Source organism: Shewanella sp. NKUCC06_TVS (assembly GCF_019345515.1).
In the GTDB taxonomy this organism is placed as follows: Bacteria; Pseudomonadota; Gammaproteobacteria; order Enterobacterales; family Shewanellaceae; genus Shewanella; species Shewanella oncorhynchi.
This window is the reverse complement of the sequence record NZ_JAHKQX010000016.1, coordinates 1-57,671: the sequence shown is the minus strand read 5'-3', so window position 1 is coordinate 57,671 and position 57,671 is coordinate 1. Positions and strand designations below refer to the sequence as shown.

Sequence of the window (57,671 nt, the reverse complement as noted above, 5' to 3'; positions counted from 1 at the left end):
TTTTCGATATCGAAACGTATGGTGCCTGCAATCGCGTAGGCGACGACCAATGGCGGCGATGCTAAGAAAGCTTGTTTTGCATAGGGATGAATACGGCCATCAAAGTTTCGGTTACCCGATAACACTGCGGTAGCGTACAAGTCGCGGTCGATCACTTCTTTTTGAATCACAGGATCCAGCGCGCCGCTCATACCGTTACACGTCGTACAGGCAAACCCAACAATCCCAAAACCGAGTTGTTCAAGTTCAGGCAATAGCTTGGCTTCTTCCAAATACAACTGCACCGCTTTTGAGCCGGGGGCGAGTGAGGTTTTGACCCAAGGTTTGCGGCTTAAGCCTTTAGCGTTGGCGTTGCGGGCAATGAGACCTGCAGCAATCACGTTGCGTGGGTTACTGGTGTTAGTACAGCTGGTAATCGCCGCAATAATCACAGCCCCATCGGGCATTAAGCCGGGCTCGTTTTCGACTACGCCGCTAATTCCGCGCTCAGCCAATTCTGATGTTGGCACCCGTGCATGTGGGTTTGATGGCCCTGCAATGGTGCGCACCACCGAAGATAAATCAAAACGCAGTACGCGTGGATAGTGCACTTCGGTCAAGCTGTCGGCCCACAAACCTGCGGTTTTGGCATAGGTTTCAACCAGTTTAACTTGCTCGGCTTCGCGGCCAGTTAAGGTCAAATAATCTAAGGTTTGCTGGTCGATGTAGAACATGGCCGCAGTGGCACCAAATTCAGGCGTCATGTTCGAAATCGTGGCGCGATCGCCTAATGTCAGCGCCGCTGCGCCTTCACCGAAGAACTCTAAGTAAGATGAGACGACTTTTTGTGCGCGTAGAAACTCGGTCAAGGCTAATACGATATCGGTAGCCGTAATGCCTGGCTGTGGTCTGCCCGTGAGCTCGACACCGATAATGTCCGGTAGACGCATATAGGATGCGCGCCCTAGCATGACGCTTTCGGCTTCTAAGCCGCCGACACCTATGGCGATAACGCCGAGCGCATCAACGTGCGGCGTGTGGCTATCGGTACCGACTAAGGTATCGGGGAAGGCCACGCCATTGCGTGAATGCACCACAGGCGACATACGCTCTAAGTTAATTTGGTGCATGATGCCGTTACCCTGAGGGATAACATCAATGTTTTTAAAGGCTTTTTGCGTCCAATCAATAAAGTGGAATCTGTCTTCGTTGCGTCTGTCTTCGATGGCGCGGTTTTTGGCAAAGGCGTCTTTATCAAAACCACCAAATTCGACAGCGAGTGAGTGATCCACAATTAATTGTGTTGGTACAACAGGGTTCACTTTGGCCGGATCGCCACCCTTAGCGGCAATAGCGTCACGCAGACCCGCAAGGTCAACTAAAGCGGTTTGCCCCAAAATATCATGGCACACCACGCGGGCAGGAAACCAAGGGAAATCCAGTTCTTGCTTAGATTCGATAATCTGTTTTAGCGAGTCGGTCAAAACGGCCGGATCGCAGCGACGGACTAAGTTTTCAGCTAAAACGCGCGAGGTGTAAGGTAGCTTGGCATACGAGCCAGCTTGAATGGCTTCTACGGCTTCGCGGGTATCGAAGTAATCGAGTTGAGTGCCGGGTAAGGGCTTGCGATATTGGGTATTCATAGCAGTGCTCATAACATCATCCATTTCGGAAAATGAAGTTGGCGCGAGACTTACATTGAGTGAAATCTCACGCCAAGTGTGGTCAATTTTGCTTAACGGTTGGCAATCGCTACCACTTTGCGCGGTGCAACGCCCACATAATCGGCACTCGGGCGGATGATGCGGTTGTTAGAGCGTTGCTCCATCACGTGCGCCGCCCAGCCTGTGACGCGTGAACACACGAAGATTGGCGTAAACAACTTAGTCGGAATATCCATGTAGTGGTAAGCGCTGGCGTGGAAGAAGTCAGCATTACAGAAGAGTTTTTTCTGTTCCCACATCAGGGCTTCGCAGGCAACTGATACGCGGTATAGGCGGTCGTCACCGTTGGCCGCCGCCAGTTTTTCTGACCATTCTTTGATGATGGCATTACGTGGATCGTTGTCGCGGTAAATCGCGTGGCCGAAGCCCATGATCTTATCTTTACGCTCGAGTTTGCCCATTAAGATGTCGCGCGCATCGGCTTCATCTTTCATATCTTGGATCAGTTCCATCGCCGCTTCGTTCGCGCCGCCATGCAGCGGGCCGCGCAGTGAACCAATCGCCCCAGTGACGCATGAATGCATATCTGACAAGGTTGAAGCGCATACGCGGGCGGTAAAGGTTGATGCGTTAAATTCATGTTCTGCATAAAGAATTAACGATACGTCCATCACTTTAGCATGCAGTGCCGACGGCGCTTTACCATGTAACAAGTGCAGGAAGTGTGCGCCAATTTGATCGTCATCGGTTTCAGTATCAATACGTACGCCATCGTGGCTAAAGCGATACCAGTAACAGATGATTGATGGGAAGGCGGCGAGTAAACGGTCGGTAATTTCACTCTGTTCGCTAAAGCTGTGCTCGGCTTCTAAGTTGCCTAGCATAGAGCAGCCAGTACGCATCACATCCATAGGATGAGTGTCGGCTGGAATGCGCTCCAATACTTCTTTTAATGCTTGCGGCAGACCGCGAAGGCCTTTGAGTTTGGTTTTGTAGGCATCAAGTTGGGCTGCCGTGGGCAGCTCGCCGTAAAGAATAAGGTAGGCGACTTCTTCGAAGGTGGCATTTTCACCGAGATCTTTCACATCATAACCGCGGTACGTTAGGCCGCTGCCTGACACGCCCACTGTGCTCAATGCTGTTTCGCCTGCGCTCTGGCCACGTAATCCTGCACCGCTTAGTTTTTTCGCTTCTGACATAATCCTTCCCTTCCGTTAACTCTATGTGGTTATTGCTGGCGGATTTCAGTGCTCATTTCAGAGCACTTATTCGCCGACATTTATTGGTTAAGGCTGCACTTTTTATTTAATTTGTTTAACGCTAAATCTGTTTTAACGTCAAACCCTGTAGGGTTGCAGCTTTTCGGTTATTTATCTTGGCTGAACAGTTGATCTAACTTGTCTTCAAAGGCGTGGTAGCCCAAGTATTTATACAAGTCTTTACGGGTCTGCATAGTGTCTAGCACATTGCGTTGATGACCATCATTCATCAGCGCTTGCATGACGTTCAGTGCGGCTTGGTTGGCTGCACGGAAAGTACCGAGTGGGTAGAGCACCATGTCGGCACCCGCCTCGGCGAGTTCTTCTTTATTGAACAATTGGGTTTGACCAAATTCAGTCATGTTGGCCAAAATCGGCGCTTTTACCTGTGCTTTAAAATGGCGATATTGGTCTAGCTCAGTTAAGGCTTCGGCGAAGATCATGTCGGCACCGGCGGCGATATACGCTTGAGCGCGTTCAATTCCCGCTTCTAAACCTTCCACGGCAACCGCATCGGTACGCGCCATGATCACAAAGTTAGGATCGGTACGGGCATCGACGGCCGCTTTAATGCGATCGACCATTTCTTCAATGCTCACGACTGCTTTGTTGGGTCTGTGACCGCAACGCTTTTGCGACACTTGGTCTTCCATGTGCACAGCAGCGACGCCGATTTTTTCGAATTCTTTGATGGTACGAGCAATGTTGAATGCGCCGCCCCAGCCAGTATCTATATCGACCAATAAAGGCACCTGCGTGGCAGAGGTGATGCGGCCTGCATCAATCAGCACGTCATTCATTGAGGTCATGCCCAAGTCAGGCAAACCGTAGGAAGCATTGGCAACGCCAGCGCCCGAAAGATACAAGGCTTGGAAGCCAGTTTGCTCTGCCATTAAGGCAAAATAGGCATTGGTGGTGCCAACGATTTGTAACGGTTTGGCCTTAGCAAGAGCTTGGCGAAAACGTAATCCTGCGCTTTGGGTCATGGTTTTATCCTTTTCCATTTTATGGGAAGTGGGCATATTGAGCCGTAAGAACTTAGCTAATGTTGGCTAAGGTTTCTTTTGCGGCTGCATTGGCTTGCAATTCAATTAAGCGTAATTCGGTATTTTTACGCCCCTGTTCGATATGGCGGCGCATCAGCAAACTGGCCAACTCACCATCGCGCTGGGCAATGGCTTCGACTATGCGTCTGTGTTCGGCAATCGCTTTCACTGGGCGATTTTTATTGGTGCACTGGTAGCGGTACATACGTAGCAGGTGATACAGGCCGCCGACTAAGGTTTCCTGCAGATGCTTGTTACCGCTGGCTTGAATAATTTGGTAGTGGAAGTCGACATCGCCTTCCTCTTGGAAGTAAGTATCGCCCTTGGCGAGCGCCGCTTCTTGCGTTGCGAGCAGATCTTCTAATTTGGCTAATTGTTCTGGGGTAATACGGCTGGCGGCGAGTTCGCAGGCCATGCCTTCAAGCACGCTACGTAGTTGATATAAATCGTTAAGTTCACTCACTGTTAGCTGGGCGACGCGGGCACCAACATGGGGCGCACGCACCACTAAACGTTGTCTTTCTAAGGTTTGCAGTGCTTCGCGGGTCGGGCCGCGGCTGATGCCGTATTTTTCGGCCAGTGCTTGCTCGTTAATCTTGCTGCCTGCAGGCAGTTCGCCCTTGATGATGCTGGTTTGGATCTGCACCAAAATTTGATCGGCTAATGTGGTCGACGTCTTATCTGCCGAGGTCGATTTGACCTTGTGCAGGTGGGGAACTTGAGTGTCATCAGAAACGAACGTCGTGTCTTGCTTCAACATAGAACGCATCACTATTAATAGGATTGTCGACAATGGGTAAAAAATAGCCCTCCCTTGGCAGATTGTCAACAATGTGTTTACTTAGACGTAAGTCTATATTTCAATGAATTTCTGTTTTTATTGTTGATTTTTATCATTTTATTTTTATTATCTCGTTATTAATATTTTATGTTATGAATATTTAAATATTAAATTGTCAACAATGGAGTGGTTTTAACCTTCCAACCTTGTTGCGGATGTTGATGGTTTTGGGGAAAATCATCCAAATGCATTTGGCATGTTTATCCTTCACGTTATGCTATGGGCGGAATGAGACATTTGGGGATGACAGTGGAAAAAGTGTTAGTGAGTAGTTGTTTACTCGGACAAGCGGTGCGCTACGACGGTGGCCATAACTTGATGGAGAGCGAGCTGGTGCAAACGTGGCTCGAGCAAGGGCGGATTGTGGCGATTTGTCCCGAATGTGCAGGCGGTTTGCCAACACCTAGACCGCCAGCGGAGCGGATTGGACAGCGCATCTTAACTGCCCAAGGTGAGGATGTGACCCACGCTTTTAGTCTGGGAGCTGATCTCGCACTTAAGCTGGCGCAGCAACACGGGATTAAAGTGGCGATTTTAAAAGCCCGTAGTCCATCCTGTGGTAATAGGCAGATTTACGATGGTCAATTTGTAAAACAGTTAATTGCGGGACAAGGATTAACGGCTGAAAAACTCAGCGCCGCAGGAATAACCGTATTCAATGAATTGGAGTTATCCGCTGCAGCGGCATGCGTTGCTGAACTAGAGCAAAGCTAGAGACGAGCTAGCTTGCTTGAGTGTGATTGGGGCTGGTGGCCTTATTGTTCACACTTTGATGTGTTTGGAGTAAAGCATGAATTTGTTGATCTTTTTCCGCCCACACTTGGTTTAACCAGCGTTGGAATTCGACGCGGTACTCAGATTCAGAGAAATAACGTGCCGCATCGACCTGAGGCACGGGCAGGGCGTTAATTCGCACAATAATCTTACTGACCTTACCATTCATTACCCCAAACAGAATATCTTCAGGCGCATCTGGGTAGACGATTGTCATATCCAGCAGGTTAGTAAATTGTTCGCCCATAGCTGATAAGGTAAAGGCGATACCACCCGCTTTAGGACGTAACAAACGTTGATAAGGCGAGTTTTGGCGCTGATGTTTATCTTGGGTAAAACGGCTGCCTTCAACATAGTTAATGATTGACGTGGGCATATTGCTAAACTTGGCACAGGCGCGGCGTGTGGTCGCTAAATCTTTGCCCTTAAGCTTTGGATTCTTTTTAAGTTTTGCTGGGCTGGTTCTATTCATAAATGGCATGTCCAGCGCCCAACATCCTAGGCCCATGATGGGCACATAGATGAGTTCTTTTTTGAGGAAGAACTTCAGCATGGGAATGTGGTTACGTAACACGTAAGTTTGCGCGGCGATATCGAATCCACTGAGGTGGTTGCTGATCAGTAAATACCAGCTGTTTTTATCGAGTCCTTCGAGCCCTTTGACATCCCACTCAATTTTAGCGATCAAATACAAGATGCCACCGTTGCAGCAGGCCCAAGCCCACATAAAACGGTTCATGACCGCAGTCACCGCATTGCGCGCACCTTGTGCTGGCATCACAAGTTTCACTAATCCGCCAAGGCTGATAAGCGAGCCCCAAACGGCGGTATTAATGATCAGCAAGCTTAAGCTCAGCATAAACAACACTGAACCAGGCAGGAAATTCAACATAGTGGCGTTACCTTTATTCTTTATTCGCTTGGCTAGCGAGTTGGCTTAACACTTGATCCTTAGTGAGCCAGAGTTGATTCAGTTGTTCTTGGAAGCCAATTTTAAAATCGCGGTCATTCATATAATCGCCGCGCATTGCAGGATCAATATCGGAGACCTTGATGTGTACTTTAACGCTTGGCAACTTGCCTGTCAGGTAGTCCCAATAGCTCGGTACTGCGTCTGGGTAGTAAATGGAGACATCGACTAGCTTGTGGATCTGTTCACCCATGGCTGATAGCGCGAAGGCCATACCGCCCGCTTTAGGTTTTAGCAAATGTAGGAACTGTGAGTTTTGTTTTTGATGCTTAGCCTTGCTGAAGCGCGTGCCTTCGACAAAGTTCATCACACTCACAGGCTTAGCCTTAAACTTAGCACAGGCTTTACGTGTAATTTCAATGTCTTTGCCCTTTAACTTAGGATTCTTACGCAACTGCGCTGTGCTATAACGACGCATAAAAGGAAAATCGAGTGCCCACCAAGCTAGGCCTAATACAGGCACAAAAATCAGCTCTTGCTTGAGGAAAAACTTTAAGAAAGGGATTTTTCGGTTAAAAATCCGCTGCAGGATCAGGATATCGACCCAAGACTGGTGGTTGGCAATCACCATATACCACTCTTTAGTGGAAAAGTCGGTGTCACCACTCAGTTCTATTTTAACGGGATGTAAGCAACGCTCAATCACGCCATTGACGCTGATCCAAGCGCTGGCACAAAAATCGAGCACATGACTAGTCGCAGTCCTTAATGGACTGATAGGTATCAGTTTTATAAAACTGATTAACACGATTGGGATAGTCCAAAAGACGGTATTTATAACGTAACCTAAAAATGCAATACAGCCTTTTATCTGTGAAAACAGCATTCCCATCCGAGCCCCCTGACAAAAATTGGAGGCCTATGTTACTCGGTGTAGGCGTTTGGCTCAATCTTAGGCACAGCTGGTCGGTGCATTTGTTCATCTTCACTGTAAAGCTGCTGACTCAATATTGCTGGGATAGTCGTGCCAGCAACCTATCCATAGCACGATAACCCAGTGCTTGGGCAAGATGACGGCGTTCGGTATTAGTGGCTTGTTCAAGATCGGCGATAGTGCGGGCGACTCTTTGTATACGATGAAAACTGCGAACAGATAGGCCAAGCTTGACCACGCTTTGCTCCAAAAACACTAAATCAGCATCACTGAGTCCGCTGAAGCGTTTCAATTGTTTCCCTGTAAGTTCGCTATTGAGCACACCAGCACGGGCAAGTTGTAGCTCACGCGCTAGCTTAACTCGTTTGGCGATATCTTGGCTGGTTTCTGTCTGCGGCGCGGCTTGAGTCAAAGTGCCCGCGGGAAGTTTGGGCACTTCTATGGTCAAGTCGAAACGATCGAGAAACGGACCTGAAAGCCGCGAAAGATAACGTTGGATTTGTTCTGGGCTGGATCTATGATGGCTATCCAAGTCGCCACTAGGGCTAGGATTCATCGCTGCGATTAATTGGAATCGACTTAAAAATGTCAGCTTAGCGGCGGCGCGGGAAATCACTACTTCGCCGGTTTCCATCGGTTCACGCAGGCAATCTAAGACTTTACGAGGAAATTCAGCCACTTCATCCAAGAATAATACACCGCGATGAGCGAGGGAGATCTCCCCTGGTTTTGGGATACTGCCACCGCCCACGAGGGAAATCGAAGAACTCGTGTGGTGCGGCGCCCTAAATGGTCGCTGTAAAAAATGCTGCGGTTTTATGTCGAGTCCAGCAACGGAATGAATTGCCGCCACTTCTAACGCTTCCTCATAATTGAGTGCGGGCAATAGCGCCATCATGCGGCTGGCAAGCATGGTCTTGCCAGTACCCGGCGGGCCTAGCATCAAGAGGTTGTGGTTACCCGCAGCGGCAATTTCGAGTGCTTGCTTGGCCTGATATTGGCCAATCACATCGCTCAGGCAAGTATGGGACTCGGGTGTCTCTTGGCTTACCCATTCTAACTGTGGCGCCAGTGTGGGCAGTTGATTTTGCCCTTGTAAATACGCGGCTAGACTTTGCAGATGCGACCCAAATAACACATTGGGATAGCCGACTAGCTCTGCATCGTGGCGGTTATCTAGCGGTAAGACCAAGGTATGGTCTTGGCGCTTCGCCGCGATAATCGCGGGCAATAACCCTTGGCAGTAACGTATGTGCCCAGACAGTGCCAGCTCGCCGACAAACTCGATATTTTTTAAACTGTTAATGGGAATCTGTTCCGAAGCGGCCAATATGCCCACGGCGATGGGTAAGTCGTAGCGGCCACCTTGTTTAGGTAAATCAGCTGGCGCGAGATTGACGGTTATCCGCCGCATTGGAAACTCGAATCCCGCATTGATCAAGGCACTGCGTACTCGCTCACGGGCTTCTTTTACCGAAGCTTCGGGTAAGCCTACAAGATTAAATGCTGGTAAGCCGTTGCTGAGATGCACTTCAACTGTGACTTGAGGAGCTTCGACTCCACAACTGGCTCGAGTATTGACGCAGGCAATCGCCATAAACAAATCCTTTTGTTGATCTTTTTCGCTGAATTTGAGTGTAGCAGTAATTAATGGGAGGGGTTTCCTATCGCCTAGGTCGTTGCCCTTCTCATTAGCAAGCCGTTGACTCCGGCTTTGCTAATCGTGTGATAGGCTTGGCAATTTGCCTTATTTGAAGATGGCAAATAGTTGATAGAAATGATAAAAAACAAACATTGGAGTCGTGAGGTAAATATGGATATGTTGTTAGCAGAAAATTCCCCCATTCGTCGGCAGTTGTTAGAGCAAAAGCTGGCGCAGTTTAAAGACCCGCATCTTGCCCATACGATCTCGGCGTTTATTCGCAGTAGTGTCGATCTCTATCCCTGTGCAATCGAAGACTATACCCAGTTAGGTAACAGCCGACAGGGTGGATTGCCGGATTTGCCTGTTGGCATGGATTATCCTGTGACCTTGGTCGGAAGGGAGGAGATGCTGGATGGCTATGTTGAGAGCTTTGGCCATACCCGCGAGTTTATTAATGAGCATTGGCGGGAGGACTGGCAGGACGATTGGGAGACAGATGAGGCGCATCTTTGGGACTGGGACGAGGCGGCGCAAGCCTTCCGTGTGCCCATGCAATTTATCGCACAGCTCAACTGTAGCGACCTGAAGGCGTTTCAATTTTATTTGCCTCGAGAAGGGCGATTGTTGTTCTTTTTGGAGCGCTGGCGATTCTCGGAAATGCTTCGCGGCCATGTCTATTATGTCGCTGAGGATCAACAACTGAACTCTGGGAAAGGGATTGCCGAACTTAAGTTCGACGATGCGGCATGTGCAAACTATGAGTATCAGACGGCTTATCAACTTCAGGGAATTACCAGCATTAAGATGATAGCCACTGACATGATTAATAGTGACAACCCGCATTTATTAAAGTTAGCCAAGGCACGTTTACAAGCGCTACCTGAACAGCAGCAAGCTATGGTGCTACAAACCCTTGAGGTTGTGGATGACGAATTGACTCCAGAGTGGCAAGATCAGCTCAAGGGCTATGAGCTGATGCAAATGAATAAGCAGGGGTTAATCCCCGGTCAGATTCTCACTCAACCGCAATGGGCTGCATTGCCCGGGTGGCGGTCATCCAACTTGCAGGCATTGCTCGTTCCCGAGCAGCCGCTGCCCTATTTCGATGGGATAGCCAGCATTAATGGCCATGGAGATAGCCGCTATAAAGCCCCCGAACTCCACGCCGCGGCTGAGTTAGGCGGCAATGCCGAAGATTATCTGGTGCTGCTCAAAGTTGTCTATAGTGAGCACTCTATGCAATTGAATTTTATTATCCACTGGGACGATTTAGCGTTAGGAAAATTCGATCGCATTTACTGCATATATGATTATTAGTTCATCGAAAGGTTGGCTACACCCAACCTTTTTGCTGGGCGATACGGGCTACACAGCAATAGGAGTACATCGAGACGATTGAAGGTGTATGTTGCGACCGATTAAAAGAAGAGTCACAAGCACAATTTAGTGCCTTTGAATGAATATGAGTTATAAATGATTGATTCTAGGAGAAATGATTACGACTGAATAGATTGAGCGCTTGATGATTATATTTAATTATTTCAATCAGTTAATAGAGGTTGGTTAACCTATGCCATTATATGAGGGCATCGTTGAGCAGCCTCATTTGGTTTACCCTCCACTGAAAATCATGGTTCCCCTCCCACGACCTTGATTCAACTCGACCGCTAGGCTGCATTAACGTCTGAGTTCTAACTTGTATTCCTTATTAAGTCACCGTCATTTTCTCCGTGGTTAGGTCGCAAGACTGACCATAAGGCCGCCACTTACATCCCCATAAACATTCTGCTACTGAGCCACTCGACCCCCATATACCGACAGGGTGTCGGAATAAATAGTCAGCATATAAAGTATACTTTGTATCATTTTGTGGTTTAATCGAAACATCTGCTGCCGATTTTAGCAACATTTTGGGCGGCGATGCGGTAACAAGGTTGTGAATCGATAATAATAAAGTGACCTCTTGTGAAGGATGACATTTGAGGGAACATGGTCGAGGAGAACTCGCCTATGCGTTCGTGGATGTTAGCGTGTGTGTTTATCTGTACTGCGGGTTTTGGTGGGGCAGCATGGGCAAAACTCGATGTGGTTTTTTTTAATCCTGGGGCTGTCGATGACAGTTTTTGGGGAGATGTCGACCAATTGATGTTGGCGGCATCGACGACACTCGATATTAAACTCGATATCATTCATTCCGATCGCAATCACTTCAAGATGATCACCCAACTCGATGAGTTGTTAGCTTCTGCAAAGGCGTTACCTAATTACGTTATTCTGGTTAATGAAAAACAATCCGCGATAAAAATGTTGCAGGCGCTTTATCCTCACCCTGTCTATGTGCAATTGATTTTAAATGATATTTCCCCTGGTGAGCGTGATGTCTTGCTGCAAGATCCCCATTGGCAAGAATATCTGTTACCCGCCATTATTCCCGATAATTACGCTATTGGTTCGGCGACCGCTAAGGCCTTAATGGACGATTTAGAAGGAAAGGCGGCTAAAGTTCTGTTGATTTCGGGCGATAAATCGACGCCTGCTTCAGTGCTACGAACCCAAGGCGCCAGTGACTATTTCTTTATGCAGTCCAATGCCACTCTGACTCAAACGGTTTATGGCCAATGGAGTGAGGCTGTGGCTTATGGGCAAGCGTTAACCCTGCTGAATCGTTATCCTGATCTGAATGTGATTTGGACCGCCAGTGATCGTATGGCGATTGGGGTGCTTAAGGCATTGAAGGAAAAAGGTTTGGTGTCTGGTAAAGATGTATTTGTTGGTACGATCAATACTTCACCTGAGATTTTACAGCTTTGTCGCCAGCACTCTGTGAGTGTTATTGGTGGCGGGCATTTTTTGGTTGGCGCTTTAGGTTTGGTCGAATTGCAATATTATCAGCAGCATAAAAAATATCTCCCCTATGACAATGTTGCTTTGTTCGGTGTTTTGCAACCAGATTCGGCATTTTATCAAATGTTAGTTGCTCGAGATTGGCCACAGATTTTCCAGTCTCAGATTTTGAATAAGTTGCCCCTCAAGGCGTAATAACAGGTGTACATGAAGCATCGTAATCATTCTATTAGCCACAAGATGACGCTGATTATTATTGGGGTGAGCTCGTTTTTTGCTGTGTTAACTATGCTGGTACAGTTGATTTGGAACTATCAGGATAGTATCGATAATGCGACTTCGGATATCCGCGAGTATTCAGAATCTATTTTGCCAAGCGTGGCTAAGTCACTGTGGGACGTCGACCGTAGCTTGTTATCGGATTTGCTCTCTGGACTGGGGATGATGCCATTAGTGTCGAGTGTACATTTAGACAGTATCGATGGCGTCACTATGCATCTGGGTAAACCTTTGTTAACCGATGATGAGTCGCAAACTCTATTTCACTATCCTGTGACCTATCAAGAGCAGTCGATAGCGACTTTGACCGTAGGGTTAGATACCAATCGGCTTTACTACGAGCTGTGGCGGCAGTTGATTTTTATCGTGCTCGGTAATGGGTTAAAGACCCTATTGATGATTTATTTGATTTTGACCTTAGTGCGACTCATGGTGACAGATAGATTGTCGGCATTGGAAGATTTCACTAATAAAATCAATCTTAACTCGTTAAAAAAGTTATCTGTGCCCGAGACGGTAACCGCAAGACCCGATGAAATAGCCCATGTGGCATTGTCACTTAAGGGTATGTATCAAAGGATACGTAATGATTTAGCCATCAATAAACGTCAGCAACGTGCACTGCAACAACAGCAGCATTTATTGTCTGACTTAGTCAAAGAACGAACTAAAGAATTAGATTGGCAGTCGCAGTCGAATCAATTGTTGGCAGAGATTTCGTTGCAATTTTTGAGCATAGATACCTGCAATGTGGATAAAACCTTAACTGAAGTATGCCACAAAATAGGTCAGTTATTTGATGTTGAAAGGGTGAGTCTTCTCGAATTCAATCAGCAGCATGCCTATTACCGCAGCTTTTGGACCAGTGACTTACACGCAAATAAGGTCCAAGTGATTTCGGTAGATAATATTGCTCAACTGGCTAAAAAATTCGAGACGGAATCGACCTTAGTGATTGAGGATCTTGAGGCGTTAAAGGCTTTTTCACCACAGGAATATGAGGTAATGAAATCCGTGGGGATATGTTCGATTGCCGCCTTTGCGATTAAAAATGCTGGGGAGTTATTGGGATTGCTCTCGCTGTCGACTGTGTCGCGGCCATTAAATTGGAACGCCCAGAAAAAGAATATGCTGACCCAATTCGCCTCCGCATTGAACGAGTTACTGCTACGCGAACAGAAAGAGCGTCAGATGATAGTGCTACAACAAGCGCTGGTTGCCGCGAATAGCCAATTAAAGGTGATGGCTGAAACCGATGAGTTAACTGGCTTAGCTAATAGACGACCCTTTACCGAAAGATTAGCTACTGTGCTACAAGCTAACACTCCAGCGGGATTGTTAATGTTAGATATCGATTATTTCAAATCCTACAACGATACTTATGGTCATCTTGAAGGCGATACTGTGCTCAAGCAGGTGGCTGATGCCTTAGCACAGTGCGATATCCTGCCGCACAATGCTCTATTGGCTCGCATTGGTGGTGAAGAGTTTGCTTTGGTCGTCGAGCAGGTCACGCCAGCACAGTTAACGGCTATTGCTACGCAACTGTGTTATCTCGTTGAGCAACTCAATATTCCCCATCAAGTATCTCCGTTGGCTGTGGTGACGATCAGTATTGGCAGCGTGTTTTTGCCATTAGATAAGATCTCGGGGTTTAAGATGGCCGACGTATTACGCCGCGCCGATGTTTGCCTCTATCGCGCTAAGGATAAAGGTCGCAATAGAGTCGAGGTTGAAGTGATTTAATGGGAGCCGGTTGCAGGTGACGTTACTCTTTCGCCAAGATATCCCAACGCGTTGCTGGATTGGCTACTGAGCTTCAAGTGTCTAGGCTCTATGCTGCAAAATTGGAGACATATTCGGTTAGCATCACCACGCCACAGACGTCCTCAATCATGCTAACTAATTGATAACATTTATGTGAAACACAGCTGTAGATAAGTCGCTAAGATAAAAATTACTCAAGGTGAGGTAATATTAGGCGGCAGATGAGATATAATCTGCCGCCTATTGTCGATTTAGCGATGCACTCTGAGTGACATCCATGCTGCCATTCTGGACGTATTTTACGTAACGCAACTAAGCAAAGCCACGACTGCATAGTCAATTCTATTGGTTTAAATGTACGTTCTAGCAGCTCAATATCAAAGCCACCGCGCTCGGATGTCTAATGCATCGAGTCGAGTAAAATAATTAAATGCTGTATATTCAGTCGCTTCGACATAAAACATTACTTAAATGATGCAAGTGCATTAGCGCTATGCGTGGGCTGCGAGAGCGGAGTCACGCATAACTCGTGAATTTGCAGATATACTGAGTGCACCCTAAGGATTGTCATCTAAGCGCTCATTCATCTTAGGGATGAAAGTGGTCAATACAATTTTGTTGTGCAGCGACCAGACAAAGCAAACTTTGCTCAAATACAATGAATTCAACTGACACGCGAGCAATAAGGCGCGGGTTGGTCCTAGTTAGTCCAGTGTTAAATGAAAGGTGTTACATGAGTCTCTTTGATAACGTGATGATTATATTGTGTCTAATCGGCGCGAGTTGTTTTTTCTCTATGTCAGAAATTGCACTTGCCGCTTCACGTAAAATTCGTTTACGTCAGTTAGCCGATGAAGGCGATGCACGAGCAGAAAAAGTGCTGCAGTTACAAGCCGTTCCCGGCAGCTTTTTTACGGTAGTACAAATTGGTCTTAATGCCGTTGCCATCATGGGCGGTATTGTGGGTGAGTCGGCATTTCGGCCTTACTTCTATCAATTGCTTTCCCCTTTAGTCGCCGATCCTTGGTTGAGCCAATTGAGCTTTGTTTTATCCTTCATAGTGGTAACCAGTGCCTTTATTTTAGTCGCCGATTTAATGCCAAAACGCATTGCCATGGCGATGCCTGAGCCTGTCGCTTTAGCCGTTGTCGGGCCTATGTCTTTCTGTATTGTGCTATTACGCCCATTAGTGTGGTTTTTCAACGGCATGGCGAGTGGTATCTTTAAACTGCTGCAGATCCCAACCGTGCGTAACGATGCCATCACCTCCGACGATATTTATGCCGTCATGAATGCGGGCGCCGAAGCTGGGGTGCTAGATCGCGGTGAGCAACAGATGATGGAAAATGTGTTTGAAATGCAAACCGTTTCTGTAACTTCGGCCATGACGGCCCGTGAAAGCTTAGTGTACTTTTTACTGCAAGACAGTGAAGAAGATATCAAGCGTAAAATTTCTGAAGATCCCCATACTAAGTTCCTCGTCTGCGATGGTCAGTTGGATATGATCAAAGGCTTCGTGGATGCGAAAGAATTGCTGATCCGTGTGATCAACGGTGAGAATATCATCTTAAAAGGCAGTAACTTAATCCATACTTCGCTGATCATTCCCGATACGCTGAGCCTGTCAGAAGCGATGGAATACTTTAAAAATAGTCGCGCCGATTTTGCCGTGGTCATGAACGAATACGCCTTAGTGGTGGGGATTGTGACAACTAACGATCTACAGCGCGCCGTAATGGGGGCTTGGTCATTGCACGAGAGCGAAGAGCAGATCATCGCCCGTGATAGCAACTCTTGGTTAGTCGACGGTGTGACGCCTATTACCGACGTAATGCGCGCCTTTGGTATTGAGGAGTTTCCGCATAATCAGAACTACGAAACCATTGCTGGTTTTATGATGTATATGCTGCGTAAAATCCCTAAGCGTACGGATTTCGTGAACTATGCGGGCTATAAATTTGAGGTGGTCGATATCGATTCGTACAAGGTCGATCAGCTATTGGTGACCCGTATCGATCCTATTGATAAGCTCAACTCGCCGGATGTGTAATCCTGTCATCTTGTGTTGATTGCCTTGCGATAGAAATCCTGTGGCAATAGCTCGTTAGCACCAATTTGATCGCAACTGTTCGATAGTGAAGCGGTTCTCTTTAGCTAAGTTTTTAGCTTTTTGAGAGCCGTTTCGGTTTTCTATCTCGTTGAAACTCTTCACTCGCACTTTTATTTTGTATTACTTTCCCCGTTTAAATCACATCCAAAAACGCATTAACGATGGGATCATCAAGTCGTTTCACTTTGCAGCAGCAACCTAATTCGAACGGCGGAATAGCAACCGGCGACGAGAGCAACTGAATGCGATCACGCACTGGGCTGTTATTGATCACCACTTCGGGGCTCATGCTCACGCCACAACCTAACGCTACCATAGAGGCGATCGCTTCCTGTCCCGAGACTTGGGCGTAAATATTAGGGCTGATGCCCATTTGTTTGAACCAGTTATCGGCGCGGCGCCGTCCTGGGCCGTGATCGGGGATGATAAATGGTACGCTCGACCAATCGATGGGCGTTTGACTCACTTGTTGCTGTACTGCACAGCGGATCGTCGGTGCGATAATCGACAGCGGCACATCGTCGATTTTGGCAAAGTGTAAGCTGCTGGGGAAAGGATCGGGCAGGGCAGCGATGGCGATATCGGCGCGATTCTGCTGCACTTCTGCTAGCGCGTTGGCTGCATCTCCTGTGGTTAAGGCGATTTCGACGAAGGGATGCTCTTGGCGGAATAAATCCAATAAACCCGGTAAATGACTGTAGGCAGCAGTGACCGAGCAATACAGATTCAGCCGACCGCGCAGCACGTCCTGCTTGAGACCGATACTGTGCTTGAGTGTGCTCCAATGGTTCAAAGTCTGCTCGGCGAATCGCTTAAACTCGTGTCCCGCGTGGGTTAAGGTCACGCTGCGATTATCTCGCTCTAACAGCTTAGCGTTCACTTCTTCTTCTAATCTTTGCAGGGCTCGGCTTAAGGTCGATGGGCTCACATGCATCTGCTCCGCCGTCTTGGCGAAGTGCAAACTGTCACATAAGTGCAGGTACAATTTGAGGGTACGAATATCCATAACTTATCCTGTTTAGCCTGAGCTTGAGTGCTGCATATTGCCGCCGATGTTGCTGCCAGTGTTACTGAGCGTTATTGCGGCTCACGTTGCGTATAATGCAATATGAAGTTCCGAATATATCATTTTAAGCAATGATAAGCATGGGTTATAGTGATTTCAATCACAACCAAGTCGTAACATTATGTTAGTTTGGTTGCGTCCAAAATTTCTGACTTATAGGTGGTATATCAGATGGCTAACTATTTTAACTCTCTGAATTTACGTCAACAATTAGCACAGCTTGGCCAATGTCGTTTCATGGATCGTTCTGAGTTTAGCGACGGCTGTAACTACATCAAAGATTGGAATATTGTTATTTTAGGTTGTGGTGCTCAAGGTCTTAACCAAGGCTTGAACATGCGTGATTCGGGTCTGAATATCTCTTTTGCCCTGCGTCCTGAAGCGATTGAACAGAAACGTGCCTCATGGCAAAAAGCAACCGATAACGGTTTCCGTGTCGGTACCTTTGAAGAATTAATCCCTGCGGCGGATCTGGTTCTTAATCTGACGCCGGACAAACAGCATTCAAACGTGGTTAACGCAGTTATGCCACTGATGAAGCAAGGCTCTACCTTGTCTTACTCACACGGCTTCAACATAGTTGAAGAGGGTATGCAAGTTCGTTCCGATATCACTGTGGTGATGGTTGCGCCTAAGTGCCCTGGCACTGAAGTGCGTGAAGAATACAAACGTGGTTTTGGTGTGCCTACCCTTATCGCGGTTCACCCAGAAAACGATCCAAACGGTGACGGTTTAGACATTGCTAAAGCCTATGCTAGCGCAACGGGTGGAGACAGAGCCGGTGTTTTACTGTCGTCTTTCATCGCAGAAGTGAAGTCGGATCTGATGGGCGAGCAAACCATTCTGTGCGGTATGTTGCAGACGGGTGCCATCTTAGGTTACGAGAAAATGATCGCCGATGGCGTTGAGCCAGGCTATGCGGCCAAGCTTATCCAGCAAGGTTGGGAAACGGTCACTGAAGCGCTGAAACACGGCGGCATCACTAACATGATGGACCGTTTGTCTAATCCAGCCAAGATTAAAGCATTTGAAATTGCAGAAGATTTAAAAGAAATTCTGCAACCATTATTTGAAAAGCACATGGATGACATCATCAGCGGCGAATTCTCACGCACTATGATGGAAGACTGGGCAAACGATGATGCGAACTTACTGCGTTGGAGAGCCGAAACTGGCGAAACAGGTTTCGAAAATGCGCCCGTATCGAGCGAGCATATCGACGAACAAACCTATTTCGACAAAGGTATTTTCCTTGTCGCTATGATTAAAGCGGGTGTGGAACTGGCGTTCGACACTATGGTATCTGCAGGTATTGTGGAAGAGTCGGCTTATTACGAGTCACTGCACGAAACCCCACTTATCGCTAACACGATTGCTCGTAAGCGTTTGTACGAAATGAACGTAGTGATTTCAGACACAGCCGAATACGGTTGCTACCTGTTCAATCACGCCGCCGTACCTATGCTGCGCGACTACGTTAATGCCATGTCATCTGAGTATTTAGGTGCTGGCCTGAAAGACTGCGCAACCGGTGTCGACAACCTAACGCTCATCGCTGTTAACGAAGCTATTCGTGAAACGGCAGTGGAATATGTTGGCGCTGAGCTTCGCGGTTACATGACAGATATGAAGAGCATTGTTGAGGCTTAAGTGATAGTTAGTTAAGCCTAGCATTGGGGGAGAGGGTTGAGACTCAAAGGACTTGGGTCTCAGCTCAGTTCCCAAGCAAGCTCAAGATAGTGAAACGCGCATCTTGAGCTTGCTTAGTGATAAATCAGTTAGTGAGAAACAAATTTTTTCCTGTTCAGTAGGTTGTCGAGCGGGCAAAAACGACACAGTTAGTGAGTCTATCGTTCAGTAGGTGAATCGCACCGACTGAGGCTCAACAGTTAACGTTTTACTTTGTTGTTTTGCATTGTCTCGGCAGGGAAGCTGAATTTTTTTTGACAAAAGATATTTTTTATTGTGTTTGGCCGTTGCTTTATGGTAAAGCTAATAGCTCGCGCTAGGGCAAAGCCCAAAGCGATACTAACTTTCATGCAATATCCCAATTTTAGAAACACCGATTAGGAATCCATATTGATGTTTAACCAAGCTGCCAAGCTCATTCTCGTGATTATTACCGTCGTGATTATTAAATCACAGCGGGGGCGGCGCATGGCGAACTGATAGACCTAAAAGGTTAAAAGTTTCGAAAGAACCCCCCGCTCCGAAAGGACCGGGGGGTTCTTCGTTTCAGGGCCTAGAGTAAGGTTCTAAGCTTCGAAAGAGTAAAAAATTAGCGTCGATTTTCGGCAATTCAGGACTAACGTAGCGAGAGAGAATATGGAACCAGGGCAGATGATCAGAGGTGCAGACGCGGTAATCAAAGTGTTAGCAGCACATGGAGTCACCACAGTGTTTGGTTACCCAGGTGGTGCCATTATGCCAATATACGATGCCCTCTATGGAAGCCCTGTTGAACATCTCTTAAGCCGTCACGAACAAGGCGCCGCCTTTGCCGCCGTAGGATACGCAAGAGCCAGCGGTAAAACCGGCGTGTGCTTCGCGACCTCAGGCCCAGGCGCGACTAACCTGATCACTTCCTTAGCCGACGCGCTGTTAGATTCAGTGCCTATCGTGGCCATCACAGGCCAAGTCTCCACCGCCGTTATCGGCACCGACGCCTTTCAAGAAATCGACGTGCTGGGCATGTCACTGAGCTGCACTAAGCACAGTTTTATGGTGACAAACATCAACGATCTTATCCCAACCTTGTATCAAGCTTTTGAGATCGCCGCATCCGGCCGCCCTGGCCCTGTGTTGGTCGATATCCCGAAGGATATCCAACTCGCTCACCTCGAATACCGTACACCTTTGCTGGCCGTCATGAACGAACCCCAAGCCGAGATGAGTGATATCGACGCCGCCCGTGCGCTGTTGGCTGAGGCTAAACAGCCTATGTTGTATGTCGGCGGTGGTGTAGGTATGGCGGGCGCGGTCGATCAACTGCGTGAGTTTATCAAAGTGACGGGCATACCTTCGGTCGCAACCTTGAAAGGGCTGGGCAGTATCGCCCACGGCACACCCGGCTACTTAGGCATGTTAGGCATGCATGGCGGCAAGGCCGCTAACTTAGCGGTACAGGATTGCGATTTGCTAATCGTGGTTGGCGCCCGTTTCGACGACAGAGTCACCGGCCGTTTAGCGAGCTTTGCCGACAAGGCCAGAGTGATCCATTTAGATATCGACGCCGCCGAACTGGGCAAATTACGTATGCCAGAGGTGGCAATCGCTGGTGACTTACGCCAAATACTACCTGCCTTAGCCATGTCGATGAACATCACGCCTTGGCAGGCCGAGGTGGAGCATTTATCCCGTAAACATCAATGGGATTATCAACACCCCGGCAGTTTGATCTATGCCCCAGCGTTGCTGCGTCGTTTAGCCAATAAGTTACCCGAAGACAGCGTAGTGTGTTGCGATGTAGGTCAGCACCAAATGTGGGTGGCCCAGCATATGTGGTTCCGCCGTCCAGAAGATCACCTGTCCAGTGCTGGCTTAGGCACTATGGGCTTTGGCTTACCCGCCGCCATTGGTGCGCAAGTGGCGCGTCCCGATGCGACTGTGGTGACTGTCTCTGGTGATGGTTCTTTTATGATGAATGTGCAGGAGCTGACCACCATCAAACGCCGTAAGCTGCCGGTGAAAATCGTGCTGGTTGATAACCAAAAGCTTGGCATGGTGAAGCAGTGGCAACAGCTATTTTTTGAAGAGCGCTACAGCGAAACGGATTTATCAGATAACCCTGATTTTGTCTTATTGGCCTCTGCTTTTGATATTCCCGGCCGGACGATTTTTTCTTCCGACGAAGTGGAAGAAGCCTTAACCGAAATGTTAGCGGCTAAGGGCCCGTATTTATTACACGTTGCAATCGACGATGCTTTTAACGTTTGGCCACTGGTGCCCCCCGGCGCATCAAACAGCGATATGATGGACGAAATGGAGAAACAAACATGATCCACTCTCTGGAATTAACGGTTCAACAACGCCCCGAAGTGCTTGAGCGTGTTTTGCGCGTGACTCGCCATCGCGGCTTTACGATTACCCAAATGCAGATGCGTATGAATGACGATGCGAGCCTGTCGTTGGATATGGAGGTCGATAGCGAACGTGCGATCGAACTGTTAAGTAATCAGCTGAATAAACTGATTGATGTGACCCAGTGTAAGGTATTGTTACCACTGAGCTTGCAACAAACGGCAAATGCTTAAGCATTCGTCATGTGAATTAAGAATACCATTTTCGATTTGAGATAAAGGATACAGTCAATGCCAAAGTTACGTTCAGCTACCAGTACCGAAGGCCGCAATATGGCGGGTGCCCGTGCGCTATGGCGCGCCACAGGGGTGAAAGACAATGATTTTGGTAAGCCAATTATCGCCATTGCTAACTCCTTTACTCAGTTTGTACCGGGTCATGTGCACTTAAAAGACATGGGCTCACTTGTGGCGAGCGCCATCGAAGAAGCGGGCGGTATCGCCAAAGAATTCAATACGATCGCAGTCGATGATGGTATCGCCATGGGCCACGGCGGCATGCTTTACAGTCTGCCATCGCGCGAGCTTATCGCCGACAGTGTGGAATACATGGTTAATGCCCACTGCGCCGATGCTTTAGTGTGTATCTCCAACTGCGACAAGATCACACCTGGCATGTTGATGGCGGCGCTGCGCCTCAATATTCCCGTCGTGTTTGTCTCTGGTGGACCGATGGAAGCGGGTAAAACTAAGCTGTCGGATAAACTCATCAAGCTCGACTTAGTCGATGCTATGGTGGCGGGCGCCGATTCGAACGTGAGCGATGAAGACAGTGCCAAAATCGAGCGTAGCGCGTGCCCAACCTGTGGCTCTTGCTCTGGCATGTTTACCGCCAACTCAATGAACTGTTTAACCGAAGCACTAGGGTTATCGCTGCCGGGTAACGGTTCTATGCTGGCAACCCACGCGGATCGCCGCGAGCTGTTTTTAGAAGCGGGTCGCCGCGTGATGGCGTTGGCAAAACGTTATTATCATCAAGATGATGAATCGGCATTGCCACGTAATATCGCGAATTTCAAAGCCTTTGAAAATGCCATGACCTTAGATATCGCCATGGGCGGTTCATCTAATACCGTATTGCATTTATTGGCCGCCGCGCAGGAAGCCGATGTTGATTTTACCATGGCGGATATTGACCGTATGTCGCGCCTTGTGCCGCACCTTTGTAAGGTTGCGCCATCGACGCCTAAATACCATATGGAAGACGTGCACCGTGCGGGTGGGGTGATGGGGATTTTAGGTGAGCTAGACAGAGCCGGATTGCTGCATACCGATGTGTTCCATGTGGCGGCCGATGAAGGTGGCAATTTGAAGTCTGTATTGGCGAAATACGATGTGATGCAGACGGAAGATGAAAAAGTAAAACATTTCTTTATGGCGGGACCTGCGGGGATTCCGACCACTAAAGCCTTTAGCCAAGATTGTCGCTGGCCGTCACTGGATAATGACAGACAAGAAGGCTGTATCCGTAGCCGTGAGTTTGCCTTTAGCCAAGAGGGCGGGCTTGCCGTATTGTCGGGCAACGTGGCCGAAAACGGCTGTATCGTTAAAACTGCGGGCGTAGATGAATCTAATCTGACCTTCATCGGCTCGGCGCGCGTTTATGAAAGCCAAGATGATGCAGTGGCGGGCATTTTAGGCGGTGAAGTGGTGTCGGGCGACGTGGTTGTTATCCGTTACGAAGGCCCGAAAGGTGGCCCAGGTATGCAAGAAATGTTGTATCCAACCAGTTACTTAAAATCACGCGGGCTAGGCAAGGCCTGCGCGCTGATCACCGACGGTCGTTTCTCCGGTGGCACTTCAGGTTTATCGATTGGCCACGTCTCACCCGAAGCGGCAGCTGGCGGCACTATCGCCTTGATTGAAAATGGCGATCGCATCGAAATTGATATACCCAAGCGCAGCATCAAGCTGGCGTTAAGCGATGCTGAACTCAATGCTCGCCGCGAAAAAATGCACAGTCTTGGCCCAATGGCGTGGAAACCTATTGGTCGCCAGCGTTATGTGTCACTCGCGCTTAAGGCCTACGCCATGCTCGCCACCAGTGCCGACAAGGGCGCGGTGCGCGATCGCAGTAAACTGGAGGACTAATTATGTTTACTGCATCTATGTTGCCACTTGCATCGCAAACTCAGGCGGATTTAGCCCATTTTCAGTTGGCACAAAGCTATCTGCAAAAAATCCTGTTGTCATCCGTGTATGACATAGCGAAAGTGACGCCGCTTTCCAGCATGAACAAGTTATCGGCGCGTTTAGGTTGTCAGGTATTTTTGAAGCGCGAAGATATGCAGCCAGTGCATTCCTTCAAGTTACGCGGTGCTTATAACCGTATCGCCCAGCTGACGAAAGAAGAATGCCAGCGCGGCGTGGTGTGCGCTTCGGCAGGCAATCATGCTCAGGGTGTAGCCATGTCGGCGGCGAGTCGCGGTGTGGATGCTGTGATTGTGATGCCCGAGACGACGCCCGATATTAAAGTTGATGCGGTGCGCCGTTTAGGTGGCAACGTGGTATTGCACGGCCAAGCCTTCGATCAAGCCAATGGCTTTGCGATGGCGATGGCTAAAGAAGAGGGCCGAGTCTATATCGCGCCCTTCGACGATGAAGCTGTGATCGCAGGCCAAGGCACTATCGCCCAAGAGATGTTGCAGCAGCAGCGCGATCTCGAAGTGGTATTTGTACCCGTGGGCGGCGGCGGTTTAATCGCGGGTATCGCAGCCTATTACAAGGCGGTAATGCCGCAGGTGAAAATTGTCGGCGTCGAGCCAGAAGACGCCGCCTGTTTAAAGGCAGCGATGGAAGCGGGCGAACCTGTGACACTGGCGCAAGTCGGTTTATTTGCCGATGGCGTGGCGGTTAAACGTATAGGCACTGAGCCGTTTAGAGTCGCGAAACTTTATGTCGATGAAGTAGTGACTGTCACCTCAGATGAAATCTGCGCTGCGGTGAAAGATATCTTCGAAGACACCCGTGCGATCGCCGAACCCGCAGGGGCCTTGTCCTTAGCTGGGCTTAAAAAATATGTCAGCACTAATGCCAATGGTGATTGCGGCAATGGTGAAAAGGTCGCAGCGATTTTAAGTGGCGCGAATGTGAATTTTCACAGTCTGCGTTATGTGTCTGAACGTTGTGAGCTTGGCGAGCAAAAAGAAGCGGTACTGGCGGTGAAAGTCCCTGAGCGTCCGGGAAGTTTCTTAACATTCTGTGAGTTGCTCGATAAGCGGGTGATGACAGAGTTTAACTATCGTTTCAGTAGTCGTGATCTTGCCGTGGTGTTTGCTGGCATTCGCTTAAGCCGAGGCCAAGGTGAGCTAGAACAAATCATTGCCACCTTAGAGGCCAATGGTTTTGAAGTGCAGGATTTATCCGGTGATGAAACCGCGAAATTGCATGTGCGTTATATGGTTGGCGGTCATCCACCTGAGCCTTTAGAGGAGCGTTTATTCAGCTTCGAGTTCCCCGAACATCCCGGCGCGCTGCTGAAGTTTTTAACGACCTTGCAGAGCAAATGGAACATCAGTCTGTTCCATTATCGTAACCACGGCGCGGCCTTTGGCCGAGTGCTGGCGGGGTTTGAAGTACCCGCGAGTGATGCCTTGCCGTTCCAACAGTTTTTAACTGAGCTGGGTTTCGTCTATCAAGAGGAAACCCAAAGTCCTGCCTATCAGCTGTTTTTAAATGCGGGTAACGGCAACAAGGCGTTACAACCTTAGCGCACCATGCGCGTGATAGTTATGTTAGTCATAACTAAGGCTAAAGGAGGAGCGCACAGGCGCTCCTTTTTGTGGTAGTTTTGTAGACTTCATACTCTAGCCGCCGATTAGCGCGCCACAGTTAAGTCGCTGACTTAATCCGCTGACGATTGGCTAACGAATAATAACTAGACTTCGACCTACACCTACACGCATTAAGGAGACATGATGTTACCAGCACCGCGTTTTACCGCTTTTAATCCTCCTCGCCGTATTTTAATGGGCCCTGGCCCGTCGGATGTTTATCCCGAAGTGCTTGCGGCGCAGTCCAGACCTACGGTTGGCCACTTAGATCCGCTGTTTGTGGGCATGATGGATGAGCTTAAGAGTCTGATCCAATACGCCTTCCAAACTAAAAACGAAATGACCATGGCGGTATCAGCGCCGGGCAGTGCGGGCATGGAAACCTGTTTCGTTAACTTAGTCGAGCCGGGTGAGAAGGTGATTGTCTGCCGTAACGGTGTGTTTGGTGAGCGTATGCGCCAAAACGTCGAGCGTATGGGCGCCATTGCCGTGCTGGTGGACAATGAGTGGGGCACACCTGTTGATCCTGCTGCGGTTGAAGCGGCACTGAAAGCCAATCCCGATGCCAAATTTTTAGCCTTTGTGCACGCCGAAACCTCAACTGGCGCCTTGTCCGATGCCAAAACTCTGTGCGCATTAGCCAAAACCTATGGTTGTTTGAGCATAGTTGATGCGGTGACTTCCCTTGGCGGCGTTGAGTTAAGAGTCGATGAATGGGGCATAGATGCTATTTATTCTGGCAGCCAAAAGTGTCTCTCCTGTGTACCGGGTTTATCGCCTGTGTCTTTCTCGCCTGCTGCCGTCGAAAAACTCAAGAATCGCAAGACCCCAGTGCAAAGTTGGTTCCTCGATCAAAGCTTAGTGATGGCCTATTGGACCAGCGCGGGCGGCAAGCGCAGTTACCATCACACTGCGCCAGTGAATGCGCTTTATGCACTGCATGAATCCCTGCGTATTTTAGCGGCCGAAGGCTTAGAGAATGCGTGGCAACGCCATCATGACATGCACTTAGTGCTGCGTGCTGGGCTTGAAAAGTTAGGGCTTAACTTTGTGGTGGCCGAAGATTCGCGTCTGCCACAACTTAACGCAGTTTATATTCCTGCAGGTGTCGATGATGCCGCGGTGCGGGCTCGTTTGCTCAAAGATTACAATCTCGAAATCGGCGCAGGCCTTGGTGCTCTTGCGGGTAAAGCATGGCGCATTGGCCTCATGGGTTTTGGTGCCCGTCGTGAAAATGTCGCCTTATGCCTCAAGGCATTAGAAGAAGTGTTGAACTAATATGCCAAGATTACGCCTTGCCTTTTGCGGGCTAATGATCGCTTTGCTCAGTGCCTGCTCGGTGAATAATACCAGCAATGTTTCCTGCGATTTTGTGCGCGGAACTAACAATAATCAAAGCATGCGCGACGCGAGCGGCCACGATACGGGCAGCGCCGATGAGCGGCAAAAGGATGTCGGTATCGGCTTCTTGAATGTTATCTTCGGCAGTATCAGCCGAGCACTTTCTTCCGATGATTCATCGGATGGAAAGTGTTTGTAACTTAGTTAGTTTTAGTGGTTTTGATTAAACGAAAATCCCCGCAATGCGGGGATTTTTTAATTTTGTTAATAAAGTCGCTTTTGGCAGCAGGTAATATTGATTTAGCACTGTCATTCCAGTGATACACCTACTTTGGTTTAAAAATAAGTCATCCCAATAGGCTCGACGATGACATCTCCTGCATATGGCTAGATTTATAACAAGACTAGAATGTCGCGAACACATGGATGTGAATGAGCGATCATGCCGCCAACGGTCACTTCCACGACAGTGCTTAATCCCATTAAACCCTTGGTATGCCTGATAGTCTGTTATTTACAATTATGCATTCCGAGAATTTAACAATGGGTGGCTCGTTAAGCTTTTTTGACTTGCGAAGGAATATTATGGCTAGCAACAGAGTAAAACGATGTTTAAAATAAATTTAAGTTTGCGCTAATGCTTTCTTAGGGACATTAAACTTTTAACCTATTACAGGGTAGTTATTTTGAGTACAAATCTACAACCATTTTTTATTGTGCAATCAGATCCTGATGGTAAGGGAATACCGTATTTTATGGATAAACATTGGACTCCTGAGCTACCTGACTATGAGTTTTATGACTCACCACCATGTGAGGTTGATTTTTTAAATGCTTATTCTCTTAAAGCAAAAACATATCAACTGAATGGTGATTATTTGGTTGATGAAAATTTAGTTTCTAATGAAATGTTATACTTGTGTGAAAAATTAAATATTAAGTGTATTCGTATTCCTGTCGATATTAACTTGCATCGAGGAGTTCGTCCGCAGAAAAAGTACTTTTTATTTTTTCCACTAAGTTATTTGTCTATCTTAGATAAGGATGAGTCCACTTATACTATCTCGATTGACTTAGATTCTGGAAAATTGAACACGCAAGAGGAACGTGGGTTAAAGAAGACATATTATGAGTCTATAGATAAATTTAAAATAAAGAATAATATTCATGAACATTTATTCTTTTGTAACGAGATAGCGGCTTCTGTATGTTCTATTCAGTTTAAAAATGAGTACGAAGCTCTTGGTTTAACGGGGGTGAGTTTTAAGGAGATAAATGAACATTATCAGTATTCTGCATGGAGCTGAGTGCATCATAAAATGAAAATATTGAAGCTAAGTACAAGGAGTGAATAATGGACTGGATTGAGTTAGAAGAAAAATGCTTTGAAATTACATACGATACAATCAAGATGTTATTGTTAGAAAATAAAGATGAGGCATTCTATGCGGTATCTCTTTACACTGACAGTAGTGCCATGTCAGCATCATTAAGTGCTAGCTCTGAGGGTAAGCTTAAAAGCATTCTCGCTGCTGAAGAAGATCAAAGCATAGAGTGTGAAAATTACTATAGATGGGCAGTATCTGAGTGGTTTTATGACGGATATAATGCGGGAGCATTCTCCAAAATAAGTAAGATGCTTCGAGAGGACTCATCTCGAGAAATAAACTTTGCAAAGTTTAAAAATAAACTAATTCAGACATTATCAAACGTACTGGTCAGAATAAAAAGAGAACTGCCTATTGAGCTAAATTCGACAGTGTGTTTTGTTTCAATTACTGACGACGATGAGTCTGAGGAAATAGAAAACTCTTCTGCAAAATTAATAAACGATGCACCACTTTCAATGGCATTTATTTTAAGGTTTGACTAATTAATCGTACAGATTTATCTATAAAAATAGAAACATAATCATCTTTTTTAAAAAGATGAAAAAATAGGACAAACGCATATTTTCTTCATGGCGATTATTCTAAATCTTGATTCAAAAGATATGACTGCTGAGATGGTTACCCCTATCTGGGGATTGGACTTCGGTTTGGGTCGTTCTGGCTATCAGAATGTACGGTAGTTTATGGGATTAAGCACTGGCATGTAAGTGACCGTTGGCGGCATGGACGCTCTTTCACGTCCTGTGATCGCGGCATTCGCACTTCCGTATGCAGCAGATGACGCCGTCGAGCTCGCAGGGATGACTTATTTTTAAACCAAAGTTGGCGCGTCACTGGAATGACAGTACTAATCGCAACTCACTAAATATGCACAGGACAATCAGCCATCGCTTTTTGCTAATTGACATATAATGTCATCCCGCTATTATGGCTGCACCTCAGATTACACGAACAAGATCCTATAAATGAAAAAGTTATTTATTATGCTGGCGATGATTTTTGCGGTTAGCTTAGTTACTAGCCCTGTCGTTGAAGCGAAAAAATTCGGCGGTAGTAAGTCTATCGGCAAGAGTCACCAAACGGCTCCGGCTCAACCAGCGGCGACCAACACACCGACTACGGCGCCAGCGGGAGCACCGGGCAAAAAAGGTATGATGGGCGGCATGTTAGGCGGTTTATTAGCAGGTGGCTTATTGGCTGCGCTGTTTATGGGCGGTGGTTTTGAAAATATTCAAATCATGGATATTTTGATTATCGGTTTGCTGGCATTCGTGCTATTCAAAATCGTCCGTACTGTGATGGCCTCAAAAGCGGGGGCGCAGCAAAGACCAGCCTATGCGGGTGCTGGCCAACCCAATCCGAATATGCAGCGTCAACAGACTGAACAAACAGGTTTTGCCACCAATGCAAACAGCGGCAGCAATGGTTTTGGCCAAGCGACAAGCGCAGTTCCCTTCGATTTGCCTGCCGGTTTTGATTTACCAAGCTTTTTGGAAGGCGCTCGTAGTCACTACAAAACCCTGCAATTGGCGTGGAATGAAAACGACTTAAGCAAAATCCAAGAGTATGTTTCTATTGATCTTTACAATGAACTCAGCAACCAACGTCGCGAGTTAGTTGGCGATCAGCACACAGAAGTGATGTTTTTGGATGCAGAACTTGTCCGCGCCACACACAATGCAAATCTTGCGGAAGTGAGTGTTAAATTTAGCGGCCGCTATCGCGATACCGTTGAAGGCGTAGAAGAGGACATTAAGGAAATCTGGCATTTAGAGCGTAACGTAACACAAGCCAATTCACCTTGGTTGATCGTCGGTATCGAACAGTAATCAGCTCAGTGTTTAAAGCAGCCTTAATCTCTTAAGGCTGCTGTTTACATCCCCTTTCGTTTCAATCCAGCCTTCCCTAACAGTTCAACGTCATCGATAGATTGAAAAATCCGGCTGTCATCGCATTCACTATTGGCGGCAGCAAGACTTTGCTGATTATTTTAAAGTAGTTAATTAGTGCATCAATTGCTAAATAAAAAATCCCCGCACTTAGCGTGTATTTTGTTATTTTTCAAATGGTTACACAAATTGTCTGATGGCTATGGCGATAATCAGCACTGGGCAAACATACTTCACATACTTTGGCCAAATGCGCCAGAAAAGTCCTGTGCTATCGACACCTTCTTGCCCACGAATTACCTTGAGCAGCTGGGTTTGGCGCCAAATCCAACCTAAGTAAACCGCAATACCGAGGGCGACCAGCGGCTGGGCGATTTGGGTGGTCAGCATTATAGTGAAACTAAATAGCGTCTCAAAAAATACCGCCAGCAATAGGGATAATGAGGTCAGTAATAGGCCGATGATCAAGGTGGCGCGTTGACGGCTGAGTCCGAACTTTTGCATCACATAACTCGTCGGCACTTCGGCGATGGATATGGCCGAGGTTAAACCCGCGATGATCAGCAGAACAAAGAAAATCACGCTGATGATAAGGTTCGCCGTATCGCCTAAGGTGGAAAATAACGCGGGTAAGACAGTAAACACCAATGCATCCGAATCAAGTAACTTGCCCTCAGCGTTAAAAATCTCCACGCCATTGTGCTGGGCGACATACATGGCTGGGATGATTAAAAAGGCGGCGAGAAAGGCGATGCCGCTGTCGGTAAAGGCAACCCAGACAGTCAGTTTGGCGATATTCTCTTTTTGGCTCAGATAACTGCCGTACACCATCATGGCACCTGTGCCTATGGTAAGGGAGAAGAAGGTTTGTCCGAGCGCGCTGATCAAGGTATCTGGTGCCAGCGCCTTGGTAAAGTTAGGTGTGAGTAGCGCGCTTATCCCCTCGCTCGCACCATTTAGGGTGAAGATATACGCCACGCCCGCGATCAGCATGATCAGTAATAACGGCATTAAGCGTTTCGACCATTTTTCTATGCCTTCTTGCACGCCTTGCAGTAATACCAGAAAAACCAGCGTGCTGAAGATCAGTGTAAACACCAGATTACGTGACAGCGAAAAATCCACTAGCCAAGCGGCGGTGTCGTGCGAGCCCATAGCTTTGGCAATTGGCGCGATGGCAAAGCTGACAAACCAGCCGGAGAGAATGCTGTAGAAGGTATAAATCAATCCCGCTGTCACTATGGAGAGCAAACCTATGGTCTTGCCTAAACCGCGGGTGAGTGAGTTGAAGCCGAGTTTACCCATGGCATCGGCGGGGTTGGTTTGTCCGTGGCGACCTATCATAAGCTCGGCCATCAGCATGGGAATGCCTAGGATGAAAATCAGCACTAGGTACACAAGTAGAAAGGCGCCGCCACCATGGGTGGCCGCTTGGGTGGGGAATCCCCAAATATTGCCGACGCCAACGGCGCTACCGGCTGCCGCCATGATAAAACCTAAGCGTGAGCTGAAGTGGTTAGTTGAACTTGTATTGGCCGATTGCATTGTGCCTCCCGTAAAAAGAAGGCGTATCTTAGGCGGATAAATTAGGATTTCAACGCAATTTTAGTGCGTTAATTTGGTGTTAACCGGCAATAATTTATCGGTTTTTGGCTATAAGTTAATGTTGTGTGCCGCCTATCTGTTTTGTGCGAGATTTTATTGCTATCAGGTGCGACTGATGGTTGAGATTTGGCGAATCATTGCGATGATAAAAATTCATTGAATTGTGATCTTATGGTCAAAAAATACCGTATGGCAGATGCCTAACCGCTATTTTGTGCTATGACTGTTACTTGTGCATCTGTCTTGCTTGCGGTGTTTGCTGTGACTGTTGGCTTATGCTTGAATGTTGACGTGCCCTAAGGGAATGGCCGTGTGGTCCTTAACCTTTTTGAGGACAAAGCTGGAATGCACCCCTGCGATATGCACGTTGGTCGTGAGTTTATCTAACAGGAAAGTGCGAAAGTGCGCCATATCTTGTACTAGCACTTTAAGTTGATAGTCGGCCTCTGAGCCCGTGATCAGCGCGCATTCTTGGACTTCTTCGTAGGCGAGTGCATTGGTTTCAAATTGATTGAGAATCGCCGGTGTATGTTTCTCCATTCGAACATGGATATACGCGGTCAAATGCAGGTTGAACTTATCCGCCGACAGACGCGTTGCATAATCGGCAATATAACCCGCTTCTTCTAAGGCTTTAACACGGCGCGAGCAAGGAGATGGCGATAGTCCGACTTTATTGGCCAGTTCGAGATTCGATAATCTGCCGTGAGTTTGCAGTAAGCGCAGAATTGTTAAATCGAGTTGATCGAGTTTGTAGGGGTGAGTGTCTGTCATTGAAAGCTTAGGGTTAACTGAGTCAGCCTCTAGTTTGCCAGTCTTAGCCGACTTTGCCAAAAATCTTGATCAAATGAGACATTTTAAGGTTGTGACAGTGATAACGGATAGAGATTTTGGGAGTCGTGCTGTTTGGAACTCCCGTTATTTACCGCTATTGTTATGATACTAATAAGAGTGAGACACTGTATGCGCTTGAGTTTGTTGCTAATCTGCTTATTCATATTACCGACTTATGCATTTTCTGCATCGTTAACCATTGGTAGCGCTCTAAATCGACCGCCTTATATTATCGAAGATGCTGAATCAGGGCTTGAGATCGATATTATTAAGGCCGCGTTTAAGGAAATGGGGCAGCCAGTCAACTTCAAATTCTACTCTCGTAAACGCCAAGTTTTATATTTCAATAAAGATAGATTAGATGCTGTAATGACGATGAACCCTGCAAATGGCGTTGATGGTTATTGGTCCAATGATTATGTTGAATATACCAATGTAGCGATCAGTTTGGCCGAACAACGCCTGGAAATAACACGTATTGCGGATCTTAAAAAGTACAGTGTCGCCGCTTTTGAAAATGCTCGCTTCTTACTTGGCCCTGAGTTTAATGCCGTAGCGCAACAGACTATTTATCGTGAAGTCGATAGCCAATTAAGCCAGAACCGTATGTTGTACTTAGGTCGCATTAATACTGTGATTGCCGATCGTTATATATTCGCTCAACTGAATAAGTTCGTTGAGGATGATGTTGATACCCAGCAAGCATTAAGCTACCACTTTATTTTCCCCCCAACATCCTATCGAATGGTGTTCCACAACTCAGTGGCGCGGGATACTTTCAATCAAGGGCTCGCTAGAATTAAGGCCAATGGGATTTATCAGGCCCTAGTGGCAAAATACTTAGGCAGTGCTTAGCAATGCCTAAGTATTTAACTTCATAGTGTTTGAAGCTGTCGTATTTGAGTCGACAGCCAAATCGAGACGCTGAATTAACAGCGTTAGTGCTCAGATCCTTTAGCAAACGCATGGGAGAGTGGACGCAACTTACTGACAAAGAACACGCTACATCCGCTGATGATGGCGGCTAAAAAGGTTGAAAACAGTACATCCTGCGGCCAATGCATGCCAAGCAGCATACGGCTTAATCCCATCAAAAATCCCCAGATCCATAACGCCATGACTAAGCTAGGTAATCCAGCGAGTAGCAAATAGTAGCTGGCGGTAAGCACTAGCGTCACAGCAAAAATGGTATGTCCCGAAGGAAAAGAATAGCCGATTTCATCTTCCCAATGCTGATGGATCCGTGAGTCGAGTTTCAAGGCAGGTTCTGCAGCGATCAAGCCATCGAGTGCATTGGCAATTGTCTTTGAACGTGACTGTTTATCCAATTGATAAAAGGCATCGAGTGAAAGCGGTTCATGCTTAGGCAGTGCTTGTTCTGCTAGAAAAACGAGATTAGGTCTGGGTTCTTTAAAATAGGATTTGAGGGTGTGGCTTAAGCCTAAACTGATAACTTGGCTGAGGCTGATGGCAAAAAATAAACTTATAAAGAGTGGTTTAGGCATATGACGATAGGCGATCGCCAATACAAACAAGACTGTTGCGACGCCATAGGGCGCAGTGCCAGTCATGGTAATCCAATATAAGGTTTTGGCTAAGGTAGAGTGCAGATCGATCAGTGGAAACAGCTGATTCTGTGTCAGTAATAGTAAGCCCGGAATGGTTGCCAACAGTATCCAAGCTAAACCTAAACGGCGTAAAAGATAGACGCTATGGGTCAAAATATAAGCCTCTTCATAAAACGCCATAGGCTACAACGCGGCAATGGTTTTGCCAATAAAAAAATCCCGACAGCAAAAGATGGCGCTGTCGGGGGGTCTTCAAGGGTGGAGCGGTAGGGCGCTATTGCGCCGTGTTCTTAGGGTGATGCCTAGTCACGAACATCAAAATCAACAGTACGACTAACAGTAAACCTGAACCCATCAATAGGGCGTAATCTTCCAGTTGCAGTATCGAGTACAGCACGGCATATAAACTCACCAGCATAATGCCTACTAATGCACCGCGCTTAATACTTGCTGTGGCACTCCCTACGTAAGCCGATACCGACAGCACGGGAATACAGGCGGCAATTAAATAGGCATGCAAGAAGGCTAGATGCTCAGATAGCGAGAGTAGTAGCAAATAGAACAAGGCCATGGCGCTGCCGACTAACACATATTGAATCGTGCTAAGGCTGGTTTTTTGTCCAATTTCGAAGATAAACAACATGATAAAAGTCAGCACGATAAACAGTAGGCCGTATTTTACCGAGCGATCAATCTTGCCGTAGTGAGTCACTGGTTCGAATAAAATCGCATTAGCCGACACTTCAGTCAGAGTCGATTGATTACTCTTAATAAACTCTTGTGGATAGTTACGGGTTAAGTGGCTGATATTCCAACTTGCAGTAAAGCCTTGCGCGTTGATATCCCGTTCTGCGGGTAATAATCCCTTAAAGCTTGGATGCGGCCAGTCGGCGCGAATATTGATTAGCGTTTGCTCGCCTAGTGGCAATGCGCTGATAGACTGAGAGCCGCGTAGTGTCATGGCAAAATCCACACTAAAATCACTCGCTTCGCTGACTTGGATCTTTTGATTAAAGCCTTTTTCTAAACCGCCAGTGGTTAATCCCGTGCCCGACATCAGTGATCCAGAGAGTAATGTCGATTCACCGGTGATTTCAATTTTTTCTACTTTATCAATTGCTTGATTCGATGACACCCCAAAGACTAACCGGGCATTTTTGTTATCGAAGGCGATAAGGTTAGGAATATCATAACGGTTAAGGCTGAAGTCGGCCTGACCTTGTAGAGCTGCGTTATACACCAGCGATTGATAAATGCCACGGGTGCGAAAATCATGTTTTAGGTCTAAGTCGAGGGTGAGCTTTTTCGGTAGGATCACTAGCTCATCTTGATAGGTACGCTTCACTTCATGGCGAGTTTTACCGTCGTTACTGACTTCTTCTTGTAACACAAAATAGCTGTAAGGGATCACCAGCGCAGGACCTGAGAGGGTTTGCTGCTCACCCCATGAACGGCCGATTTCATCGACAACGCTGTGGTAAAGGGTTTGGCGATCAGAAGTCATATCCATAATGATCCCCAGCGGGATCAACGCGAGGATTGAGAGTATGCCAATGGTTAAGGCTTTTAATAAGGTGGTGTTTTTTAATGCCGTTCCCTTTGCGGTGGCTGCTGCCCACGGTTCTTGTGCTGACATATCGATTCCTTGACTTCGATTAAATTTTTTGAGGAGTGCGCGCACCACTAAATAGGCTGCGCTACCAAATAAGGCCAAACTAAGTAGGGTGAGTACCCAGAAAATAATGCTGAACATTGAATTTCATTCCCTATGAAATACGACCGAGACTTATCCGCTAAGATTGTGCAGAGTTAACTCGGTATCACGGCGGGTATTAAAACAGATTTTCTTACAAAAGTTGCGGGCAAGTTGCTGATCAATAGTGGCAACATTATGGCGATTGCCGCTAAACCCATACTCATTATTCAAGTTTATGAATCTGATAGTGGGATGTCTTTGCCAAATTTTGGGTGTTTTTTCTCGTAGTCATTTTCTTTTTTAATATGCTTGAGCAGTGCTTCGAAGCTTTGTTTAAAGACGTCAAGTTCTGCTGAATAGACTACGGCATGGTGGGAAAACCAGTGGTGTTTTTCTCGATCACGATTACTGTAATCGGGCCAAATACGCAGCTCATATTCATCACCCATGACGACAATGACATAGGCAATGGCGCCATTGCTAAAGATGATGCATTGGGGCAGGTACACCAGGTCTTCGCCTTTAAATAACTCATACTCTATCGCTTCGGTGCGCCAACTCACTATCGGTAGCGGCGCCTCGATAGAGCAACCAATCGACTGATGCTGATTAAACAGTACGGCGTTAATGTCATCCATTGAAAAGGGCTGGTGATCGCCATTTTTAGCAGCAAGTGAATACAAGATATTCATCAAAAATGGCAGCTTAGTGCCATTACCTGTTTTGCGGCCGCAGAGTTGTGCTTGGCGATAGTAGATATTCATCATCAATCCTTAATGAAGAGCCTATGCCAGATAGGCTCTATTTCGAGTCGTGAAACTAACGGGCAGGTAAACCGATAGCCGTTAAGGTATAAATGGCTTATGTTATCCGAAGATACTGCCTAGTGAGTAGACTTGTGCGTACATTTCACAAACCTACTCGTTGAATAGTGTGCTAAATACTTTTATTTTCAGTTTGTTATGTTTTTTCTCTGGTTTGGTATTTGCTTGTCGTTGAATTTGGAGAATCGATGTCTAATCCCTTTTCACCCCGCGAGTGGCTGCAATTAAATATGCAGCAGCAAGGATTATTGCAACCATATACTTCAGTCGCCGAGGCAATTTCACGTCTCAGTTATGTACAAATTGACTCTATCAACGTGGTTGAGCGAGCGCATCATCATGTGCTGCATAGTCGTATGCCAGAATATCAGCCAAAGATGCTCGATATGGCTTTAGCCAAAGGAGAGATCTTCGAATATTGGTCCCATGCGGCAGCTTATTTACCTATTGCCGATTACCGTTTTAGTTTGCAGCGTAAACAGCAGCTGCAAAATGGCGGTAAGCATTGGTTTGAGCCCGACGATAAAATAATGCAGAAAGTGCGGGCGCGAATCCTCGCAGAAGGGCCACTCAAGGCCAGTGATTTTGAACATAGTGAAGCTAAAAACGGTACCTGGTGGGATTGGAAACCCGCGAAAAAAGCCCTAGAGCAGCTCTTTATGCGTGGTGAGTTGATGGTGGTGCGGCGGGAAAAATTCCAGAAGGTTTACGATCTCACTGCGCGGGTACTACCAAAAGATGTTGATGCTCAAGCACCGACAGATAGTGAATTTACCCGCTATCTAATTGATCGTTATCTTGATGCCCACGCCTTCGGTACTGCGGCGCAAATGGCTTATTTACGCAAAGGTATGAAATCAGCTGTAGCCCAAGAATTGGCAGAGTTGTTAGCTCACGGGCTATTAGCGTGTTTTAAGGCTGCGGGCCAAAGCTACTTTTATCGCCCTTCATTACAGCTAAATGCACCATTACCTCATAAAGTGTGGCTGCTTAATCCCTTCGATAATTTATTGATCCAACGGCAAAGGTTAAAGCAATGGTTTGATTTTGATTATCAAATCGAAGTCTATGTCCCAGCCGAAAAGCGTCAGTATGGTTATTATTCTTTAGCAATTCTGTGGCGCGACACTTTTGTTGGCCGCGTGGATGTTAAAGCCGATCGTCAAGCTAACCTATTGCTATTACAGCAATTGATTTTAGAAGAGGGCGTGATGGTGAATGGCTTAGATGAGGATTTCTGTGCGGCCTTTGATATCGCAGTCAGTGAATATGCTCGTTTCAATGGTTGTGACCGCTGGAAGTTAGTTAAGGCTAACCATAAAGGCCTTAAGCAAAAGTATGCTCGCCAACAAAAGCTTTAATTATTTGTCTCTTTAGTTGGAGCATCCATAAAGCGAAAGCAGCCATACAGTAAGATTAGATACAGCAGTGGCAACGCAGCAATGACTAAAGATGAAGAAGTCGCAGTGCTATCGCTCGTAATGCGATAACAGGGGATATACACGGCGGGATAAATTAGGCTTCCCCATAGAAAACACTGATTCATCAATCGATAGATAAAAGCGGGTTTAATGCTTGATTGACTGGCCAGTCCCATCAAACTGGCGAGAAGCACACCGGGATAAGTGAGTAGCGGCACGCCACCAAGCAACAATAATCCCCAAAGAAGATAGTCCTGATAGTGTGTGCTGATTGTGACATCCATTGTAGCTTCATTCCTTGATTGTTCGACGCTAAAGCATTAAGTCTGTTTATGCTCTGGTTGCAGCGGTGGCCTTACTGCCAGCCCTTGCTGCATTTTAAGCCAAAAGCTTTGCTGACATAGATTGCTAAAGGATTTTTACTGCGGCGAAATCGCAATATGAGCTGTTACAACCCGATAGCTGAGCCAATAATCTTCACAAACCATGTCTGACGCATAAGCTTGTTTATCTTGCTCGCTTAGCTTGCTAATCACAACCCCGTTATCGAAGTGATAAAGCGTTATGGACTCACAAATCTCCACATTATCATCGTGATAGGTTTGCTGCTCGTTTGATTGGCTTACCACGTAGACAGGGCTTGGATAGCCTTCAATAGCAAGGATATAGCTGGCGAGTTGTTGCATTATTTCCCCAAGTGACTCAATGCTTGAAGTGTTAAAAACAAAAAAGCACAGCTGCGCTATTGCTAACTGTGCTCTTTCAAACATGCATGATAAGTTAGCCCGCCGCGTTGAGCTTTTTTTCTAACTCATTGACTTGAGCTTGTAGGGCTTCTAATTTTTCGCGGGTTTTCAGTAGTACATGTTGCTGCACATCAAATTCTTCACGGGAAACCATATCCAACTTGAGCAATTGATTTTGCAGTACTTGCTTACTGCGCTCTTCAAATTCACCGGCAAATTGCTTTAGACCGCTGGGCAAACTTTCGCTCAATTGTTTCGCCATTTCTTCGATTTTCTTTGGATTGATCATAATCTTGTCCGCCTCTTTACTGAATAGCTCGATTGTAACTCAGTACGTTAGCTTTCAAAAGTAAAGCAGACGCGTGAACACTTTAGTTGGCTGTTGTTGGGGGTTATATCACGGAGAAGCTTATCTACAGAGTTGAGTTCTGCTCAACCTAAGCGGGGATTTGTTCGCCTTAAAACGGCCGTTTCTGCTATGATCCCATCCCTTTCTGTCGACTTGTTTGGATATTGCGCAAAGATGAAACTCAATCCCGCCCAAAACGATGCTGTTCATTATGTTTCAGGCCCTTGCCTAGTATTGGCGGGTGCGGGTAGTGGTAAAACGCGCGTCATTATCAATAAAATCGCTTACTTGGTCGAAAAATGTGGCTATAAGGCGCGTAATATCGCGGCGGTGACCTTTACCAATAAGGCTGCCCGCGAGATGAAAGAGCGGGTCGCTCAGTCGATGGGCCGCAAGGAAGCCAGAGGTCTGTGGATTTCGACCTTCCATACTTTAGGGCTTGAGATCATTAAACGCGAGCATAAGGTCTTAGGCTTAAAACCGGGTTTTTCGCTGTTTGATGATCAAGATACCTTGGCACTGCTCAAAGAGTTAACCCAAGACGAGTTGGATGAAGATAAAGATTTACTCAAAGCGCTTGCCAGTACGATTTCAAACTGGAAGGGTGGCTTAATTATTCCCGAGCATGCACGCAAAATCGCTAAAGATGAGCAACAGCACTTATTTGCTATGTTGTATCAGCGTTATGCTCAACATATGAAAGCCTATAACGCTTTAGATTTTGACGATTTGATTCTGATGCCAACTTTATTGTTACGCCACCATGAAGAAGTGCGTACGCGCTGGCAAACCAAGATCCAATATTTGCTGGTGGACGAATATCAAGATACCAATACCAGCCAATATGAAATGGTAAAGCTGTTAGTGGGTGAGCGGGCGCGCTTTACTGTGGTGGGGGACGACGATCAGTCTATCTATTCATGGCGCGGTGCTAAGCCACAAAACCTCGTGTTATTGGGTAAAGATTTTCCGCAGCTTAAGCTGATTAAACTGGAGCAGAACTACCGTTCTAGCCAGCGGATCCTACGGGCTGCGAACATTCTTATCGCGAATAATCCCCATGTTTATGATAAAGCCCTGTTTAGCGAGCTTGCCTATGGTGAGCCGTTGCGGGTGCTGTTTGCCGCCAATGAGGAGCAAGAGGCTGAACGTGTTGTTGCCGAAATTGTGCGGCACAAGTTTGTCGGCCGTACTCAGTTTGGCGATTATGCGATTTTGTATCGGGGTAACCATCAATCACGGTTACTCGAACGCGCACTGATGACGAACCGTATTCCTTATAAATTGAGTGGTGGTACGTCATTTTTTGCTCGTGCTGAAATTAAAGACATCATGGGCTATCTAAAGCTCGTGGTGAATCCCGATGACGATAATGCTTTCCTGCGCATCGTGAATTTGCCTAAACGTGGCATAGGTCCATCAACCTTAGAGCGTTTAGGTAATTTTGCCAATGAGAAGCATATTTCTATGTTTGCGGCGATTTTTGAGCCTGAACTGAATCATCATTTACCGCCTGCGGCTATGTCATCTTTATATCAGTTTGGTCGTTTTATTGTGGAGACTGGGGATCATGCTGAACGTGGTGAACCCGTCGAGGCGGTGAAGCATTTGATCCGTAAGATCAATTATGAAGATTACTTATACGAAACCAGCACCAGTGCCAAGGCCGCTGAAATGCGGATGAAGAATATCTCAGAGCTTTACCGTTGGGTGACTGAGATGCTCGCGGGTGATGAGTTAGATGAGCCTATGACCTTGCCAGAGGTGGTGACTCGATTGACGCTCAGGGACATGATGGAGCGTAATAGTGAGGATGAAGGCGGCGATCAGGTGCAGTTGATGACCTTGCATGCTTCTAAGGGCTTAGAGTTTCCCTTCGTGTTTATGGTTGGAGTAGAAGAGCGTATCTTGCCCCATCAAACCAGCATAGACGAAGATAACGTCGATGAGGAGCGTCGGTTGGCATATGTGGGTATCACTCGAGCTCAACGAGAGCTTTGGTTCACCCTCTGCCGCGAAAGGCGCCAATTTGGTGAAATCATGCGTTGTGAACCAAGCCGTTTCTTACTTGAGTTACCTCAAGATGATGTGGTGTGGGAAAATCGTAAGCCACAACAAACGGAACAGGAGCGGATGCAAACGGGGCGGGCAAATATTTCTAGCTTAAGAGATATGTTTAAAAAATAGCGAGCGGTTTCGCTTACTATTCTTTTAAATCAGCTACTTATTTTTTACTAGGCATATTCGAGCTGAGCACAGCTCTGTGATTGGGTTTCACATAAGGTAAAAGTGTCGGCTAAAGCAGCCCCCTGACCCAGTTGATAACCCAGTTCACTGAAGATACGTTTTTGTTCAGGGTTATCAATGCCATCGACAAAGGTTTGAAGCTCTAAGGTTGATGCCGTTTTTTGATAGGCAGACATTAACTTAAGCTGTTGCTCGCCTTGTATTTGTTTGGTGAGGTTGGCATCGAGTTTTAAGCCTTTTATCGGCAGAAACAATAAGCTATTTAATGCACTATAGCCGCTACCGTATTGGCTGATGCCGAGTTTTACCCCGAGTTTCTGCAACAATTCAAAGCCATTGATATGATTTTCAGTTTCTTGCACTAGGGCTTTTTCATTGAAGAATAACCACAAATGGCTCAGGTTTAACTGGGTTTGCTTGAGAGTGTTTTTCAAACTGCGCAGTACATGCTTATGCTTGAGATGTTGGCTCGAAAGCATGACATGTAATTCAACAGATTCATCATGTTGTTTGAGGAGTTGGGGATAGCTGCTATCTATGATGCTGATCGTATATTTATCGAGCTCAACGGTAAGGTGTGACTGTTCAGCAAGCGTGCTAAGTTGTTCCTGCTGTAAGAGCCCACGCTGCGGATGTTGCCAGAACAGGCGGCTTTCTAATGCATGCACTTGACCTGTTTTAAAATTGACTACTGGTAAGTAACTAAGCTGGATTTCAGCATGGTGTAATGCATGTCTAAATTCAGTTTCTAACTCGACATCCTGCATGGCCTGATGTTGGGCGTTATCATCAAAAATAACATAGCAACCTTTACCATTGGCTTTCGCCTGATACATGGCAGTATCTGCATTACGTAACATAGATTCACTGGTATCAATTCTGTGTTTGCCACTGATGGTGATACCGATACTGGCTCCAGAACTAAATTCCATTGTGCCAAGTCGATAGGGCTGGGATATTTTTTGGATCACTCTTTCTGATATATCTTTCGCGTCGTTGATGTTGTTAATGCTATCGAGCAGTATCACAAACTCATCGCCACCGAGTCGCGCTAAGGTGTCGTTATCACGAATGCAGGACTTGAGGCGGCTTGCCGTCTCAATTAAGAATTTATCACCCTCTAGGTGTCCCATAGTATCGTTAATCTGTTTGAAGCGGTCGAGGTCGATAAACAGTAGGGCAAACTGTTCTAAGCTATGGCGACGAACATGCTTGATCGCTTGAGATAAACGCTCCATAAACATAGCGCGATTAGGCAGGCCTGTGAGTGCATCATGTTTGGCATCGTGAACTAGCTTGGCTTCCATACTACGGCGTTGTTGAATTTCCTTCTCAAGACTTTTATTCAGTTCGGCTAACGCTTTGGTACGATCAATAACCTTTTCTTCTAGCTCTTCATAACTGCGTTGTAAGGACTCTGCGGACAGCTTTTTCTCGATAGCCGAGCCTATATGTTGTGATACAAATGTCAGTAATTCTAAGTCTTTAACTTGGTAATTCTGTGTCATGCTAAAACTGTAAATCGTTAACGCACCACGAACTTGATCATGGATAAAAAGCGGGATTCCGATCCACTGATGCATGGTTTGAGTATGATTTAACGCTGGCGCTTGGGAATACAGCTCACCAGAGGCAATTAATGCATTGATACTGCTTTGATCTAGCAATAGTGGGCGCTTATGTTTGAGTACATATTCGGTTAAGCCGTCTTGTAGCGGCCGAGTGCCTGGGTGCTTATTGGCTAATTGCGATACATAAAAAGGAAACGTGAGGTGGGTTTCTGTGTCGTCTAATAGGGCGATATAGCAGTTATTGGCCGGAATTAAATGTCGAATAACATTATGCAATTGGGCATAAAAGTCTGGGTTGTCTGCACTGGAACTTGCTAGCTCGGCGATTTCGAACAGTGATTTTTGTAAGCGTTCAGCTCTACGCCGTTCATAGACTTCTAGTTTTAACTTATCGTAGGCTTGGCTGAGTTCTTTTGTCCTTTGCTGGATAGCTTGTTCTAATTGTTCTTGATGTTTTAGCCGTTCCATTACCCCAGCAATATGGTGACAAATGAACGTCATTAACTCGAGTTCGATTTCACCATAACTGATATTAGTGTCATAGGTTTGCACCACTAACACACCCGTTACTATGTCATCTTGTTTGATGGGCACGCCCAGCCACAGATGACAGGGAGAACCTAAATTAACAATTTCTCGAGCGGCAATCAGTTCATTGACTGTGTCATTGTTACACAACAAAGCTTTCCCAGTTCTGAGTACGTAGCCTGTTAATCCTTGCTGTAATAATGTAGATAGTGATTGTTCAGGATAAAGCTCCGCTGGATGGGCATCTTTCTCATCAGCGAAAAAGGGGATGGCGAGTTCACCTGTGTGAGTATCCAGGGTTGAAATAAAAAAATTATCAGCGGGAATCAGCTGTTTTAGATGGCGATGTACGCCGACATAGAATTCTTCGAGTGAAGAAGCATGAGTCGCAATATTGGATATTTCGAGTAATGCGTTTTGAATGATCTCAGCATGCTTATATTTATGCGCTAATTGTTTTAAGCGAATAATTTTTTTGCGTAAGCGTTCAGTTTCACTCACACGCGGCTGGCCAGTTTCATCTTCATCCTTAAACATGATACTCACTAGTTAAATATATGTTTGCTTTTACCAAAGTCTATAATTAGCATGAAATACTGTAACATCCAAGTCATATTTTGGCTGCATTCCGCTTTAAAAGTCAGCTAATGTGATAAAACTTGAGCAGTCAGTAAAAAAAGTGCAAAACAGCTATAGACTCAAAGGGGATTTGACCCTAGTATATGCGGCGCTAACCAAGGCGAGCGCCCATAGCTCAGCTGGATAGAGCGCACCCCTCCGGAGGGTGAGGCCGAAGGTTCGAATCCTTTTGGGCGCACCACTTCCGAACAGAGTTGTGAGCTTTAAGGTTGGCAAAGTAAGTGAAAATCAGTGGTGATTGTAGCTCAGTTGGTAGAGTCCCGGATTGTGATTCCGGTTGTCGTGGGTTCGAGCCCCATCAGTCACCCCATTCATTTACTTTGATATAAAGATTTTCATTCTCGGTGATTAGCGCAGTCCGGTAGCGCATCTGGTTTGGGACCAGAGGGTCAGAGGTTCGAATCCTCTATCACCGACCAAATTCTTCGCGTGACTAGCGAGCTTAATGTAAGTTAAGTAAATAGTTAATGTTTTACGGTGATAAGCGCAGTCCTATAACGCATCCAGATGTTTTGGATGAGAGTGGACGAGAGGGTGAACCCTCTAAGCGTATGTAAATAATAGTGCAAAATTTACGGTGATTAGCGCAGTCCGGTAGCGCATCTGGTTTGGGACCAGAGGGTCAGAGGTTCGAATCCTCTATCACCGACCAAATAAGTAGAAAAGCCTCAGCATTCATTAATGAATACACTGAGGCTTTTTTGCATTGGCGAAATGGAACTTACTCACTGGCATTATCATGTTTGTTGTTGCTTGATAGCGCATCCTCAACGAGTATAGAAGTTGGCCACAGTTCTTATTTACACCTGGCAGACTTGCAGAACTGTATCGGCATAGTCACTCAACCGTAGAAAAACAAAAAGCTCCTTACGGAGCTTTTTGTTTGCAAAATTACTTCTTAATAGTACGGCTTAGTCAAGATTCACTGGCGGGGCGATAAAGCCTTGATAGGCATCTGTTCTAAGCTCGTTAAAACGTTCTAGCTGAGCCTTTTCTTGAATACCCGTCACTATGACTTGAATGTCCAATCCTTTTGCTACGTTGATTAGGGCGCGGCACAATTCGCTATTGTGGTGTGTCTCATCATAGTAGGCGAAGGATTGATCCAGCTTCACATAGCTAGGTCTTAATTCCTGTAGATAAGACATAGAGCCAAACTGACGACCAAAGTGGTCAATACCAAACTTAGCACCGTTATCGCGAATGATGTTACATAAGTGCTGGCATGACTTAAGATCACTATAAACACCAGCCTCAGGGATTTCGAAGCAGATGCGCTCAATAAATGTGGCATTTCGCAAAAATTGATTTAGCCACTCATGGAACTGAGGATCGTTAATACTTTGGTGGGTTAAGTTAATTGCGAGCGGTTCATAGCTCCGCTCGAGCAGTTTTTGCTCGTAGACAGTTTCAATTAAGCATTTATCGAGTAAGGCACCAAGTGATAATAACTCGATATACGGCATAAATTGCCCTGCATGGGCGAGTTGATCACCAAGCTCTAATTGGCAATACAATTCCCGTTGCGCTATGCCATCACCATCGCAAAATTGGATGGGTTGCCATCTAAACTTAAACTTCTTATTGCTGATAGCATGGCTGAGGTTATCGCGCCATTGCTCGCGGGTGAATAATTGCTGCTCTGTGGTTTCAAACCAGTGGAAGGTTTTATTCTCTTGTAACGCTTTTTGAAGGGCATTGTCGGCTTGGGCCAAAATATCCGACACATTCATTTGCCCAATACGTTCTGCAATACCGATAGCAAAGTCTTCGTTGGGCTTACAGCCTGCTTTTGACATTTCTTGGTTGATGGTACGTATAAGTGTTTGTAAATATTTGCTGATCTGATCGTGTTCAACATCGGTCACTAAAAATGCAAATTCATAGGCGGCAATACGGCCTATGACCGAAGGTGTTATTTCGTTTAATTGCTGTTGAAACTTTTCTGCGAGGATCCGTATGGTTTCATCTCGAACTTGATAGCCATATTTACTGTGCACTTCTTCGAGCCAGTCGAGTTTGGCGAGGAATAAAGCACCGCTGCTAGGTTCACTTAACCAACCATTTAAACGACTTACTACATATTGGCGGTTAGGCAGGCCTGACGCGGGATCGACAAGATTCTTCTTACGTAACGCGCCTACCTCTTCGTCAAGAGAATGGAACACTTGTTTCAATTGAGCTGACATGCTGTTAAATGCAGTCACTAAGTCTTTTAATTCGGTTGTTTTGGGTAGTGCCATGTCTGGACCAAATTGGCGTGCTGCGATACTTTTCGCGTGTTCAGACAGGGTGTGGAGAGGTTTCAATATCCATGTTAAGCCTACTCTTGCAGTAAAAATAGCAACGAGAAAAAGTAGTGAGAAGGCTATGATGGTATTGGACATGATTCGCCATAGTTCATGATAACCAAAACCAGGATGAGCAGTGATTTCAAGCTGTGCTAGCTGCAGCCAACCCGAGGTGATAGTGCTTTGTTTTTTGATGGTTTTAAACAGATTTAGATTGATAAACCATTGAGGGACATCTTCAATTTTTAAAGGATTATTCCACTCTTGTTGCTTACCATCGACCATCCAAGTCAATTTTACATTTTGATAGTAACCACCTTCAAAAATAACATTCACTAAGGTTTCTGCCGCAGCGGTATCGCCGGCTTCGAGTGCTGGGGTAAGCATTAGACCGAGTGAAGTGCTGGCATTGTTTAGATCGGACTCCATTTGCTTTGTTAAAAAGCTTTGAGTCTCAGTGAATTGCACATAGCCAAGGCTTGCAACTACAAGCAAGAACAGGCTAAAAAGCAGCGAATAAATCTGTCTAAACAGTGTCATTTTTGGTGCTACTCCAGTTTTAATTTTGGTTGCCTAAGACGGTCAACACCTAATCTATGGTTAAGATCGTTCCATTTTTCTAATCGTTTTGAGGACCCTGCCAGTACGCCTCGACCTTGCTCTTTATTGAGCCATAACTGTTTACCATTAAAGCTATAAACAGGCAGTAGATCTTTTCTTTTTGTGGCGGGTTTTATTTCATGGTCAAGATTATCGAGCACTAAAGGAATTGATGATGGTGTTTCATAGTAAGCCAATACCATATGGTATTGATTAACCGTAGTGGCTTTAACCATAGTGATCCGCATCTTGTCCTCTTGAACACCAAGTTGGAGTAGGGTGAAGTATTTTGCGATCGAAAAGTCTTCGCAATCACCGCCATTCACACCAATAAACTCCATCGGCGTTGCCCAATAATTCGAGTCTCCCCATAATTTACTGTCATCCACAAAACGGAATAAATTAAAAAAGTTATTCACCTTCAATAACTTTTCTTTTTCATCTAGCGTACTCGCTTCCGATAACACTTTGAACCAAGCCCTTGCTCGCATTCCAGCACGTTCGCCGTAATGTTTTTCTAGGGTTGAAGTTATCTTCACTTCATCAAGGTTTTGTGTGGGGGCCGCATATAGGCAACATATGCCTAAGGCTGACGCTATTAGGCTAAAGCGGCAGACTCGCAATAATGAATCTTTATAATCAAGTCTGCCGTTCATAACCTAATGTGTTAGTCCTTTATTTTGAGTTGTCATCGACCGAGTAAATTGTCCATTTCATGTCTGTTGCCGTATCATCACCAGTGACTTCTGCAACAACACGACGGTTACGAATTTCTGCTTCTGGCGTCTGTTCTAAAACAATTGGGCGGCTAGAACCATATCCAATAGCAGTTAATCGACTTCTATCAATACTAAAGCGTTCAGCCAGTACTGCGGTGACAGCATTTGCACGTTCTTGAGATAATACTGTATTTCGTTCATCGGTTCCTGTGCGACTCGTGTGACCTTCGATAGTCACTTTGGTCGTTGGATACTGACGTAGAAAAATAGCCACCTCTTCAATTTGAGGATAGTACTCAGGCGCAATATAAGCAGAGTCATTCGGGAATAAAATATTTATTTCCTTTCGCTCGTTAATCGCTTTTATTTTGCCACAGCCATAGTTATCAATACCTGCCCCTTGGGCGGTGTCGTTGCAGCGTTCACGGGCTTCAATGACACCATCGCTATCTTTATCAGATAGATCATAGGTTTGAGTTGTGACCATTTCGTCAATATTAACCGTATCGCGCATCGAACAACCAGCTAAAAGAGTGACACTTAGAAAAAATGTGAGAGTTTTCATTTGTTAGCTCCTCCTTCATAATTGCGCTCTCCGCGCCACGCATCAGGTCTAGTGACTTTAAGTGAGTCTAATAATCGCCCTGTAGAATTGAGCACGCGATACTTAGCAATAACTTCATCATATTCAGCTTGTAAGTAGTCTTTACGTGCCTCGAAGAGCTCATTTTCGGTATCTAATAAGTCGAGTAGACTGCGTTGGCCTAAGTTGAACTGTTGTGCATAGGCTGTTTGAGTATCCTTTGCGGCCACGACATGATCGCGAATATATTGTTTTTGCGGCGCTAGCATTTCAAATGCGTTCCAAGCTAGGTTTACCCCTTCAACAACTTCACGTTGGGCACGTTGGCGGATTTCTTTCGCTTCACCTAACTTGTAAGCAGTTTCCTTTTCACGGGCAAGATCTTTACCCCCCGCAAATAAGTTGTATCTCACCCTCACCATGGCGACGAGATCGTTACTATGGCCACCCACATCACTGCGGAAAGCACCAGCACCTGATATTCCGTCTTCGCCGCTGATATCGTTGTTCCAGTTACCATTCAGTTCTAAAGAAACCTGAGGATAGTAATTGGATTGTACTGAAGATCGTTCATTTTCAGCGGCACTAATATCGTTTGCTGCAGATTTGAGTATGGGGTGATTCTCTTGCGCAACAATAATGCCAGAGCTAAGATCCTTTGGCAGCATGTCTGCATCTGGCACTGGTAATATTAAGTCCGCCGGAGCCGACGCTACAATTTTGACGTACTGTGCTTTTGCATCAAGTAAATTGTTGCGAGCAGAAATAACGTTAGCATTAGCACGCGCCAAACGTCCCGAGATTTGGGATAGATCTGCGATTGAGCCTAAACCTGAGTCAGTACGTTGTTTAATCTGGTCATAAATTTCTTTATGGCTGTTAAGGTTTTTCTCGGCTAATTTTAACACTTCATCGGTGCGTAAATAGTTGAGATAGACTTTACTGACATCGAGTGCCATATCTTCAGCTGCAGCAAGCAGTGCCCATTGGTCTGCGCTAGCTTCAAAGCTATAACGATCAACTTCACTGCTGGTGTAGAAACCATCGAAAAGCATTTGTTTTATGCTAACACCAAACTCTCCGGGATTTAATTCAGCCACCCCTTTGCTATCGACTTCGCCGATATTGGGTCGTCTACGTGTCGATACGCTGTCGGTTTGTTCGTAACCGTAGCCACCATTGACATCAATAGTTGGCATATAGCCTGCTATCGCTTGATTAACTTGTTCTTCTCGCGCTTTAAAGCGGTTGAATGCCACTCGTAAATCTGGGTTTGTATCTAGCGTATGTGCAACGGCTTGTTCTAACGTCTGACTTTGAGCCGATAAAGGTAACAGGATTAATGACAGCACTATGGCTATCTTTGAACATTGAAATTGTCGTATTGCTGAAGTCTTCATGACCAACCTCCCGGTTTATAAAAAAAGGCTTAGTGCTCTCTGAGCGCTGTGTCCTTAGCCCTTAAAATTGGATTTAAAATGTACTCAAGTATGGATCTTTGCCCCGTGATAACGTCAACTGAAGTTAACATTCCCGGAATAATTGGCATCTGTGTGCCATCGTTTTTGGTTAAACTAGATTCTGCAGTCCTAACTCTGATGAGATAGTAGCTATTGCCTTCTTCATCTTGAGAAGTGTCGGCACTAATATGTTCGACAGTTCCTTTAAGGCCGCCATAGCGGGTAAAATCATAGGCGGTAATTTTTACTACGGCGGGTAATCCTGGATGTAAGAAAGCGATATCTTTAGGCAAGATTTTAGTTTCTATCAGCAGTTGATCTTCCGACGGTACTATCTCGATAATATCGATCCCAGGTTGCACTACACCACCCAGTGTATTGATATGCGTGGTTTTAATGGTGCCATTAACAGGGGAGGTGATAATCGCCTTACTGACTTTATCTTGTGCGCCAACTTGTGCTTCATTCATTCGAGAGAGGCGGGTTTGAGTTTCATTGAGCTGCGCGCGCAGCTCTGCAGCGTAAACAAATACGGCTTCACGGCGTTTTAAGATAGCCTCATCTAATGCAGCTTTCACTTTAGGGCGGAGTAAACGCATTGAATTCAATTCACCTTGCAAGTCGTTTACCGTGCGTTCGAGTTTGAGTAACTCAACTTCAGGAACAATACCTTTTTTGGCTAAAGGTCGAGTGAGTTCAAGCTCGCGGGAGATTAGCTGCATGCTCGTCGTTAATGTCGTTGTTTTAGAGGCGAGATCATCAATTTCTTGCTGTCTTTGTTGAATTTGACGTACGAGGATCTCAAGTTGGTTACTTAAGTTATCTAAGCGTCCGTTGTATTCCTCTTGTTGTCTTTTCACTAAGGCGGGTTCCGCAGCAATGATAGCTTCAGGGAATATCAATGCTTCTTTAGTGATTAGCACTTGTTCACGCCAATCAGAGGTCATGTCTGATATTAGAATGCTGTCGAGTTCGGCGCGCATGCGGATAGCATTGGTTTTTAAGCCATAAACCTCTTGCTCTTGTTGAGCAAAGTCGGAGCGAAAGCGGGTATCATCAATACGCACTAAAGGCTGCCCTTTTGTGACTATCTCACCTTCTTGAACGTAGAGTTCTTGCATTATGCCGCCATCTAGACTTTGGATCACTTGAACTTGTGATGAAGGAATCACTTTTCCCGTTCCAGTAGTAACCTTATCTAATTGAGCAAACCCCGCCCACAGTAAAAAACACACTACCATAGCAGCAAGTGCCCATATGATTAATCTGTGTCCGCTGGGAGCGTCTGTCATCATGGCGCCATAGACATCATCAACCATGTCTAAGTCGTTTGTTGTTAAATGTTTACTCATCTTTTAGCCTCTCCGTTCACTAGGCCAAAATTGAGTTTTTCTAGCACTTCTGCTTTAGGTCCATCGGCAACCACATGGCCGCGTTCAAGTACAATAATGCGGTCGACGAGTTGCAATAAATGCATCTTGTGGGTAATAAGAATTAACGTTCTATCTTTGCTGACATTTTGCATTGAACGAATAAATTGTTGTTCAGCGCGAGCATCTAAACTCGCCGTAGGCTCATCCATCAGTAACACAGGGGGATCATTCAGTGTGGCGCGAGCAAGGGCGACAGTTTGTCTTTGCCCGCGACTGAGTGACATGCCGCCTTCACCGACCTGTTGGTCTAGGCCTTCTGCTTCTAGGTTGGTGAATTGACTCACACCAGAAAGCTGTACCGCGCGGATGAGTTGATGTTCAGTGACTTGACGTGTACCAAATAAAATATTGTCGCGAATAGAACCATGGAATAGGGTGACATCTTGGGGTAGGTAGCCAAAATTACGACGTAAATCACTCGGATGAATCTGTGCTGAGTCTAAACCGTCGTAGCGCAAGCTTCCTGCCGTGGGTTGAAATAGCCCGACCAGTAGCTTAGCTAGCGTACTTTTACCTGAACCATTTCGACCGATAATGGCAATGCGTTCGCCAGGATTAATCGTCAGCGACATCGGATGCAGCACAGGCTTTTCAGAACCTGGATAACTAAAACCAACATGATCAGCATTGATTTTGCCTATGAGTCTTTGTTTGCTAACTAAATGTCCTTTATTTTCAAACTCATCTTCTTGAGTCATGATTTCATTCAGTTGGCGTAGTGCACTGGCTGTGTGGTTTGCTCTCGTCATCAGGCCTGCAAGTTGTGCCATAGGTGAAATGGCGCGGCTCGATAGCATGACCGCAGCAATAATTCCGCCCATAGATATCGCATTATCAGCCACACGATAAACGCCCAAAATCACCACACAGACAACGGTAAATTGCACCGTAAAGTTCGCTACGTTCGATACTGAGTTGGAGAGCTTTTTTGACCTTAATTGCCAGTTTGCACTGTGGCCTATCATCTGTTGCCAGCTTTTTTGCACAATTCCTTCAGCACCATTAGCTTTAATTGACTCTAGCGCTGATAAGCTCTCGATTAAATGCCCATGTTTTAAGCTTGAAAATTTATTGCCTTCTTCGATTGCCGCTTTGAGTTTAGGTTGAATATAAAGCGTGAAGCCAATAATGATGATGCCGCCAATGACTGGAACTATAGCGAGATCACCTGCGACAATAAAAATAATGATTAAGAAAAATATCGCGAAGGGGAGATCGACTAAAGTTGTGATCGTTGCCGAAGTTAAAATTTCACGAATATTATCGAATTCACCTAACTGCTTCGCCATGCCGCCGATACTAGGAGAACGTTTTTCTAGGGGAATACCTATCGCTTTAGCAAAAAGTTGCGAAGACACAATAATATCTACTTTTTTTCCTGCAACATCGATGAGGTAACTTCTAAGTTGCCGCATGATAAGATCGAACATATAAGCAATCGCCGCACCAATCGCTAAAACCCAAAGGGATTCAAAGGCGAGGTTTGGGACGACTTTGTCATACACATTCATAATAAATAACGGTGAAACTAAGGCGAATAAATTCACCAATACAGAAGCGATTAATGCATCACGATAAATGGGTGCTGAATCTTTGAGGGTTTGGACTAACCAGTGGGTTTTATTATCGTGTAGATAAACATCAAAGCCCATGTCGCCACGGTATTCTTGTTTGACTAAGAATAAATATCCCACATATAAGGCTTCGAGCGACTCAATTGTCAGTGTCTCTTCACCGCCCGTCTCGGGTAATTGAATAATTGCTTTATCTGATGCAACATCAAGTTCTCGCAATATACAGGCTTTTTTGTCTTTTAATAATAAAATACAGGGGAGCAATATAGGTGATACTTCGTTTAAGCCTTTTCGAGACAGCTTAGCCGCTAGACCCGCTCTTGAAGCTGCCTGAGGCAATAAATCAGGTGATAATACGGTACCTGACAAGGGTAAACCTGCCGCAAGCGAATCGCTCGAGCACGGATTGCCAAAATGCTCAGTGAGTAACACTAAACAATCCAGCAAAGGATCCACTAACACTCTTTGTGAGGCTGAAATGGTCCATTGATCAATTTTTTCAGAAGCTGCAGCAGACACCTAATTACTTATCCTTTGGATTTTTATATGGTTATGGCAAGTATCGGTCATGATGGCCTATATTTCTATAGGCCATCCAAACGATTTTATCTAAGGGATATTATGCTGCTCATTGCTATTCAACGGAGCAAGACCTGGACTTGGTTCTGGTGTGACTGGCTGAGTATCAACAATTAACGGACCGCTGCCATTAGTACCTAGTAGGCCATTAATAATGCCAGTCTCTGTTGTAGTGTTATACGCACTATACAAATCAACACCGTCAAGAACGATATGCTGCTCAAACACACCATCTTTATTGCCATCGATATCAATCACAGTTGAACCACTAACTAAGCTAAAGTTTAAATAACTGTGTAGTGTGTTGTTACTTTCACCTTGGAGTAAATCGCTTAAATCCAATTTATCTTCATGGATATTAAAGTCAGTGATATGGTCTGTTCCCGTTTCTGCATATCGCCAGACGAAGGTATCAGCACCGCTATCGCCTGTGAGTTTATCGTTACCTAGACCACCGATTATTGTATCGTTACCAGCACCACCAAATATAAGATCATTACCATTACCGCCGTAAAGCTGATCATTCCCACCTTGCCCATAAAGTATGTCATTACCTTGTCCGCCGATAAGAACATCAGCCTTATCGCTGGCACCAGATTGGTCAAAATCAGATGCATGCTCAGTAATATATCTATGTACTTGGGCATCGGTAACTGCAGTGACCCCTAGCTGATCAGCAACATAATCTTTGATGGCAACATAACCTTGGCCACTAATACCGTTAAAGTTGATGGCATCACCAAAGAGTATATCGTCGCCGTTACCACCGTTGATGGTATCAGATCCTGGCAGTTGGGTAATTGGAGTACCAATGATCGCATCAGCTAAATCCCCAGCGTTGATGTTAGTCAGAACATTACCGTCAGAGTCAAATGGCTTAAGATCTTCACTATCCAGTGATGGGCCTATCCCAATGGCCTGAACAATCACTCCCAGCGTTGATAGGAAAGCAAATCCTTGCTGGGAATTCGCATTCGTTCCGGTGCCGTTTGTACCCAAATTGGCAAATTGGAAACCTCCATTACCATCCGGGCGCATAAAGCCAACTGAACTTGAGCTCCAACTATTATTGTTATTTTGGGTCCATTTTAATACTTCACCGTCCTGGTTGATGATCGTACGTCCATTCTGGCTATATGTATTGCCAAATACATAACCGTTTTGGATGATACTGGATAGGTAAATACTGTTGTTTGCTCCGCTAGGGTTATAAACCTCAGGGTTTTGGCCCTCATTGTAGTTGTACTCATTAGCTTGGCCATCGGTAATAAAGTAAGCCAGATTTGTGGCACTGTTACCGCTGATGCCAGAGAACCAGTTGGCGGTCGTTTTAAATACATCTTCGTAGTTGGTGTTTCCACCTGAACGCATGTCGTCCAATGCATCTTCCAGTATCGACAGGGCATTGGGGTCTTTCATATCGACAGAAACCCAACCTTTAGAAATGCCATCAAAGTCAACTAAGAACACATTTACAGTGCCGCTGCCTTCAGCGGTAGCGCTGTTTTTCAGTGTCGTAAACACCAGTTCAAGTTGCGCTTTCATACTATTGAGCGCCGTGCTTCCAATGCTGCCAGAACTATCAACCATAAAGGCGATATTGTAGTTTTGACCTGGCAAAATAACGCTACCGTCTAAATCGCCGACCACAATGTTGTGCTCATTACCAAAGTTAAGATTTTGATCGCCAGGCTCTCCTTCATGACCACTGAAGTAGCTAAGAATGACGCTATCTGCATCTGTTGCAGTATTGGTCAGGTCTGTACCTGACTCTCTTGATACTGCTTCGACAACGAGGTTGACTTGACCTGCATATTCACCAGGAACCCTTAATGTTAATCCTGTTAGATTGACATCTAAGGATGCACTGTTCCATACGTTGCCATGATTTAGAAGAATATTACCGTCTGCATCTGCAGTCCCCATCAATGTACCGTTACTGCTGTAGAGTAAGGTGCCTTCGGGTAAACCACTGAGCTGAATGCTATCGATGCTTTCGCTACCGTCTCGATCCGCAAGTGACACATTAATTTCGATTGGATAGTCTACCGCTGTAGGCTGTTCTAATGTGAGTTCACCTGTGATTTGATTGATCGCGTATATGCCATCCTTGAATTGCACATACTCAATATCATGCAGGGCCTTAGTAACACCGATGCCATTTTCAGTTACAAAGAAGTTGAACCAACGATCATTGCTAGAGTAGCCTGTGCCTTTCTCTATTATGTAGTCTGCTCGGTTGCCAAGAAGTACGGCGATATCTGTTCCTGCACCACCGTAGAGCCCGTCATTACCTAGACCAGCAACAAGAACATCATTTCCTGTTCCGCCATAGAGAGAGTCACCTTGAACGGCATCACTGCCGACGAGTATGTCATCACCATCCATACCGTAGAGTAGATCACCGCCGCCATTTGCGCTGACAAGATGATCGTTCCCCCCAGTACCGAGCAACTGATCTTGTCCGGAAGTATTATCAATAGTACGCGTACCAGTATTAAATGGTGCGGTAGTAAAATCGCCCGTACGGAATTGTTCGGTAGTGATACCTGAAGTCTTAAAGTTACTGTATAGCGGTATGCCATTATCAGTCAGAATAACGTTAACTACAGGCTTATCTGCTATAGGTAAGACAGTGATATCAAGTGCTGCTGTGGAACCAGTATTTGTTGTGTAGGTGACACTTGGCATTTCGCCTGCCCAGTTATCATTTGGGATAAACTGGAATTCACCATTAGCTTGTATTAATAAGCTACCCACGGCCAAGGTAATGGTTTGCCCAGCGTTAAAACTGGTTTGCATACCGTTATACATGACTCTGAAGCTAGTGATGCTCAGATTGCCGAGTTGATCATTGGTAAGAATATTACCCGTTACCAGCTGATCTTCGTCGACGGTATAACGATCGTCAGTCGCATCAATAACGGTTGCATTATCCGTGCCTTCAGCTGATTCATTATTAGCACTATCAATTTGAGTAGCGGTGACTGAGATTGCCTGACCAGTAGTCGGAGTAGGTTCTGTCCAAGTAATAACACCATTTGTATAGGTGTAACCTGTTGCTAGAGCACCATTACTAAATTTCAGTACGCCATTGTCAAGAATGAGGTCTACTGTACTGCTATTACCTGCATTATCTATTTCTAGATGTACACTGCCGCCAGTATTAAAGTCACTAGCATTAATTTTGACCTGTATTTGAACGCCATTATTACCTATCTCTGTACTCGTCAAATACGCGTCATCATTTACATCATCGATGATGCGTACTTCAGGTGCCGAAGGTGGCGTTGTATCAACATAAACTTGTGGAATAACAGAGAAAGTACCATCTGTATGATCGCCATCTCCATCAGTGGCTCTTACTTTGAAATCAATATCACCATCGCTAGGTTGTAACATCTCTTGATATTGATGGAAGTCCCATTGACCTGTACCTGGGGTAAACTCAAGTTTGAATACCAAGTGACCAGCTGCATCAACCCCAATTAGTGTATTTGCCGTTTGGGTTATAGTGATTGCACTGCCTGCTGCCGTGAACAAATTGGTTTCATCACTACCTTGTAAGGTGAGCGAACCTTTACCATCTGCACCCCATTCTGGGGTTACTGTTCCTGATGCAAAGGCGATTGCCGGTGGTGTTGCAGTGCCTAAAAACTCAATAGCGGTAACAGTGAAGTCACTATTATCACCGCTACTTGGACCTTTGCCATTATCAAGGGCTTTGATGACCATTTTGTCAAAGCCACCTTGTAAGGCTTGGAAGTTGGCCGCATAGTTGCCACTGCTGGCATCTGAACTAAATGTTTGAGTTGCGATAAGTTGGCCATCTCGCCAAAACTCGACGACACCGACTTCTAGTTCGCCGCCAAACATATGGGAAAACTGGATATTCACGCCGTAGGCAACAGTTCCTGGATCGAGAGTAATGATGATTTCTTCAGATGCAGAACTTCCATCTGCAAATTTACGGAAATCGACTTCGTTCGCGAGATTATGATAAGGGGCATCAACACTACTAACACCTATTCCACTACCACTACCAAAGATTGCGGCATCAATTAAACTTGAGTTAGTTGATGAAGTAAATCCTTTGGCTGTGATCGTAAAACCATCAAAATCAAGAAGATTGTTGTTGCCACTATAGCCAGTTAGAGAGAATAGACCGACTAAAGTATCAGGAATATCTATATTCGTTACTTCGACAGGGCTAATAGATGCGATTTCAGGTGCGTCATCTTCAACCGTAACACTAAAGCTACCTGTAGAGGTGCCACCATGATTATCATTAACAGTAATACCTATATCGAATGTAATAGTATCTTCAGATGTAGTGTCTGGATGATCAAGTGGTGCCTTTAAAGTCACATAATAGGTCCAATTGGAATCACCAGAAGTTGGAGCGGTTAGAACTACAGCCATAACTTCAACATAGGAAGAGCCGCCAATAACACCTGTGTAGCCTATTAGTGTTTGTGTATTCGCATCCCAGAGCCAATTTACAGCTTGTCCGCCTGACATTAATTCTGTTGGGCCAGAAAGTGAAACGCTTAAAGAGTCACCATCAACATCATTAATATTTATTGTGCCGCTAGCAGAAACATCATCTGTAGTATCAGAATTACCAATAACATCAATTATACCGTTAAGTAGCCCCTCTTCAGATACCGTAGCATTTGATACGGAATTTATTACTGGATAGTCGTTCGCGCCGACAATGGTGATGGTCACGGTGTGGCTGGCGGTGCCATCGGCACTGGTGACCGTGATGTCACGGGTCAGGGTTTCACCCGCCTTGAGTGACTGCACGTCG

At 45.9% G+C, this 57,671-nt stretch carries 40 protein-coding genes, 4 tRNA genes and 2 pseudogenes (1 of these 46 running past the window's edge); 22 read left to right on the top strand and 24 right to left on the bottom strand.

Annotation, left to right across the window (positions count from 1 at the left end; all coding sequences use genetic code 11):
* From acnD to KO531_RS17085, 4 genes are all read right to left on the bottom strand, one after another.
* A protein-coding gene (acnD, locus tag KO531_RS17100; RefSeq protein ID WP_219251778.1) for a Fe/S-dependent 2-methylisocitrate dehydratase AcnD crosses the window boundary here: on the bottom strand, positions 1-1,634 show its 5' portion. Its footprint begins 970 nt before the window's first position; only the first 1,634 of its 2,604 coding nucleotides appear in the window; the start codon lies at positions 1,632-1,634; its stop codon lies beyond the left edge, outside the window.
* 80 nt (positions 1,635-1,714) lie between these two features.
* Complete coding sequence (gene prpC / locus KO531_RS17095) at positions 1,715-2,842, bottom strand: 2-methylcitrate synthase (protein ID WP_219251777.1); 1,128 nt, start codon at positions 2,840-2,842, stop codon at positions 1,715-1,717.
* Between the two features lie 167 nt (positions 2,843-3,009).
* Positions 3,010-3,888: a methylisocitrate lyase gene (prpB, locus tag KO531_RS17090; RefSeq protein ID WP_006084450.1), complete on the bottom strand. Its 879-nt coding sequence runs from the start codon at positions 3,886-3,888 to the stop codon at positions 3,010-3,012.
* Between the two features lie 52 nt (positions 3,889-3,940).
* The gene (locus tag KO531_RS17085; RefSeq protein WP_006084449.1) at positions 3,941-4,708 is read right to left on the bottom strand and encodes a GntR family transcriptional regulator; all 768 of its coding nucleotides are present in this window, start codon (positions 4,706-4,708) and stop codon (positions 3,941-3,943) included.
* A gap of 300 nt (positions 4,709-5,008) precedes the next feature.
* On the opposite strand from KO531_RS17085, the gene KO531_RS17080 reads away from it, so the two are divergent.
* A complete protein-coding gene (locus KO531_RS17080; protein ID WP_113941620.1) occupies positions 5,009-5,503 on the top strand; it encodes a DUF523 domain-containing protein in 495 nt (164 codons plus the stop codon).
* A 7-nt stretch (positions 5,504-5,510) separates the two neighbouring features.
* Here the strand turns inward: KO531_RS17080 and KO531_RS17075 are convergent, their stop codons facing one another.
* The 3 genes from KO531_RS17075 to KO531_RS17065 form a co-directional block, all read right to left on the bottom strand.
* Positions 5,511-6,455: an acyltransferase gene (locus tag KO531_RS17075; RefSeq protein ID WP_219251776.1), complete on the bottom strand. Its 945-nt coding sequence runs from the start codon at positions 6,453-6,455 to the stop codon at positions 5,511-5,513.
* 13 nt (positions 6,456-6,468) lie between these two features.
* Positions 6,469-7,365: an acyltransferase gene (locus KO531_RS17070; RefSeq protein WP_219251775.1), complete on the bottom strand. Its 897-nt coding sequence runs from the start codon at positions 7,363-7,365 to the stop codon at positions 6,469-6,471.
* A gap of 112 nt (positions 7,366-7,477) precedes the next feature.
* Entirely contained in the window at positions 7,478-9,004 is a 1,527-nt protein-coding gene (locus KO531_RS17065; RefSeq protein WP_219251774.1) for a YifB family Mg chelatase-like AAA ATPase, read from the bottom strand.
* Positions 9,005-9,220: 216 nt separating this feature from the next.
* Between KO531_RS17065 and KO531_RS17060 the strand changes: the two genes are divergently transcribed.
* The 4 genes from KO531_RS17060 to KO531_RS17045 all read left to right on the top strand — a co-directional run bounded on the left by KO531_RS17060 (position 9,221) and on the right by KO531_RS17045 (position 15,992).
* Positions 9,221-10,369 (top strand): DUF1963 domain-containing protein, encoded by a 1,149-nt coding sequence (locus KO531_RS17060; RefSeq protein WP_219251773.1) that lies wholly within the window; start codon positions 9,221-9,223, stop codon positions 10,367-10,369.
* 693 nt (positions 10,370-11,062) lie between these two features.
* Positions 11,063-12,091, top strand: coding sequence for an ABC transporter substrate-binding protein (locus KO531_RS17055; protein ID WP_219251772.1), 1,029 nt, complete (start codon positions 11,063-11,065; stop codon positions 12,089-12,091).
* A 45-nt stretch (positions 12,092-12,136) separates the two neighbouring features.
* Positions 12,137-13,921 carry a GGDEF domain-containing protein gene (locus tag KO531_RS17050; RefSeq protein ID WP_198573269.1) on the top strand — a complete coding sequence of 595 codons (1,785 nt, stop codon included), beginning with the start codon at positions 12,137-12,139 and terminating at the stop codon, positions 13,919-13,921.
* 754 nt (positions 13,922-14,675) lie between these two features.
* Positions 14,676-15,992: a hemolysin family protein gene (locus KO531_RS17045; RefSeq protein WP_219251771.1), complete on the top strand. Its 1,317-nt coding sequence runs from the start codon at positions 14,676-14,678 to the stop codon at positions 15,990-15,992.
* 193 nt (positions 15,993-16,185) lie between these two features.
* Here the strand turns inward: KO531_RS17045 and ilvY are convergent, their stop codons facing one another.
* On the bottom strand, positions 16,186-17,058 hold the full coding sequence (gene ilvY, locus KO531_RS17040) for an HTH-type transcriptional activator IlvY (protein WP_219251770.1): 873 nt from the start codon (positions 17,056-17,058) through the stop codon (positions 16,186-16,188).
* A 231-nt stretch (positions 17,059-17,289) separates the two neighbouring features.
* On the opposite strand from ilvY, the gene ilvC reads away from it, so the two are divergent.
* The 10 genes from ilvC to KO531_RS16990 all read left to right on the top strand — a co-directional run bounded on the left by ilvC (position 17,290) and on the right by KO531_RS16990 (position 29,531).
* On the top strand, positions 17,290-18,768 hold the full coding sequence (gene ilvC / locus KO531_RS17035) for a ketol-acid reductoisomerase (RefSeq protein ID WP_219251769.1): 1,479 nt from the start codon (positions 17,290-17,292) through the stop codon (positions 18,766-18,768).
* 675 nt (positions 18,769-19,443) lie between these two features.
* Positions 19,444-21,117 carry an acetolactate synthase 2 catalytic subunit gene (ilvG, locus tag KO531_RS17030; RefSeq protein ID WP_219251768.1) on the top strand — a complete coding sequence of 558 codons (1,674 nt, stop codon included), beginning with the start codon at positions 19,444-19,446 and terminating at the stop codon, positions 21,115-21,117.
* The gene (gene ilvM, locus KO531_RS17025; RefSeq protein WP_006083459.1) at positions 21,114-21,371 is read left to right on the top strand and encodes an acetolactate synthase 2 small subunit; all 258 of its coding nucleotides are present in this window, start codon (positions 21,114-21,116) and stop codon (positions 21,369-21,371) included. Before ilvG ends, ilvM begins: the two co-directional genes overlap by 4 nt.
* A 57-nt stretch (positions 21,372-21,428) precedes the next feature.
* Positions 21,429-23,288: a dihydroxy-acid dehydratase gene (ilvD, locus tag KO531_RS17020; RefSeq protein WP_219251767.1), complete on the top strand. Its 1,860-nt coding sequence runs from the start codon at positions 21,429-21,431 to the stop codon at positions 23,286-23,288.
* A 17-nt stretch (positions 23,289-23,305) separates the two neighbouring features.
* On the top strand, positions 23,306-24,907 hold the full coding sequence (ilvA, locus tag KO531_RS17015) for a threonine ammonia-lyase, biosynthetic (protein ID WP_219251830.1): 1,602 nt from the start codon (positions 23,306-23,308) through the stop codon (positions 24,905-24,907).
* A 207-nt stretch (positions 24,908-25,114) separates the two neighbouring features.
* Positions 25,115-26,248: an alanine--glyoxylate aminotransferase family protein gene (locus tag KO531_RS17010; protein ID WP_219251829.1), complete on the top strand. Its 1,134-nt coding sequence runs from the start codon at positions 25,115-25,117 to the stop codon at positions 26,246-26,248.
* A 1-nt stretch (position 26,249) separates the two neighbouring features.
* Complete coding sequence (locus KO531_RS17005; RefSeq protein WP_219251766.1) at positions 26,250-26,510, top strand: hypothetical protein; 261 nt, start codon at positions 26,250-26,252, stop codon at positions 26,508-26,510.
* Between the two features lie 487 nt (positions 26,511-26,997).
* Positions 26,998-27,618, top strand: coding sequence for a DUF1629 domain-containing protein (locus KO531_RS17000; protein ID WP_219251765.1), 621 nt, complete (start codon positions 26,998-27,000; stop codon positions 27,616-27,618).
* A 47-nt stretch (positions 27,619-27,665) separates the two neighbouring features.
* Entirely contained in the window at positions 27,666-28,184 is a 519-nt protein-coding gene (locus tag KO531_RS16995; protein WP_219251764.1) for a DUF4303 domain-containing protein, read from the top strand.
* Between the two features lie 483 nt (positions 28,185-28,667).
* A complete protein-coding gene (locus tag KO531_RS16990; RefSeq protein ID WP_219251763.1) occupies positions 28,668-29,531 on the top strand; it encodes a TIM44-like domain-containing protein in 864 nt (287 codons plus the stop codon).
* Between the two features lie 240 nt (positions 29,532-29,771).
* Here KO531_RS16990 and KO531_RS16985 read toward each other — a convergent pair whose 3' ends face one another.
* Together KO531_RS16985 and KO531_RS16980 are read right to left on the bottom strand one after the other, a co-directional pair.
* Entirely contained in the window at positions 29,772-31,136 is a 1,365-nt protein-coding gene (locus KO531_RS16985; protein WP_219251762.1) for a sodium-dependent transporter, read from the bottom strand.
* Between the two features lie 333 nt (positions 31,137-31,469).
* Positions 31,470-31,970 (bottom strand): Lrp/AsnC family transcriptional regulator, encoded by a 501-nt coding sequence (locus KO531_RS16980; RefSeq protein ID WP_105253008.1) that lies wholly within the window; start codon positions 31,968-31,970, stop codon positions 31,470-31,472.
* 189 nt (positions 31,971-32,159) lie between these two features.
* Between KO531_RS16980 and KO531_RS16975 the strand changes: the two genes are divergently transcribed.
* Positions 32,160-32,885, top strand: coding sequence for a transporter substrate-binding domain-containing protein (locus KO531_RS16975; protein WP_198573143.1), 726 nt, complete (start codon positions 32,160-32,162; stop codon positions 32,883-32,885).
* Between the two features lie 83 nt (positions 32,886-32,968).
* On the opposite strand, the gene KO531_RS16970 is transcribed toward KO531_RS16975, so the two are convergent.
* The 3 genes from KO531_RS16970 to KO531_RS16960 all read right to left on the bottom strand — a co-directional run bounded on the left by KO531_RS16970 (position 32,969) and on the right by KO531_RS16960 (position 36,058).
* Positions 32,969-33,751, bottom strand: a complete 783-nt coding sequence (locus KO531_RS16970; protein ID WP_251068997.1) for a phosphatase PAP2 family protein — start codon at positions 33,749-33,751, stop codon at positions 32,969-32,971.
* A 121-nt stretch (positions 33,752-33,872) separates the two neighbouring features.
* Complete coding sequence (gene creD, locus KO531_RS16965) at positions 33,873-35,351, bottom strand: cell envelope integrity protein CreD (protein ID WP_168825956.1); 1,479 nt, start codon at positions 35,349-35,351, stop codon at positions 33,873-33,875.
* A 176-nt stretch (positions 35,352-35,527) separates the two neighbouring features.
* On the bottom strand, positions 35,528-36,058 hold the full coding sequence (locus KO531_RS16960; RefSeq protein WP_219251828.1) for a hypothetical protein: 531 nt from the start codon (positions 36,056-36,058) through the stop codon (positions 35,528-35,530).
* Between the two features lie 248 nt (positions 36,059-36,306).
* Between KO531_RS16960 and KO531_RS16955 the strand changes: the two genes are divergently transcribed.
* Positions 36,307-37,479, top strand: a complete 1,173-nt coding sequence (locus KO531_RS16955) for a crosslink repair DNA glycosylase YcaQ family protein (protein ID WP_219251760.1) — start codon at positions 36,307-36,309, stop codon at positions 37,477-37,479.
* On the opposite strand, the gene KO531_RS16950 is transcribed toward KO531_RS16955, so the two are convergent.
* The 3 genes and pseudogenes from KO531_RS16950 to KO531_RS16940 all read right to left on the bottom strand — a co-directional run bounded on the left by KO531_RS16950 (position 37,476) and on the right by KO531_RS16940 (position 38,574).
* Positions 37,476-37,823, bottom strand: coding sequence for a hypothetical protein (locus tag KO531_RS16950; protein WP_113940860.1), 348 nt, complete (start codon positions 37,821-37,823; stop codon positions 37,476-37,478). The genes KO531_RS16955 and KO531_RS16950 overlap by 4 nt on opposite strands.
* A gap of 138 nt (positions 37,824-37,961) precedes the next feature.
* Positions 37,962-38,225: pseudogene (locus KO531_RS16945) on the bottom strand (hypothetical protein); the annotation flags it as partial.
* A gap of 94 nt (positions 38,226-38,319) precedes the next feature.
* Complete coding sequence (locus KO531_RS16940) at positions 38,320-38,574, bottom strand: accessory factor UbiK family protein (protein WP_006083441.1); 255 nt, start codon at positions 38,572-38,574, stop codon at positions 38,320-38,322.
* Between the two features lie 234 nt (positions 38,575-38,808).
* On the opposite strand from KO531_RS16940, the gene rep reads away from it, so the two are divergent.
* Positions 38,809-40,821 carry a DNA helicase Rep gene (gene rep, locus KO531_RS16935; RefSeq protein WP_219251759.1) on the top strand — a complete coding sequence of 671 codons (2,013 nt, stop codon included), beginning with the start codon at positions 38,809-38,811 and terminating at the stop codon, positions 40,819-40,821.
* Positions 40,822-40,868: 47 nt separating this feature from the next.
* Here rep and KO531_RS16930 read toward each other — a convergent pair whose 3' ends face one another.
* The gene (locus tag KO531_RS16930; protein WP_219251758.1) at positions 40,869-43,517 is read right to left on the bottom strand and encodes a diguanylate cyclase; all 2,649 of its coding nucleotides are present in this window, start codon (positions 43,515-43,517) and stop codon (positions 40,869-40,871) included.
* Between the two features lie 206 nt (positions 43,518-43,723).
* On the opposite strand from KO531_RS16930, the gene KO531_RS16925 reads away from it, so the two are divergent.
* From KO531_RS16925 to KO531_RS16910, 4 genes are all read left to right on the top strand, one after another.
* Positions 43,724-43,800, top strand: a tRNA-Arg gene (locus KO531_RS16925).
* Between the two features lie 53 nt (positions 43,801-43,853).
* A tRNA-His gene (locus KO531_RS16920) sits at positions 43,854-43,929 on the top strand.
* A gap of 32 nt (positions 43,930-43,961) precedes the next feature.
* Positions 43,962-44,038: transfer RNA gene (locus KO531_RS16915), tRNA-Pro, on the top strand.
* Positions 44,039-44,194: 156 nt separating this feature from the next.
* Positions 44,195-44,271: transfer RNA gene (locus KO531_RS16910), tRNA-Pro, on the top strand.
* Positions 44,272-44,530: 259 nt separating this feature from the next.
* On the opposite strand, the gene KO531_RS16905 is transcribed toward KO531_RS16910, so the two are convergent.
* From KO531_RS16905 to KO531_RS16875, 7 genes and pseudogenes are all read right to left on the bottom strand, one after another.
* Entirely contained in the window at positions 44,531-46,450 is a 1,920-nt protein-coding gene (locus tag KO531_RS16905; protein WP_219251757.1) for an EAL domain-containing protein, read from the bottom strand.
* An 8-nt stretch (positions 46,451-46,458) separates the two neighbouring features.
* Positions 46,459-47,166, bottom strand: a complete 708-nt coding sequence (locus KO531_RS16900; protein WP_105250450.1) for a transglutaminase-like cysteine peptidase — start codon at positions 47,164-47,166, stop codon at positions 46,459-46,461.
* Positions 47,167-47,185: 19 nt separating this feature from the next.
* Positions 47,186-47,794 carry an OmpA family protein gene (locus KO531_RS16895; RefSeq protein WP_219251756.1) on the bottom strand — a complete coding sequence of 203 codons (609 nt, stop codon included), beginning with the start codon at positions 47,792-47,794 and terminating at the stop codon, positions 47,186-47,188.
* Positions 47,791-49,212: a TolC family outer membrane protein gene (locus tag KO531_RS16890; protein WP_212600653.1), complete on the bottom strand. Its 1,422-nt coding sequence runs from the start codon at positions 49,210-49,212 to the stop codon at positions 47,791-47,793. The genes KO531_RS16895 and KO531_RS16890 overlap by 4 nt, the downstream gene beginning before the upstream one ends.
* Positions 49,213-49,241: 29 nt before the next feature.
* A complete protein-coding gene (locus KO531_RS16885) occupies positions 49,242-50,624 on the bottom strand; it encodes an HlyD family type I secretion periplasmic adaptor subunit (protein ID WP_168825932.1) in 1,383 nt (460 codons plus the stop codon).
* On the bottom strand, positions 50,621-52,798 hold the full coding sequence (locus KO531_RS16880) for a type I secretion system permease/ATPase (protein ID WP_173496184.1): 2,178 nt from the start codon (positions 52,796-52,798) through the stop codon (positions 50,621-50,623). The genes KO531_RS16885 and KO531_RS16880 overlap by 4 nt, the downstream gene beginning before the upstream one ends.
* 90 nt (positions 52,799-52,888) lie before the next feature.
* A pseudogene (locus KO531_RS16875) lies at positions 52,889-57,655 on the bottom strand (type I secretion C-terminal target domain-containing protein); the annotation flags it as partial.
* Positions 57,656-57,671: the final 16 nt, after the last annotated feature.

Bases quoted from the DNA above. Each gene is read 5' to 3' on its own strand.
- KO531_RS16930 (WP_219251758.1), bottom strand. From the start codon at position 43,517: ATGTTTAAGGATGAAGATGAAACTGGCCAGCCGCGTGTGAGTGAAACT.
- KO531_RS17060 (WP_219251773.1), top strand. From the start codon at position 9,221: ATGGATATGTTGTTAGCAGAAAATTCCCCCATTCGTCGGCAGTTGTTA.
- ilvY (WP_219251770.1), bottom strand. From the start codon at position 17,058: ATGGATATTCGTACCCTCAAATTGTACCTGCACTTATGTGACAGTTTG.
- prpB (WP_006084450.1), bottom strand. From the start codon at position 3,888: ATGACCCAAAGCGCAGGATTACGTTTTCGCCAAGCTCTTGCTAAGGCC.
- ilvG (WP_219251768.1), top strand. From the start codon at position 19,444: ATGGAACCAGGGCAGATGATCAGAGGTGCAGACGCGGTAATCAAAGTG.
- KO531_RS16885 (WP_168825932.1), bottom strand. From the start codon at position 50,624: ATGAGTAAACATTTAACAACAAACGACTTAGACATGGTTGATGATGTC.
- KO531_RS16900 (WP_105250450.1), bottom strand. From the start codon at position 47,166: ATGAACGGCAGACTTGATTATAAAGATTCATTATTGCGAGTCTGCCGC.
- ilvC (WP_219251769.1), top strand. From the start codon at position 17,290: ATGGCTAACTATTTTAACTCTCTGAATTTACGTCAACAATTAGCACAG.
- KO531_RS17010 (WP_219251829.1), top strand. From the start codon at position 25,115: ATGTTACCAGCACCGCGTTTTACCGCTTTTAATCCTCCTCGCCGTATT.
- rep (WP_219251759.1), top strand. From the start codon at position 38,809: ATGAAACTCAATCCCGCCCAAAACGATGCTGTTCATTATGTTTCAGGC.
- KO531_RS16995 (WP_219251764.1), top strand. From the start codon at position 27,666: ATGGACTGGATTGAGTTAGAAGAAAAATGCTTTGAAATTACATACGAT.
- ilvD (WP_219251767.1), top strand. From the start codon at position 21,429: ATGCCAAAGTTACGTTCAGCTACCAGTACCGAAGGCCGCAATATGGCG.
- KO531_RS17070 (WP_219251775.1), bottom strand. From the start codon at position 7,365: ATGGGAATGCTGTTTTCACAGATAAAAGGCTGTATTGCATTTTTAGGT.
- ilvA (WP_219251830.1), top strand. From the start codon at position 23,306: ATGTTGCCACTTGCATCGCAAACTCAGGCGGATTTAGCCCATTTTCAG.
- KO531_RS17005 (WP_219251766.1), top strand. From the start codon at position 26,250: ATGCCAAGATTACGCCTTGCCTTTTGCGGGCTAATGATCGCTTTGCTC.
- KO531_RS17080 (WP_113941620.1), top strand. From the start codon at position 5,009: ATGGGCGGAATGAGACATTTGGGGATGACAGTGGAAAAAGTGTTAGTG.
- KO531_RS16905 (WP_219251757.1), bottom strand. From the start codon at position 46,450: ATGACACTGTTTAGACAGATTTATTCGCTGCTTTTTAGCCTGTTCTTG.
- ilvM (WP_006083459.1), top strand. From the start codon at position 21,114: ATGATCCACTCTCTGGAATTAACGGTTCAACAACGCCCCGAAGTGCTT.
- KO531_RS16955 (WP_219251760.1), top strand. From the start codon at position 36,307: ATGTCTAATCCCTTTTCACCCCGCGAGTGGCTGCAATTAAATATGCAG.
- prpC (WP_219251777.1), bottom strand. From the start codon at position 2,842: ATGTCAGAAGCGAAAAAACTAAGCGGTGCAGGATTACGTGGCCAGAGC.
- KO531_RS16980 (WP_105253008.1), bottom strand. From the start codon at position 31,970: ATGACAGACACTCACCCCTACAAACTCGATCAACTCGATTTAACAATT.
- KO531_RS16960 (WP_219251828.1), bottom strand. From the start codon at position 36,058: ATGAATATCTACTATCGCCAAGCACAACTCTGCGGCCGCAAAACAGGT.
- KO531_RS17075 (WP_219251776.1), bottom strand. From the start codon at position 6,455: ATGTTGAATTTCCTGCCTGGTTCAGTGTTGTTTATGCTGAGCTTAAGC.
- KO531_RS17045 (WP_219251771.1), top strand. From the start codon at position 14,676: ATGAGTCTCTTTGATAACGTGATGATTATATTGTGTCTAATCGGCGCG.
- KO531_RS17065 (WP_219251774.1), bottom strand. From the start codon at position 9,004: ATGGCGATTGCCTGCGTCAATACTCGAGCCAGTTGTGGAGTCGAAGCT.
- KO531_RS17050 (WP_198573269.1), top strand. From the start codon at position 12,137: ATGACGCTGATTATTATTGGGGTGAGCTCGTTTTTTGCTGTGTTAACT.
- KO531_RS16975 (WP_198573143.1), top strand. From the start codon at position 32,160: ATGCGCTTGAGTTTGTTGCTAATCTGCTTATTCATATTACCGACTTAT.
- KO531_RS16990 (WP_219251763.1), top strand. From the start codon at position 28,668: ATGAAAAAGTTATTTATTATGCTGGCGATGATTTTTGCGGTTAGCTTA.
- KO531_RS16940 (WP_006083441.1), bottom strand. From the start codon at position 38,574: ATGATCAATCCAAAGAAAATCGAAGAAATGGCGAAACAATTGAGCGAA.
- creD (WP_168825956.1), bottom strand. From the start codon at position 35,351: ATGTTCAGCATTATTTTCTGGGTACTCACCCTACTTAGTTTGGCCTTA.
- KO531_RS16895 (WP_219251756.1), bottom strand. From the start codon at position 47,794: ATGAAAACTCTCACATTTTTTCTAAGTGTCACTCTTTTAGCTGGTTGT.
- KO531_RS17055 (WP_219251772.1), top strand. From the start codon at position 11,063: ATGCGTTCGTGGATGTTAGCGTGTGTGTTTATCTGTACTGCGGGTTTT.
- KO531_RS16950 (WP_113940860.1), bottom strand. From the start codon at position 37,823: ATGGATGTCACAATCAGCACACACTATCAGGACTATCTTCTTTGGGGA.
- KO531_RS16985 (WP_219251762.1), bottom strand. From the start codon at position 31,136: ATGCAATCGGCCAATACAAGTTCAACTAACCACTTCAGCTCACGCTTA.
- KO531_RS17085 (WP_006084449.1), bottom strand. From the start codon at position 4,708: ATGTTGAAGCAAGACACGACGTTCGTTTCTGATGACACTCAAGTTCCC.
- KO531_RS16890 (WP_212600653.1), bottom strand. From the start codon at position 49,212: ATGAAGACTTCAGCAATACGACAATTTCAATGTTCAAAGATAGCCATA.